We start from the raw sequence: 57,671 nt of genomic DNA on the forward strand, positions 1-57,671 counted from the left end.
CAAGCCTCTTCTTTCGCTGCTAGCACCACCAGCTTCTTTAGCTAGGTTTTCGTTTACCTTAGCCGTACGCCAAGTACAGTAGTCGTTAGCCTGCAACCAGCTTACACCCACAACCGGGAAGAAGCGGAAACCAGGGTAACGCAGGTAGTACGTTACATAAGGGTCATTGAAAGAAAGCTGACGGGACCATACGGTTGTATCAGGCAAAGCGGCCGTGTATACCTCCGGAATAGAGTCTCTCTTCAGGTAATGCAGGTACTCCAGCCAGTGGATGTTAGCCACTTCTGTTTCGTCCATGTAAAACGAAGCAACAGTCACCGTGCGCTCAATGTTGTCACGGGTCATGGCGATGTCTTCCTCCATGGAGCCGAGTGTGGTGCGACCACCCTCAATAAATACAAGACCCGGAGCCTGAGGGAAGTCTTCGTAATCGTTTACCTGAAACGCGGTTTCATCCTCGTTGTACTCTATACCCGTGGCCGAGCTGTAATCGCCTGGGTCAGTGCTCGTTGGATAGCCGCCCCCTCTACCGCACGATGCAAGGAGAGCTCCCCCTACAACAACTGCTGATACATACTTAATAAGCTTCATAGATTAGGACCTACTAATGATAAGGTTCTTTTAATGTAATTTAACGTGCAATTATAACTAAATTCAGAATGCCGGACAAACAATGTTATGGTTTATTTTGGACAAGCGGCGGCCTGTGAACAAATTATTTAGATCAAGTTGTTCAAAAACCAGCGAAATTTCGTTCGCACCTCCTGCCTGCCGACCGAATCCCCTCACTCCCACGTCGTGGCTAAAGCCTATGCGGAGTTGATTTAGGCTAATACCGGCGATCAGGGCTAGGCTTTGGTCCTGCTCTGCACCACCGGTTACTGGTACTCCTTTATATATTACTCCTAACGCTAAGGGCGAGTAGATAGTATACAAGGCAAGGTCAACACGACTAAAATTTTGCTGATGTGTGAAATTAACGGCAGGGCTGATGCTAAACTCCTTATTACCGCGCCCTAAGCCAGTTGGTATGTAGAACTTATAACCTGCATTGGCGACAAAACGCAGGGGCTGCTTTGTAGTCTCATCGAAGCCGAAAGAGGGTTGGTTGAGATGCGATACACTCAACCCAGTCCAGAACTGATTATTATACAAAATGCCGCCCACGGCAAAGCTCAGGTAGGAAGCCGGGTCAAAATGAAGCGCTTCTGCCGAACTCAAAGCTGTCTGGCCGTTGTCTGTTAGCTGATCCCCGAATACCAAGTTGTCGTAATTGACACGCAGTGAGGCGAGAGAGGATTGCAAACCGGCTGAAAAGGCGAGATTTTCCGTTAAACCAGTATGGTAGGCATAGGCCAACGAGGCCTGTAGTTTTTGTAATCCGCCAATACCGGCTCGGTCTTGCTGTAGTACCATCCCGATTGCACTTTTAGTGCCCTCGAAACGATAGTCGCCGGCAACTTGGTTGGTAACAAAAGACCCATTGAGGGAGGGCCATTGGTTTCGGTGGGCCACCGCCACGCTCCAGCTGCGCCCTAGCCCATTAAAGGCCGGGTTTAGGTATAGCCGGTTGGCGTACTGCTGCGTGAAAAGCGCATCCTGCCCTGTCGCCTTTAAGCTACACAGGCAGACGAACATGCAAAAAAGAAATTTTGTCAGGGCTTTACGCATACTTTTGTAGCTCTTCAACGATTAAAGATTGAGAGCGTGATAAATTCCGCATGGTTTTCGCTATAAATTATCATAGCTTAGCTTTTACTAAACGCAACCACCTATATGAAAAAAGTAGTTATTGGTTTCTTCGTCTTCCTAGCGATTTTACTTGCGGCGGCGGCACTGGTGCCCCTGCTGTTCAAAGATAAAATTAAAGAGGCCCTTGACAAAGAGATCGCCAAGAATATCGATGCTTCCGTTTTTTACGAAACGGATGACGTGAGTCTTTCGCTTTTCCGCGACTTCCCGAACATGTCCCTAGGGGTTGAAAATCTGCTGGTAGTGGGACAGGACTCCTTCGCCACCGATACACTCGCCAAAATTCCTTCGTTTCGGATGGGCTTGGATCTGATGAGCGTGATCAGCGGAAACCGTCTGAAAATAAACAACATTAAGCTAGATGATCCAACCATCCGCCTGCTGGTGCTTGAAAGCGGCAAGGCTAACTGGGATATCTTTATTGCCGATACCACTGCGGCAGCCGAGGCCGACACTGCGGCCAGCGATTTTCGGATGGCTATAAAGAAGTGGGACGTTAACAATGGAACGCTTTATTACGATGACCTGAGTATACCTTTCGGACTGGCTGCTTACAACGTGCGCCATACCGGTAGCGGCGATTTCGAAAAAAGCGTGTTCGACATGAAGTCGCAGACCCAAGCTGACCGCTTCGTAATGACTTATGATGGGGTGAATTATATCGAGAACGCCGTGCTGGATGCTGACGTGACCATGGCGATGGACCTTGATCGTTACCTCTATACCTTCAAAGACAATAACATCCGCATCAACGAACTGCCTGTTCAGTTTGCCGGCACTATTCTGATGCCGGAAGATGACATTGACATGGATCTGACCTTCAAAGCCGCTAACACAGACTTCCGCAGTGTGCTGTCGGTGGTACCGGGTATGTTCCAAGAAGATTTCAAAGACATTAAAACAGAAGGTAGCCTAAGTTTTGACGGTTACCTGAAAGGCCGCATGAACGACACGCTTATGCCGGGATTCGGGACAGAGCTAAAGGTAGTGGATGGTATGTTCAAGTACCCGGATCTGCCGCAAGCCGCCCGTAACATCAACGTAGATATGCGCATAGACAACCCGGACGGAGACATGGAGAATACCGTGATCGATGTGCGCAGCTTCCACATGGACATGGGCAAGAACCCGATTGACGCCCGTGTGCTGGTGAAAGGTATGGAAGTGATGCAGGTGGAGGGCAACGTGAAAGCCAATATCGATCTTGATGAGATGACCAAGGTTTTCCCGGTGGAGGGTATGACCCTGCGTGGTTTGCTGAAAGTGGACGCCGATGCAAAGGGCACCTACAGTGAGAAGAGCATGCCGGTAATTAATGCGGATATGCGCCTGACCAACGGATATGTGAAGTCCGCGGACTTCCCCGCCCCTATCCAGAATTTGAATGCGGTGATTAATATATTGAATAAGACCGGAAACACAGACGATACTCGCATCAACATAGAGCGCTTTAACATGACCTTGGACGGTGAGCCGCTTGAAGGCCGCATGCTGGTGCAAGGTATAGAGCACCCGGCTTTTGATGGGCAGATAAAAGGTATACTGGATCTGGAGAAGCTGACCAAAATCTTCCCGCAGGAAGGTATGACGGTGACGGGCCGCATCAATGCCAACGTGGCCGCCAAGGGCAAGATGTCGGATATCGAGGCTGAAAGGTATAATAATGTGACCGCCAATGGCACCATGGGTATAAGTAATCTGAACTTTGTAAGCACGGATATGCCACAGGGTATCAAGATCAGCAAAGCCGATGCCGTGTTCAACAATGAGCGTGTTCAGCTCAACAATATGAACGGCTTCTTGGGTGAAAGCGACTTTAGGGCCAACGGTTCGGTGTCGAACTACATTGGCTATGCCATGTCCGATAACCAGTCGCTGCGAGGTAACTTTAACCTGAGCTCTAACAACTTCAATGTGAACGAGTGGATGGTGGATGAGAATACCGGACAGACGACGGATGCCAGCACAGAGGCAGAAGGCGTGGTGGAGGTGCCTGCCAATTTGGACATCACACTGAATGTGGATGCTAAGCAGGTGCTTTATGACAATCTGAAGCTGAGTAACGTAGGCGGCCGTGTACTGTTAAAAGACAAGATAGCACGCTTAGATGGTGTGAAGTTCAATACATTGGGAGGCGCATTTGTGACTAGCGGTAGCTATAATACCCAGAACTTGAAGCAACCGCTCTTTGATATGAAATTGGACGTGCAAAACCTGAGCTTCAAGGAGGCTTTCAATGCCTTTAACACGATCAAGGTAATTGCTCCGATAGCCGGTTTGCTGGACGGCACTTTCTCCACTAACTTTAACTTCGCCGGTGAGATCGGTGAGGATATGACACCGGTGTTTAAGACGATGGATGGGCAAGGTATAATACGGGTGGTGAAGGCGGCTGTGCGTGATGTTAAAATATTGGAGCAGATCAGCGCGCTGACTCGATTTGATGAGTTAAGCAACTTCGTGATTGAAAACAGAAAGATAGATGCCCAGATCATTGATGGCAGTCTGGTGATTCGCCCGTTCGACTTGAAAGTGGGAGATATTGAAATGACTGTAGGCGGCTCTAACAATGTAGATGGCAATATCGACTACGTAACAGCGCTTAACGTACCGGCTGGCAAAGTAGGTCGTGAGTTGAATACCCGATTGGGCAGTCTCATAGGGAACGAGGCACTTAAAGCGTCAGAGCGCATTACGCTTAACCTGAACATCGGTGGCACGCTGGCAAGTCCGAAAGTAGCGCTAGCTGGTGGTAGTGCCAAAGGGCAGGCTAGGGATCTAGTGGAAAGTGTCGTGAAAAGCAAAGTGGACGATGCAAAACTGCAACTAGAGCAGCGTAAGCAACAACTACAGGATAGTGTGAAAAACGAGCTGGACCGGAAGAGACTAGAAGCCGAAGATAAAGCCAGACAAGAGTTGGAGAAAAAGCGGCAGGAAGCAGAGCAACAGATAAAAAAACAGGCAACAGACAAAATTACGGACTTCCTGAGGCCAAAAGCCAAACCTGCCACGCAACCGGCTAAGCCAGATACTACTAAGTCAGTGAATCAATAATATTTTTCTTTAACAAATTCTTTAAATAGCCGCTATTACATAGATAGCGGCTATTATTTTTATATAGCGATATACTTTTGTGCAACAATATCCCGTTTATCCGTATAATGGTTGCCATTTGGCGCCAAAGAGGTTTAAACTTAATCCAATTTCTATGAGAACCAAATTCTTGATTCCTTTTATGATGTGCGGCCTTGTATGGTTCAGCTCATGCGACAGTGAAACTGAAGGTACCGGCACGGCCAAAATGGAAGTCCGTATGACCGACGCTCCTGGCGACTACGAAGAAGTTAATGTAGACGTCCGTTCCGTGCAGGTTCATAAGGAAGACACAGACAGCGAAAGCGGCTGGATGACACTCGACCACATCAATCCGGGCGTATACAACCTGCTCGACTTCGCAAACGGCCGCGATACGCTGCTTGCTAGTGCAAGCCTCCCGGCTGGCACCATTTCCCAGATTAGACTGGTACTTGGCGATAACAACTCTCTTAAGTTGAAGAACGGTGACGTTGTAGACCTGAAAACGCCAAGCGGGCAGACATCCGGCCTGAAGGTGCAGATAAATGCTGAGCTGAAAGAAGACGTGACGTATGTAGTGCTGCTGGACTTTGATGCAGCAAAATCGGTAGTGGCCAGAGGCAACGGGCAGTATAACCTGAAGCCAGTAATCCGCACGATTACGCAGGCTATCGCTGGAGGTATCAAAGGCAAGGTTACGCCTGCTGAGTATAAGCCGGGTATCTATGTGATCTCCGCAGCCAACGATACTATTGGTGGTTTCGCCAATGAGAACGGTGACTTCCTGATCAAAGGTGTGAAGGCAGGTACTTATACTGTGAAGTTCTACACGGAGAACAGTGAGCACGATAAAACGCTCGAAAACATCAGCATCTCACAGGACGAAATCAAAGACCTCGGCACAGTAGACCTGTCGCACGAGTAATTTGAGGGCTAGAGACACAAGATGCAGGAAGTAGTTTCAAGCCGCTGGCTCATTAACTGGGAAACTCGATTTGTGGCTTGAAACCTAGAAACAACAATCTGCCTTAAACAAAAAGGAGCGCTTCATAATGAAGCGCTCCTTTTTGTTTACAAGCCTAATATCTCTAATATACCTGACCCATCAGTTCACGAACGTAGGTCACATAATCGGTGTTAGGTGGTGTATGGCCGCACTTGCGCAGATCAGTGGCTACCTGAGCGCGGTGGTATGTGGCGTGGTTAAAAGCATGCGTTAGGATGTCGAGCACCCGGGTGCTGTATTTGTTGCCTTGGCTGTTGGTATAGTCTATCAGTCGGTTGAACTCAGCTTCATCGCTATTGGCCACCAGTTCGGCTATTTTATAGGAGGCGTACTGATGCAGTTTATGCAGTTCTTCGAGCGTGTGCTCTTGCCATACCTTCACGGGGCTTTCGGTGCCGGTGATACGGGCAATCCAAATAGCCTGTGCATTGAGCGCGTGGCTGAACAGGCGAGCAGAATTGGAGGGCAACTCTGGGAGGCTGTCAAACACGTTAAGCATGGTCTGGTTTGCCCAGATATTATATTCTGAAAGATTCTTTAATACGTCGTTTCCTGTCATCTTTAATTAGCTTTCTCTTTTATCTTCCCAAATTAAGGTCTCGTTTGTGCGGACATCTACAAAATCGGGGCAGCGTCCATCGCCTTTGCCCGTAATACCACCGTCTGGCTCGCACAGCAGGTTACCTTCCACATCATACAATTTGCCGGGAATGTCGCAGCAGCGACCGGTGAGGTAGTATACCTCCTGCTCGTTGTAAAGGTAGCGGTATACTCTTGCAGGCGGGTTAGCCACTGGCTCTTGCTCCAACTCGCGTACAAGTTCACTAAGCCAAGCCGTTTGTGCCATATCTTTGTCCTTCTGTTCTGTGTTAGGGGCCGACTTTTCAGAAGTCTGGCAGCCAGTGGCCAAAATCAAAAGTGCAAGCACTAGGCCCGATGGTATGTATGCAGCCATTCGATTTTTTAAAACGGAGCGCAAAGGTATAGATTTAATTCTAAATGCTAGCATCATGCCCAACAGGCGTACCGTGCAGCTGTATCAGGCTAGAACTATTTTGCGCTGATTACAACTCAATGTTTACGTAGGAGATCCAATAAGGTATAAAGACGAACAGGCCAACAGCCACAGCGGTAATGGCTGCCATAAGGACGGCTCCTGCGGCTAGATCCTTGGTTTTGCCCGCCCAGATGTTGTGTTCCGGCGATACCAAGTCGGTCAGCGTTTCGATGGATGTGTTAAAGATCTCGGCCACCCACACCATGCCGATGCAGAGTATGAGCAGGCACCACTCCACCCGTGTCACTTCAAAACGATAGGCCATTACCAGCACCACAATGCTGGCCAGCACATGCAGGTGCATGTTCGGCTCAGAGCGAAAAACAGCAGACAAGCCTTTGAAGGCAAAGCGGAAGCTGTTGTAGCGGCTTTTGATAAACGATGGACGGCTCATAGGGCACTGTATAGAGGTGAGAATATTCAGATTTCGCTATCGTATACTGCAGACTGCGCCATAAAGTTAAAAGGGAAGAGAATCTCGCTATACTTCAAATCGTAACGAGTCAGCGTTGATGCAGTAGCGCACCTGCGTGGGTGTGCGGTTGTCTTGAAACAAGTGCCCTAAATGCTGCCCGCATTGGCTGCAGAGGAGCTGTATGCGATGCCGATCGTAGGTATAGAGCGGCTTATGGATTACGTTCTCCTCTATCTGCTCCCAAAAGCTCGGAAAGCCGGAACCTACCTCAAACTTACTGCTGGCTTCGAATAAGGGATGCCCGCAGCAGGAGCAGGTATAGGTGCCATGATGTTGGCTGTTCCTTGATACCTTGCCTCTGTGCTTAAACATGTGGAGGAAATCAATGCAAGTGCTACACGTCTTCCTTTTCCAAGTCTTCCACGGCCACGAACTTCATCGAAAGCGAGTTGACGCAGTGGCGGATATTCTTGGGAGTGAGGTACTCGCCTTCAAACACGTGGCCAAGGTGTGCTCCGCAGTTGGCGCATACAATCTCGGTGCGGTGCCCGTCTGGGTCTGGCACGCGCTTCACGGCGCCGGTTATCTCGTCGTCAAAGCTCGGCCATCCGCAATTCGACTCAAACTTATACTCAGAGGTATAGAGCGGGGCATTGCAGCGGCGGCACAGGTATACCCCCTCCCCTTTGAAGTTATTGTATTCTCCTGTACCGGGATACTCGGTGCCTTTGCGCACGATAATGCGCTCTTCTTCCGGTGTCAGTTTGTTATATTCTGATGGGTCTTTCGCGATTTTCATAAACTGTGAGTTTCTGTTAAGACAGTTTTGTTAGGAATATACACATAAACAAATAGTGAGCCGCTAAGGTTTGGGCTGACAGAGTGGCTGATCATGCTGATTCACTTTAGGCCCCCTGCCCCACATGCTGAGAAAGGCCACCGTCCATAAAGTAGCTTGAGCCGGTTACATAATCAGAATCAGCAGAGGCCAAGAAAACAGCCACTTTGGCAATCTCTTCGGGTTTGCCAGCCCGTTTCATTGGTATGTTCTGCTCGCTCTCTTTGCGGGCTTCCTTATCATCCATTGCCTCTTGGTTCATAGGTGTCAGGATCATGCCGGGGCATATGTTGTTTACGTTAATGCCGTCTTCCGCCAGCTCCAGTGCCAGTGTACGGGTAAGGTTACGCACCCCTGCTTTGGACGCGCAGTAGTCTGCCGTGCCAGCTGATACTATTTCTTCGTGCACAGAAGAGACGTTGATGATCTTTCCCTTGCCGCCTTTTTGTTTTCGATGCCTTATAAATGCGCGGCAGCAGAAGAAGGTGCCGTACAAATTAGTCTTGATCGTTCTGTCGAAAACCTCCGTGTCCATATCGGCTACGTTGATTCCAGAGCCGTTTACCGCCGCGTTATTCACAAGTATATCTAAAGAGCCGAACTCTTTAAGGGCCTGCTCAAACAGCTTTTCCACACTCTGCTCATCACTGATGTCCACCTTTAGGACAAGGCCTTTCCTGCCCTGCTTCTCCACCTCTTTCAGGGTTTCTTCCGCTCCTTCTTTGTCCGTGTGGTAGGTAATAACTACATCTGCCCCTTCCTTCGCGAAATCAATTGCAGTTGCTCGTCCTATGCCAGAGTCAGAGCCGGTTATTAAGGCTACTCTTCCTTTTAATTTATCCATGAGTTTACAATTTGGTATAGTGATGGCCTGCTATCAAAGCAGACAGAAAGCTTTAATAAACATACTGCCTGTGCCACTCATTGGTTAGAAGAGAGTTCCCGATTTGGATAAATAATTTATATTAATCAAATAATTTTTATACGTAAATAAAGAACAAGAGCAAAGTAGGCTTCGTTTTAATAGAGTATCAGCAATAAATCAATATAGATGAGTTGATGGATGAATCGGGCAATCTGGCGACTGCCTGCGAGGGATGATCCTTTTATATTATTTATTCATATCTAAAGTTTTAATGCTATGAGCTCTTTCACTTCCTTTTTCAGAAATTTATTTGGCCTTCAGGATCAACCTTCTGGAGCCAGAGAGCCACGCCGGGTAGTAGTTACTTCTTCTTCACAACCAGAGGTTCTGCAGAAAGTAATGCGGGAAGAAAAACTATCACATGGGGAGACAGTGATGGCAAACCTGTCTCCTGTACGCCTTGAGAAAAAACGGGGTAAGATGGTGCTGTACTTTTGCCCGATGAAGTCTTTGGAGATAACCGATACACTTACTGCAGGTGATGGAGGAAGCCTTCCTAACCAAGTGACGGTAGAGGACTTGTCTATACCTAGAGAATTGGAAGAAGGGCTGTATTCTCTCCATAATGTGACAGTGACCTCAAACGGCACAATGCAGGTAAAAGCAACGAATGAAACCGATTGGAAAGCTTTTCACTCTGATTTATACAGTTGGTAAGGGAGAGTGTAATAGGTTTGGAAGAAGTACGAAACACAGGTATAACCTGATCAAAACGAAATTCAAATTTAAGCTAAAGGAAGAGTAGCCCCTTCCGGAGCTGCCCTTCCTTTAGCTGTACAAGTATAAACTTGCGGGATAGTTAGCGTGATATGCAGGACCTACGCCTCACTTACCTGTACTTTCTCTTTCGCTTTGCGTTTGCCCCGGAAGAACAGGTATAAGTTTAGGAAAAGCATGATGCCGAGGTAGATAGAAAAGCCGCCAAGCTTGTAGCTGAGCGCTTCTATAAGATCTTGCGCCGTAAAAATCCTGTTCATCCTAAGTATGAGCAGGGCCGCCCCTATATTCATGAGGTAGAAACCGATCTCGAAGAGCCTGTTGGTGGCGAAAGCGATTTCTTCGCGTCCTCCGAAAATATCAAGCATAAAGATCTGGCTGTTTTTGAAAAGCGTGCGGGCTACCAGCACGGTCATCAATAAGGCGATTGGTAGATAAATCAGGTACCCTTTTACCATTAGTGCATTTTCCATGGCTTTGTCTGTTTATGGTTTAAGTATGTTGTATGGTTTGGTTTTTCCGATTGATAAAGTAGAGCACTGAGAGGTTGAAAAAGTGAATGCAGCCTAGCGAGATCAGGATGATACCCACCCTGCTGCTCAGCACTTCAATGAGTTGGTGATAGGTATAGATCGGCAGCTGCTGCACCATCAGCACAAACACATATCCCACATTAAGCAGGTAATAGCCCGTGAGCAACAGCTTATTGATGGGATCGATCAGCTTTTCATTCTGCTGAAAGATCTGTTGCAGGTATAGGCGACCGTTTTTGTACAGACTCTTGCCGACCCAGTAAGTCACAAAAACACCTATCGGTAGGTAGATGGAGTAAGCGAGTATGGTCAGATCTGTGTTCATGATTATTCAGTATTTTCAATAATTATTGAAACATATAATCAAAAAAATTAGCGCGTTATTTTGCCAAGGATCTTGAAGAACCAGTTTGAGTTAGACTGTATAAAAGTATTGATAACGGAATCAGCCTGCTTAGCAAAGCCTTTCAGGTCAGCAGTAACCTTCTTGAACTCCTTTACTTCTTTGCCTTCGCCCTGCACGGCAGAAACCTCCTCCAACAGTCTAATGATTGGGTCAAGCTCACGTTTTTTGCGCTCTTTGGCTACCTGCGTGGCGAGTACCATCGGGTCTTTATCAGTAGCGAAATACTCTTTCCGCTCACCCGGCTTCAGCACTTTCTTGGCAAGCCCCCAATCAAGCAGCGCCCGAATGTTCATATTGGCGTTACCTCTGGAGATTTTAAGGTCCTCCATGATTTCCTCTGTGGAGAGCGGTTCTGTTGCGATCATCAAGAGCGCGTGTATCTGGGCCATGGTGCGGTTCACCCCCCAGCTTGATCCTAGGCTGCCCCAAGCCTCAATGTATCGCTCTTTTGCCTCGCTGTATTCCATGACACAATGTTAATACTTATTTCATAACTTTCAAATATTATTGAAAATTAAATCACTCTGGATACGGACTATCATTAATTAAGATGCAAAGCACATTCATAAAATATAATGTCGCTATACTTATGAGATGTAGCTATTACTTCTCGTGCAGCTTCTGGTTGCTGAGGAGTTTTTCGATAGTTTGGACAATTCTCTCTACTTTGGTTTCGTCGGTTTTAGCAGAATAGATCCAATCTACAAGGGCTTTCTGTTCGCCGTCGGTGCAGTTTCGGAATTTGTCGTAGGCGGCGGGTTCATCCTGCAGGCACAGCAGCAGTTCTTCCGGCACTTCCTGCGGGGTGTTGTCGGCATAAAGTATAATCTGTACCCAGTCGCCTGCCTGCTTCTTTATCTTCTTCCTGATCTCCGCTCTTACCGGTAAAAACAGTTGCCCATTCCCCATTGGCATCAGGTGGTAGCCTTTTAGCTCATAGCCACCAATGGTGCCTTTTACCCTAACCCAACCAAAGTGGGCATGCTTGTCAGGTAAGATCTCCGGGAGAGCAGCATAAGTCCAGCCGCCTTTGCCGGGGAACTTCTCGAGTAGGTAATATTTATCGGTAAGTGGCTGATCTTCCATGCTTTAGATTTGATATAACTGTACTTAATTTATAAAAAAAGCAGCTCCTCTTTCAGCTTGCGGTGCAGGTGGTACGGAGAATAGCCGGTTACCTTTGCCAGTTCCTAAAGCGAGATGTTCCCGTTCAGGTGGCTGTTGATGTATGCAAGAACAGAATGTAGCATGGCCTTCAATTATTTATAACAAAGTTAAGCAGGCACAGGCAGATAAAATGTGCAGATCTTGCGGTTCTGTCATAACCCCCATCTCCAGCGGCAAGTATAAAAAGCTTTACGAAACTAAAAAACTATGAAGCTGAAAGACAAAGTAGCCATTGTAACCGGAGGATCGCAGGGAATCGGAAGAGCCACTGCGCTTGCACTAGCCGATGCAGGTGCCAAAGTGGTGCTGGCTGCCCGCCACACAGACGATCTGAAGAAAGTAAAGCAGGAAATAGAAGGCAAAGGCGGCGAAGCCACTATAGCCGAAACCGATGTAACAGACCTGAAGCAGGTGGAAGCCATGGCCCAAACCGCTCTGGATAAGTATGGCACCATTGACATACTTGTGAACAGCGCCGGACTAATGCCGCTATCTTACATGAAAAACCGCCACCTAGAAGAATGGGAGAAGATGGTAGACGTAAACCTGAAGGGTATTTTGAAAGCTGTTTACGCGGTGCTCCCGACCATGATCAAGAACAAAAGCGGCCATATTGTGAACATGGCATCTATAGATGGACGTGTGATGTACCGCGGCGGAGCTGTGTACGGAGCTACCAAAGCCGCTATCATCGCGCTCTCGGAGGGGCTACGCATGGAGCTTTCTCCTGATTACAACATCCGCATCACGTCTGTTGAGCCCGGCACAGTTGATACCGATCTACGTGAGTCTATAACGGACAAAGAGTTGCTAAACGATATGGATTGGGGTGACGGCGAATCGAAGATAGAACCGGAAGACATTGCAGATTCTATACTTTATGCGCTTACCTTACCAGCGCGCGCTAATGTAAATGAGATTTTGCTGAAGCCTGTCGGGAAGCAGTAAGGTGTTTTACAGTTTCTAAAGAGTGCTCATTCCGCAAGTTTGAGTGTATCAGTAGCCTACGGGGTGATGGTGTGAAGTTTAATTATAGCCGAACCCTTTTTGCATCAATGTTTCGATTCCACCCAGCGCGACTCTCTCCATAATTTCTGCTGCTCTTCGTCCAGGAAAGTCCAGGCAACGATGCGGCTGATTTTGTTGCCTTGGCCCATTGGTATGGTTTCTATAGTTTTAGCGCCGGCTTTTTTTAAATTATAAAGCACACTTTTCAGGTTGGCTGCTTTAGAGATAAGTGTAGTGAACCAGAAACACGAGGTGGCAAACTGCCGGCTCTCTTTTACCACGTTCTCCACGAACCTGGCCTCGCCTCCTTCGCACCATAGTTCGGTATTCTGGCCGCCGAAATTCAGTGTTAGCTTGGCTGTTTTCTTTTGCTGCAGGTTCTTGAGTTTGCGCATCGTTCCGGCCTGTGCCTCCGCCAGCGAACTATGGAACGGCGGATTACAGATGGTCAGGTCGATGTGCTCGTTTTGTTTGATAATGCCCTTGAAGATATGCTTTGGATCTGGCTGCAGCCGTAGTTCTACGTTTCCTTTCATCGATGGATTGGAGCTTACTATACTCTGAGACGACTTAACAGAGACAGGATCTATATCAGCCCCAATAAAAGCCCAGCCATATTCTTTGTTCCCGATGACCGGGTAAATACAGCTGGCACCAACACCCACATCCAGACACTTTACTTTATTGCCTGTCGGTATTTTGCCTTGGTTTGATGCAGCCAACAGGTCGGCGGCATAGTGTATATAATCTGCGCGGCCGGGTATGGGCGGTGTGAGGTAATGCTGTGGAATATCCCAGTGTTTGATGCCGTAAAAGTGCGCTAACAAAGCTTTATTAAGTGTTTTCACAGCTTTTGGGTCGAAGAAATCCACAGAGGCATCGTTATACTCATTCAGCCTTACAAAAGGCTTTAGCTCCGGGCAACTGGCTATAAGCTGCATAAAATTATAGCGTCCGCGGTGCCTGCTGCGTGGGTGCAGCTCCGATTTCTCTTTGGGATGTTCTTTCTTTTTAGGAAGCATTATACTGCAGGTGGTGTACTTGTGATTACGGCGGTTTTAGAGAATCTATAGTTGCTGCTATAGTTTATGAGGGGATACTTCTAGTGGCTTTAATGTAAGTTTTAGTTAGCACTAGCTTATAGCTTGTGTCTATATTTTTGCACATTCTATACCTTTTGTGCGAGTAACAGTACGAACTACAAGCTGGCACAATCAAGGAAATGTATCATATCTTTTACTCAGTAAATAATCTTTTATTATTAAAATAATGTGACACCAAATTGCTTTGACAGCAAACTATCAAGTTGCTTAATGTCCGCTATCAGATCTTTGAAGTCCTGTGTTGATGCTAATTCAAGCTCGTTTTTCTGATGGAGCTTTTTTATCTCGGCCATCTTAAAGTAAAATGATTGGGATTGTAGCTTGAGCTGTAGTAGCGCTAACTTTTCTTCAATAGCGCTCTTTCTCTGTTTAGCCACATCAATTATTTCAATAGCCGAAGTATGATCCAGTTCCTTTCGTAGGACATATTCCAGAAGTTTGCAATTGTAGCTGGCACACTGTTTCGGTCTGTCTAAGTAAATAGAGCAACCATCACAATATTTTTCGCAGGGCTGAATAAAAATCCCATCACTACTTGCCTCCTCAATATCCATTAATTCTCTTATCGCAGGCAACTCTTCATGGCTAAGCTGTACAAAGCCAATCAGGGTGCCGTCGCAACACAACCCACAAGCCAAACAGATATTGGTTGAATCAATCATACTTACTGAATTTAAGCACTCCTTTCATGTGCTGTTTGAAGGTAGCTTAAATTACAGCTAGCAATTGTATAAACGAGCCGCGACTACTTTTAGCCGCCATTACTTTCACGAGATTGAAGCTCGTACTAATATTTCTTGATTTTTAGAGTACGAACTACAAACTCGCGCTAGCGGGTACAGCTATTTTCTTTGTAACTCATCAAGAGTTATTCCACTTTTGTCTTTCCAGCTTGTCCAACCGTTGGTTGCCCTTCCTAATACGACACCACCAGCCGTACTTGGAGAATTGAAAATATAATCTTCCATAAATCTATACTTGCCATTAACGTTCATAACGATCTGCTCTTCTATCAGCTTTTTTCTCAGGTTTACCAAATAATCATGGCAAGAAGCAGTAGTGTTTGGCTTTAACCCTGATCCTTTAAAAACGACAAAACCATCGTCAATTAAATCTCCTTCCGCATAAAGATTGTCACCTTTAAGCATTAGAAGTTCTTTTTTAGTGATGGATTCTTTATTTATTTTATCAAACACAGGGAAGCCTAATGTAGAGAGCAAAATCTTAATTGTATCGAAGCTGTCTAATAAATCAGCCTCCATAGATTCAGTTACAAAAGGTTTGCTTGGAACTACCGTATTTTCTGCATCGAAGCGGTTCGCTTCTTTGGCTTCTGCCACAGCAACATGTTCCAAGTATTTAGCATGAGACTTAGTGAAAGCATTAATTTTAGAAACCATCACAACTGCATAGTTCCAAAATTCCTTTAACCTGTTGTGCTGCTTAATCCGATCCAGACAGTCTTCAGCTTCACCTATATAAACCATAGGTTTTGCTTTATCAGCACTTTCTCCGAATAGAAAATATACGCCAACATTTTTCAACTCGTCTCTACTAGCTATATACTCTAACTTATTTCTTGGAACCAGAACAGCCTTTACGACTCTGTTAGTTATTTCGGCAATTTTTACGCTACGTGGAGATCCATCAGGTAGAAAGATTTGAATCGTTTGTGGTCTGTTCATAGTCAAAGCTGTTACTGTATGAGCATAAATATAGCAAAACCTACATAAACCTGTTTGAAACAAAAAAAGCAGCCCCAAACGGAGCTGCTTTTCCTTTATCTGTTAAAGTATAAGCCTACTTCTTCAAGCTGCCGATCATGTCTTCTGGCTTCACCCACTCGTCGTACTGCTCGTTGGTAAGCAATTCGAGAGCGATAGCAGCTTGACGAAGCGTTGTACCTTCCTTATGTGCCTTCTTCGCGATCTTGGCGGCATTGTCATAGCCGATGTGCGGGTTCAGGGCTGTTACCAGCATCAAGGAGTTCTCGAGGTTCTCTTTAATGCGAGCCGTGTTTGGCTCTATACCTACGGCGCAGTGCTTGTCGAACGAGTCGCAGGCATCACCGATCAGTTGGGCGCTCATGAGCAGGTTATAGATCATCACCGGCTTGAACACGTTCAGTTCGAAGTGGCCGTTCATGCCACCAACTGAAATGGCTACGTCGTTACCAATCACCTGCGCGCATACCATGGTCATGGCCTCCGCCTGTGTCGGGTTAACCTTGCCCGGCATGATAGAAGAACCCGGCTCGTTTTCAGGTATAAGAATTTCGGCTATACCTGAGCGCGGACCAGAGGCCAGCAAACGAATGTCGTTGGCGATCTTCATCAGCGATACGGCCAGCTGCTTTAGGGCGCCAGATGTTTCCACCATGGCATCGTGTGCAGCAAGCGCCTCGAATTTGTTAGGCGCCGTACGGAAGTCGTGACCAGCGTATTTAGAAATCTTTTCAGCTACCAGTTCAGCGTAACCAGCCGGTGTGTTTAGGCCAGTACCAACGGCTGAGCCGCCCAGTGCGAGGTCCTTCAGGTGGTCCAGCGTGTTGTTTAAGGCTTTCATGCCATACTCCAGCTGCTTCACGTAGCCAGACAGCTCCTGACCCAGTGTAAGCGGCGTGGCGTCCATCAGGTGCGTGCGACCGATCTTCACCACATCCATAAACTCCTCCGACTTAGCCTTCAGGGTGTCATGCAGTTTCTTCACCATAGGCAGCGTGTGCTCTACCACCTTCTTGTAAGCGGCAATGTGCATGGCTGTCGGGAAGGTATCGTTAGACGACTGCGACTTGTTCACGTCATCGTTCGGGTGGATCTTCTTTTTCTCATCCATTAAGTCGCCGCCTAGCACCACATGCGCACGGTTGGCCACCACTTCGTTCACGTTCATGTTCGACTGCGTGCCTGAGCCTGTCTGCCATACCACCAGCGGGAACTGGTCGTTCAGTTTGCCTTCCAAGATCTCGTCGCATACCTGCGAAATAACATCGGCTTTGTCCTGTGCGAGCACACCCAGCTCAGCATTGGCCTGCGCAGCTGATTTCTTCAGAATAGCGAAGGCTTCAATTACCTCCTGCGGCATCTGCTGACCACCGATGGTGAAGTTTTCTCTTGAACGCTGCGTCTGAGCGCCCCAGTATTTGTCGGCAGGCACCTCGATAGGGCCCATCGTGTCTTTCTCTACGCGAACTTGCATATCGTTTATACTTAGGTTTAAAGAATCAATTTAACTGTGGCAAAACTACGAAAAATATTCATTTACGGCCGTTCCGTAGGTATAATCAAATAGTAGTGGAAGCCCTCCCCCCTATCGGATCACCCGCTTGCCGGAGCGGTCTGCCATAAGGGCGATCATGTCCAGCGAAACAGGCTTAAGAAAAGCCGTGTTTAAAGCTGTCTGGTCATCGAAACGAATTAAGTACTCCCCTTCCTTACCTAAATAATGGATGCTCTCAATTGATGCATGGGGGTATGAACGCTCCTGATTGAGCAGATTCGTAATCTTGACCTCGTTTTCATCTACCTTGATATGCCAGCGCATGGCAAACCAGAGTACCACGATCGACAACCCCATCATAATACCGAACAAGATGCTGTAAGCGCGAGTGGAGCGAGCGCCTTCCTGCTGTTGGAGGTACTGTTTGTAAAGCTCAAAATCTTGGTTGAGCAGGGTGCGCTGCGACATCCGGAGCGGCAAAAGAGCCATGGTAAGACCTAGCAAAAGCCCCGGCGCAAAGAAAGCGCGGAAATTGGGCGTCATGACAAACAGGTGCTCCTGCGATAGGTGCATGATGCTGGAGAGCATGGCCAGTGCGCCGGCAAAGAAGACGGAGAGCACAGAGGCGAAGAAGTAATAAGCAAGCGTGAGCTGCCATTCTTTTTTCTGCAGGTACTTGGACTCCTCGGGGTCCAGCTGCTGCAAATCATGCGCAGGCGACATTTTGCGCAGGGCGTAGCGCACCACCGGCAATAAAATGGCCACTGCAACAAAGCTAATCAACAGGCTCTTCAGGATATCTATCATGCGGTAAGGGGTAAGTGGTGTAAAATTAATACGCTATTCCCAATTTTGTATTAATAAATGTAAAAGCATCTGGCGTAGGTCTCTGAAGGCATGGAGCCGGCAAGCCTCCCCAGTACCGAAGCTGTCCCATATTATGGTTCTGAAATATTGGAATTGATGCAAAGTTTTAGTTATTTTTGAAGAACTAATCATTGAACTAAGTACTTCTACCGGCCGTTGTCATGCTCAGGGCCGGTGTTTTTTTGTAGAAGGCCGTTCATTTCATTTATGAAACTTTCCAAGTTGGTGTCGTTTGTTCGGGAGTATCTGATTGCGATAGCGTCTTTTCTGCTGATCTTTTTGCTGACGCTTTTCATTTATTCAGAGACCAGAAAGAAGGCGCTCGAGCGAAACGAAAAACTGTTTGAGCTAAAGGCCGCACAAGCTACGCAGGCGCTTGACTTGCGCATGCGCGACTACATGCAGATACTGGTGGGGGCGAAAGCACTGTTCGTTGCCTCCGACACGGTCAGTCGTGAAGACTGGGCGCAGTACTATGCCACTCTCAATCTGGAAGAGAATTACCCGGGCATTCAAGGTGTGGGTTATACCCATTTTATACATCCAAACCGACTTGACGCGCACATCCGCCGCATCCGTAAAGAAGGCTTCCGTGACTATTCCGTGCGTCCCGAGGGGGATCGGAGTATGTACACAGCCATTGTGTACATAGAGCCTTTTGATGATCGCAACAAGCGGGCCTTCGGCTACGACATGTTTAGCGACACGATCAGACGCTCTGCTATGCAGATGGCTCGCGATACGCGCAAGCCTGCCATGTCCGGCAAGGTGCGATTGGTGCAGGAAACCGGCGTGGATGAGCAGTCGGGTTTCTTGGTTTATCTGCCTATCTACGAAGACAATGCGGAGCCTGAGTCCATCAAGGAGCGACAGCGCCTCATCAAAGGCTTCGTGTACAGCCCCTTCCGAGCCAAAGACCTGATGGAGGCTACGCTGGGCAGCAACTACGCCGACCTTGACATAGAAGTGTACGACGGCACCAGTCTCGAGCCGAACTCCATACTTTTCAGTACCGACACTACCCTGCACTACCATGCAGACAAAAAACGAAAGCTCGATCTAATGAGCACGCTGAGCATCGGCAACCATACATGGCGTATCTATTGCTCAGCTAAGCCGTCATTTCAGCAGTCGGCTGATACGCAGCTACCATTCTTCATCCTGTTGGGAGGTACCATTATCAGTTTGCTGATGTTCTTTATCATCTGGTCGCTTATCAATACGCGCCGCTCCAATAGCCTGAAGCAGACTATTACAGACAATGCAACGGCGGCGCTTTTTATGATGGACGCCAAGGGCTACTGTACTTTTATGAATCCCGCTGCGGAAGAGATGACGGGCTATACCTTAGAGGAGATAATCCAAAGGCCGCTCCACAACATGATCCACCATACCCGCCCGGATGGTAGCCCATACCCGTTGGAGGAATGTCCGCTTGACAAGGCGCTGCCGACTAATAATAACATGCGCGCGCACGAGGATGTGTTTATTCGCAAAAACGGCGAGTTCTTCAGCGTGACAGTGGCAGCCCACCCGATCATTGAAAACGGCGTCCCGACTGCTACGATTATCGAAGTGCGCGACATCACCGAGGAGAAGCGCGCCCAGCAGGCGATCATAGAAAGTGAGGCGCGCTTCCGCACCATGGCCGACAATGCACCGGTAATGATCAGCATTCTCGACATCTGGAAGCAAAGCGTGTACGTGAACAAGCAGTGGCTTGACTTCTCGGGCCGTACTTTCGAGGATAGCATTAACTTTGGATGGCAGCAACTCATCCATCCGCAGGATTTGGCCGGTTTCGAGGAGCTCTATACCAATGCACTGGCAACAGAGAGCGGATTCCGGGCCGAGGTGCGCATGCGCCGCTACGATAAGCAGTACCGCTGGATGGTGGCTACCTGCACGCCGCGCTTCGGTGCCAATGGCGGTTTCCTTGGTCACATCAGCTCTACTATTGACATCACCGACATTAAAGAGGCAGACCGCAAAGTAAAACAGAACGCGGAGCTCCTGCAGAAACTCTTTGTTGAGGTGCCGGCTTTGGTGGGACTTGTGCGTGCTTCGGATCAGCAGTATCTATTGGCCAACCCATTGTATCGCAAACTGTTTGGCAATAGACTACTGGTAGGTAAAAACCTGCGCGAAGCGCATGCCGAGTTGCTCCACCAAGGTATTTTCGAGGAAATAGACAAAGTGTTTGAGACCGGCACGCCTTACGTGGGCAAGGAAGTGCCGCTCATAATCGATCGTCACAACAATGGCACCCTGACGGAAAGCTTCTTTAACATAGCGGTACAGCCGCTCCTCGATAGTAAAGGCAAGCCTGAGGCGGTGCTCATCTTTGCGGTGGAAGTGACCGAACTGGTGCAGGCCCGTACCAAACTGGTGTCGACCAACGAAGAGCTGAGTTACAAGAATGTGGAACTGCAGCGCACCAACAACGACCTCGACAACTTCGTGTACACGGCTTCGCATGACCTGAAGTCCCCGATCGCCAACATGGAGGGGCTCACGAACCTGCTGCGCGATATACTGCCGGGCAAGTTAGACGATGAAGACCAACAGGTGTTGGACATGCTGGCCGACGCCATCGACAAACTCAAGCAAACTGTAGCCGACCTCGCCGAGATAACCAAAGTGCAGAAGGAGCTGCATGCCAAGGTGGAGCCACTGGTCTTTGAGCAGGTGCTGCAGGACGTGATGGATGACATCGACGGGCTGATCAAAGAAACGGACGCGACAGTTCAGGCAGATTTCAAAGTGAAAGAACTGCTCTACGCTCGCAAAAACCTGCGCAGCATCGTCTACAATCTGGTGTCCAATGCCATTAAGTACCGGGACCCTCAGCGTGATCCGGAAGTGCGCATCAACACCTTCGCAGAAGGCGACTTCGTGGTGCTGCAGGTACAGGATAATGGTCTGGGTATCAAAAAAGGGCAGCAGCACAAGCTGTTTAACATGTTCAAGCGCCTGCACAACCACGTGGAAGGTACCGGTATCGGACTTTACATTGTGAAGCGCATCATCGAGAACAACGGTGGGCGTATAGAAGTGGAGAGTGAGCTGGGCGAAGGCACCACTTTCAGGGTTTATTTCCGACAGGAGCCGGTGCAGATAATGGCATAACAACCTGCGTAAAAAACAAGGTCTTTGTTCGTTAGAAGCAGAAGCGTTTTTTAATTCAATTATTGTTTTCAAAGCCTGCTTGCAATCAATGCGGGCTACATATAAAGCTGAATGGCTAAGATCAAAACCTCTTATTTCTGCCAGAATTGCGGGGCGCAATCCGCCAAGTGGATCGGCAAATGCCCTGCCTGCGGGGAGTGGAACACCTATGTGGAGGAAGTAGTGCAGCGCGAAGAGCTCACGCCCACCAGCGTGTGGAAAGTAGGCAACACCAGCAGTTCGGCACAGGTGGCGAACAAGCCAAAACCAATCGCTGATATCAGTTACCAGGAGCAGCAGCGCATCCAGACAATCGATCAGGAGTTGAACCGAGTGCTGGGCGGCGGCATTGTGCCGGGTTCTATGGTACTCATCGGTGGCGAACCGGGTATAGGCAAATCCACGCTTATGCTGCAAATCGCACTGAGCCTATCCGGCCTCCGGGTATTGTACGTGAGCGGTGAGGAGAGTGAGCATCAGATCAAAATGCGGGCCGAGCGCCTCAATGCCCAAACCTCCGACTGCTTTATCCTGACCGAGACCGGCACACAGAACATCTTCAAGCAAATAGAGCAGTTGCGACCGCAGGTGCTCATTATCGACTCCATTCAAACGCTGCACTCCTCTTTTATAGAGGCGGGGGCAGGCAGTGTAAGTCAGGTGCGGGAGTGTACCGCTGAGCTGCTCAAATTTGCCAAGGAGAGCGGTACGCCGGTTTTCCTGATCGGCCACATCACCAAAGAAGGCAACTTGGCCGGTCCTAAGATATTGGAGCACATGGTCGACACGGTCCTGACCTTCGAGGGCGACCGCCACATGACCTACCGCATCTTGCGCACCTCCAAAAACCGCTTTGGCTCCACTTCAGAGTTGGGAATATACGAGATGTTGGGTACTGGTTTGCGAGAGGTAAGCAATCCTTCGGAGATCCTGATTTCGCAGCGCGAAGACGCTTTCAGTGGCATTGCCATTGGGGCCACTTTGGAAGGCAACCGCCCCTTGCTGATTGAGGTGCAGAGCCTTGTGACACCGGCCACTTATGGTACGCCACAGCGCACTAGCACCGGTTTCGACGGTAAGCGATTGAATATGCTCTTGGCTGTGCTAGAGAAGCGTGGCGGGTATAGACTGGGCACACAGGACGTGTTCCTCAACATAGCCGGTGGTCTGAAAGTGGAGGACCCGGCGCTTGACTTGGCCGTTTGCGCCTCTATCCTTTCCTCTTTCGAGGACATTGCCATACCTAGCACCTCTTGCTTTGCCGCAGAAGTGGGCCTTGGTGGCGAAGTAAGGGCAGTCAATCGCATCGAGAATCGTATTACCGAAGCCGAGAAACTGGGTTTCCGGGATATTTACATTTCGAAGTACAATAAAAAGGGGGTGGACCTGAGCAAGTTTTCCATCAATGTGCATGCCTTCGGCCGATTGGAGGAAGTATTTGCCGCTCTCTTTGGGTAAAATTGTGCTTTAAGCAGGAACTTGTTCTATCTTTCGTATAAAATCAGACAAAGGCTGGGAAGTCGGAATTATAATCTATAAAATTAGTGTTCAGAGCATTATCTGCCCTCAATATAGCTTTTAGCGATATTGCGTGTAGCAGAGTTTAATTGGACCATAAAACGATAGTTATAGAATACATCTACCGGCCTTACCTATGAAACGAATGCTGTTACCCTTGCTGGCGATTTTGCTGGCAATCCCCTCTCTCTTTGCCCAAGGGAAAGTAACCCTGACAGGCAAAGTGCAAAAAGGCCATGAAAGCGATATTTTCATCGCAACTCTACCATCTTTGCTTTACCCCGAAGAGTTACGCACTATTGCCAAGCTGCAGAAAGGACAGTTTACCTTAGATATTCCAGTTGATAAACCCGTCACCGTGGAGCTGGTGTATGGCAATGAGTCGGTGCCGCTATACCTCGAGCCCGGCTTTGACTTGACAGTCTCTTTTACGGCAGGCAAAATGCTGAAGACGCTCAACTATAAGGGTAACGGAGCGAATGAGAATAATTACTTTGCTTTGCATACCCAGCGTTTTGACGAAGAGGAAGACTATCAGACCCTTCCCGATAATGTGAAACTGTCAGAAAAAGAGTTTCTTCAGTTTCTAGAATACCGCAAAGAAGACCAACTGGCCGTCTTTGAAAAGAAAGTGGCCTCCAAACCAGTGAGTGATTACTTTAAAGAACTCATATTGGCTGAGATCGAATACAGCTACGCCAACGATCGGCTTACCTTCTTCGATATGCGGGAGCGCATGATGCTGCCTGCCCGACTGACACCATCGGCTGCTTATTTCAGTTTTCTGGACCAGCTCGATCTGCAGCAAGTGGCTAGCTTAGAGAGTATGACGTTTCCGGCTTTTTTACGCAATTACATTATACACCTGACGCGTGAAGTACAGCTCAATCCCACAGACAAGCATTATTATAAGTACGCCTACGATCTGGTGAGTCAGCGCTTGCGGGGACCGTCACGCGGTATGGCACAAGCGCATGTGATCAGACAATCACTGCAGCAGGGCAATGTGCTGCACGTACCGGCTATGCTGCAGCACTATGAGAAAAATACCGGAAATCTGCTCGTGCATGCTGCGCTGCTACGGCAGTATGAGAGCCACCCCGGTTTAGGGATAGGCAGTCCAGCCCCAGCATTTACGCTGCGCAGTATCAACGGCGACACGGTAGCGCTGAGCGACTTTAAAGGAAAAATCGTATACCTGAGCTTTTGGCGCACCGACTGTGGCCTCTGCATGGTAGAGCAACCCCATGCGCAGGAACTAGGCCGTAAGCTGCAGCCCTATGATGTGGTAATGGTGAACATCGGCGTAGACGACAATGAGCAGACGTGGCGAAGTGTGGTGCAGTCAAGAGGCTTGGGCGGCGTGCAGCTATACCTGCAGGGACAGGGACATGAAATCGCCCGTAAATACGGACTAAAGGATGTGCCTGCCTATTTTCTGATAGACGAGGCGGGTACCATCCTGAGCACCAAACCCCGTAGGCCAATAGATCGTGAAGCCGAGAAAGAGATACTGCAGCATGTATTGAGCAACAGAGCCTCGCGCAAGTAAGCATTTTATACGCTATACTTTACAGAGCCGCCCGTCGTGATAGCATGATGGGCGGCTTCGTTTTTTAGTGCCCATTCCCTTCTTTCTGACAGCATCAATAACCGTGCATTTGATTAGCTCGTAATTAAAGCCTAACCCCCTACAAGAGCGGGGGCATCAAGAGGAATTGATTATTTGAGATATCCTATTCATTTAACCGCTAGAAAAATATGGCATTAATCAACAAAGGGGACATTGAGAAACTGCTCAACGTTCAGAACAACACGAAAGACGCACTTTGCATCTCTATCTACATACCTACGCACCGAGCTGGTCACGAAACCTTAAACGGACAGGACAACATACTTTTTAAGAACAAACTAAAAGAGGCGCGCGCCCTATTGGCAAGGCACGATGTTCCTGATTCTGAAATTGACGCTTACATGAAGCCTGCAGAAGAGCTCCTGAACGATAATGGATTCTGGCGTCACCAGTCGGAGGGCTTGGCCGTGTTCATCACCAAAGGCTTCTCTGCGCACTATACGCTGCCCACCACGATGCCAGATGTGGTATACGTGCTCGACCAGTTCTATTTCACACCGATATTGCCAATCCTGAGCCAGAACGGCCGTTTCTTCATCCTGTCGCTGTACCGCGAGCGCATTGGCTTCTACGAGGCCACGATCGACCGTATCCGTCAGATAGATGTGAGCGACTTCGCTCCTGAGAGCATGAATGAGGCGCTAAAGTTTACCATCAAGGGCCACGATCAGGATTTCCATAACTCTACCACGACCGTGAACGGCTCAAACATTGTGCATGGGGCGGGCGCCACCAAAGGCGATGATGAGCATGACGAGGTGATCGAATTTATTCATGAGATCGACAATAGCCTGCAGAAGATCCTACACAACGCAACAGAGCCTCTTGTGCTGGCGGGTGTAGACCACTACTGCTCGCTCTACCGTAAGTTCAGCAAGTATAAAAACATAGTGGCGCAAAACATTAACCTGAACGAGACAGCAGCAGGTATGAGTCCGCAGACAATACACGAGAAGGCGCTGGACGTGATGAAGCCACTAATGCAGCAAAGCCACTCTGACTCACTGAGCCGCTACGAGAATGTGGCAGGCACTGGCGTAACGTCTGAGGACATTGCCACCGTTGCCGCTGAGGCTGTGCATGGACGTGTAGACACATTGTTTATTGCTCCAAGCAGCCCCGTATGGGGACGCTATGACGCGAAGAGCGCTGTGGCCGAAGTGCACAAAGATTACCAGCGCGGCGATGATGACCTGATTAATCTGGCAGCTATCAAAACACTGGCGCAAGGCGGGAAGGTATACGTGAGCAGCTACAATGGTCTGGCTGAAGTCGGTGAAGAAGGCGGCAGTGTAAAGGCGCTATTCCGCTACTAGTCATGTGATAATTTTGGCCGTTAGCGCCATAAAGTTTAATTTAGTGGGGCAGCCTTTGTGGGCTGCCCTTTCTTTTGCATACCCATACATGAAGCTGCACCTAGCCGACAAGCTCAATTTCCTGTCTAAACTAACGCCACTGCGTATGCTCAATGCGCTGCAGGTAGCGGGCAGCTATTGGTATGCACGCATGTCGCGCAAGGCAGTGCACTGGGGTGACCCGCTCAGCATTTCGTTTGAGCCGACCACTTCCTGCAACCTGCGTTGTCCGGAGTGCCCAAGTGGACTCCGCTCTTTTACAAGACCTACCGGTATGCTGCAAAATGATCTTTTCAAAGAGACCATTGACCAGTTGCACAAGCGATTGCTATACCTGATCTTTTACTTTCAGGGAGAGCCATACCTGCACAAGAGTTTTCTGGAACTGGTGAAGTACGCCTCGGACAGGGGCATCTATACCGCCACCTCAACCAACGCCCACTTCCTCGACAGCGAAACGGCCCGCAAAACCGTGGAGTCAGGGCTGGACCGTTTGATCGTATCGATTGACGGCACCACGCAGGAAACCTACGCGGCCTACCGTGTGGGTGGCAAACTCGACAAGGTGTTGGAAGGCACGCGGCAGGTCGTGAAATGGAAAAAAGAACTGAAGTCGCACACACCGCATATCATGTTTCAGTTTCTAGTGGTGCGACCCAATGAGCATCAGATAGAAGAGGTGCAGGCGCTGGCCGACGAACTGGGTGTAGACGAAGTCGTATTCAAGACGGCGCAAATCTACGACTACGAGCAGGGTTCTCCGCTTATACCTACCATCGACTACTATGCAAGGTATAGAAACAACGGCGACGGCAGTTACTCCATCAAAAACAAGCTGCTCAACCAGTGCTGGAAGATGTGGCACTCCTGTGTCATTACATGGGACGGCTTGGTGGTGCCCTGTTGCTTCGATAAGGATGCCGAGTACCGTATGGGCGACGTAAAGGCCCAAAGCTTTAGAGAGGTATGGCGAAGTGCGGGGTATAACCAATTTCGCAAATCGCTGTTACAGTCACGGGAAGAGATAGAAATGTGTCGTAACTGCACCGAAGGTACGCGGGTATGGGCGTAAGGCTGCGCCAAATTAAAAATTAAAAATTAGAAATGATGCGAAGATAGACCTACCCATTTTTTGAAAAGAAATCTGTTTACGAAAGTTAAATTAGCGCGTGGGTAGCGTGTAAAAAAAAATCTGAAACGACACCGAATATTATATGAACGATATTAACAAAGCACTGTCACTTTTATTGAGCAAACTGGAGGACTGGGGGGAGCATTTGATCCTGATGCTGCCAAATCTATTTGTGGCGCTCGTTCTTCTGATCATTACCTTCTATGTAGCCCGTGTCATACGCGACGGCCTCGACAAAGTAATAGTTCGCTTCTCACACAGTCCAGCGCTTAACAACCTGATCTCGACGCTGCTATACCTTGCTTTGTTGATGATCGGCTTTTTCTTTGTACTCAGCGTGCTTCAGCTCGACAAGGTGGTGGTGTCTTTGCTGGCTGGTGTTGGTATCATCGGTTTGGCATTGGGTTTCGCTTTTCAGGACATCGCGGCCAATTTTATTTCGGGCATTATCATCGCGGTGCAAAAGCCCTTCGGAGTGGGCGATATGATCGAGACCAACGATTATTTCGGTGTGATTGAGCGGGTAACCCTGCGCACGATCGACATACGCAAACCGACAGGTGAACTGGTGAAACTGCCCAACAAAATGGTGTTTGAGAACCCTGTTACCAATTTTTCGAGCAACGGGATCAGACGCCTCGATGTGGAGGTAGGAGTATCTTATGGAGAAGATCTGGAAAAGGTGCAGCAGGTTGTGATAGATGCCCTGCAGGAAGTGAAAAATCGCGTTAAGACGCGGGATATAGAGGTAATGTATGATGCTTTCGGTGACAGCTCTATCAACTTCAAGGCGCGTTTCTGGATTACCTATTCCCGACAGATAGACTTTGTGTCGGCCAAGAGCGATGCCATTATTAAGATCAAAAAGGCTTTTGATGCGAACGATATCATGATTCCGTTCCCGATCCGTACGCTGGACTTTGGAATAAAGGGAGGGGAAAAGCTAAATGAGCACCTCGAGAGTCTGCAGGCCCAAATACAGAACGGCCGTAAGGTGTCAGACAATTAGGTGTAGCTTATGCAGGTATAAAACAAAAAGGGCCGATCAGTCGGCCCTTTTTGTTTTATTTATCTTTTTTATCAAGGTTCTTGCCAAGGTCTTCCAACTGTTTCAGGAAGTCATCTACTTTCTCATCGGCATAAGGGCCGTAGGAGTTGGAGATGGTGCCTCTCAGGCCAGTGCTGGTTTCCACAGCATAGAGTATCGACATATCGTCTGGGTTGCTTTCACCTTCGAAGCGGTAAAAGTCCACGATACGCACTTGGTCTGGTCCGAATGTGTGCTTGTCCTCCATGGTGCAAAGCTTGCCCTCACCCGATACTTTAAAGTCATAGGTATAGCCGTCTTTGCGCAGGCGGTTCAGCACATTCACCAAGGATCTTTCTTCTACTTTATCTTGCATAGCGTATAGTTTTAAGGGATGTTCTAGTTTAGTATAGAACTATACGCAAAATCGGCTTTGAGATACGAAAAAGGGACTGGAATAATTAGGAGGGGTCAGGTATGGCGGGCGCAAAATAATGTTGCTTGGGCCTTTAGAGCAGGCCAATAGGTATAGCGGCACCCGAAGATTAAGAATTTATACCTTAATTATATCTGACATAACAAGGGGACAGCTTATCAAATACAGCCTACGCTCCCTTCTTCTCGAGTTCTTTCTGGATTTTGCTGAAGTCGATGGCCGAGCAACTGCCGCAGCCTTTGGCGCAGCCCGCGTTCTTGTTGGGCATAAAACTGCGGTAAAGCACCCAACCCATGTAGGCCACCGCGACCGCGAAAATCAGGAAAATGATAATTTGCTGTACCATACGCTCTATCAACTACACAAATTTACAAAAAGTTTAGAGGCTACTTTGATTTTATTGTTGGAGGCGAAAAGGGGGTATTTAGGGTTTTGGCGAGACTCCTTTTGAGTGGCATAGCAGCGCTATGGCGCGATAAAGAGATGAAGCCAAGTTCCGAAAAATGCCCTTTGCAGCCCAATGAATAAATTTAAAATAGCCTCTTAGGGAAGCGGCTCTTTCCAGTGCTCGGCTATGGTGTCGAACATTTCTTGATGGATGTTGCCGTTGCTGGCCACGATCTCCCGCCCAAAGATATAGTCCCCGTCTTCCATGAACTTGGAAACACGGCCACCCGCCTCCTGCACGATAATGGCACCGCCTGCCACATCCCAAGCATTCAGGTTGAACTCGAAGAAGCCCTCAAAACGTCCCGCTGCCACATACGCCAGATCCAAGGCTGCTGATCCGAGTCGGCGCACGCCATGCGACTTGGCCATAAAGCTACCCAACACCTGCAGGTACTGCTGCGTGAGCCCAAATTCATAATAAGGGAAACCTGTGGCGATAAGCGAGTCTTTCAGCCCTTCGGCAGGCGACACCTTGATGGGGTTGTCGTTCAGGAAAGCCCCGCCGCCTTTGGTAGCATAGAAGCATTCGTCTTTGTTGATTTCGTACACGATGCCCAACACCACCTCGTCATCGTCGAGTAAGGCCACGCTTACTGAGAAAAGCGGCAAACCGTGTGTGAAGTTGGTGGTGCCATCCAGCGGGTCGATAATCCAGTTGAAGCGCTCGCCGCGGGTATTGTCGGTTTCCTCTTCGGTGATGAAGCCAGCCTCTGGCAGGAGCGTGCGCAGTGCATCCACCAGCTGTTGCTCTGCCTCCTTGTCCACGTAAGACACCAAATTGTTGAAGCCCTTCATCTCGACCCTGCTCTTGTCGAAGTTCTCGGCTTCGTGCTTGATGAAGGCTCCCACTCGTCTGACGATTACATTGGCATTCTGGCAAAGTTGCTGCAGGTTCATATACGCTCTTTTATTTTGGGATTGGTGCTACTTGCAGGGTTGACTTCCTTGGAAGCCCAAACCATATACGCGGCACGGAGGCCCAAGGCTAACACGATAGGGAAAACGGCGGTATGTAGTTGTTGTGGCCAAACGAGCCAAAGCAGCAGGGTAAGGCCTGCCAGCACAGCTGTTACCAGCATGTACTTCGGAAGCCAGTTAGGTGCCACGCGTCTGGCCAGAAAGGCCGCTGCTACCACATGGGTTGGTAGAGCCCACAGTAGGTTATAGTTATTGGCAGCCGCCTGATGGTCTGTGGCAAACCACAGCAGAAAGAGCAGTACTCCTAGCAGACCTGTTACAAGGAACAGGAATACATCGAAGGTGCGGCTGCGGGTTTTGCGCTTAAAATCAAAAAACGTGATGATTAGCACCACACCGAAAAACAGCCACCACACCAGCACGGGGTTAAAGAGGCTTCCTGCGCTGGGCGCTGGCGGCGTGTTCTGGAAGATCACTTGCGGTGCTCCCACCAGCGGCACACGTTGTCCGCCTTGTGTAATGGTAGCGCTGGCAAAGCCCTCGGACAGGTAGTCGGGCAAGAACATGTATTCATAAGCCTCCGCTTTCTGGTCAATCGGCGCTCCCAAGGCAAGGTCTATTCCGAAATCGGACCAAGGCTGCGGCGGCAGGTATAGATCGATGATGTTGCGGAAGCTCATGTCTTGGTCAATGTGATCGATATCAAAGGCGACCTGCTTCGGGAAAGTGGCCTCAATGCCGTCCCGGATGCGGGTAGCGCAATTGTCGAAAAAGAAATCGTAGAGGTAGAAGCGGTTCTCAGGAAGGTAGTTGTGCGTCAGGAACTGCCAATACTGCTGCTTTTGGTCCTCCGTCAGGTTAAGCTGTTGCTCGTAGATGGAGCGGTTGTCCATGGTATAGCTGTAGGCGAAATCCTGAAAATAGGCAATGGAGAGCTTGTAGTTGAGCTTGCCCCGGATAAACTTGAGATAAAAACCCGGCTCGTTGAAGTCGAAGGTGCCGTAGTTGAACACGATGTCCATACCGGAGACAGGGTCATTCACGCGCACGGCACTGTGGCCAAAGATGGCATACAACTCATCACCGGGAGAGCAGGTGATCAAACTGATCTTCGCCGTCGGTGACAGCCGTATGTCCTCAAACTGCGCCTGCGCCTGCAAAGTGACAAACAGCAGTGTAATAATCAGTGAAAGCTTTTTAAGGTATAGCTTCATATTTTCTTTATTCGTGTCGTGATCGATTTACTTTGCCCCCGCCCCGGAAACAACGATCACAAACTCCCCTTTAATTGCTTTGGTTGTGAAAAGCTCGATCAGCTCGTCCAGCGTGCCGTTAACGGTTTCTTCAAACATCTTCGAGATTTCACGTGAAACAGAGGCCATGCGCTCTCCTCCAAAATATTCTTTGAACTGTGTGAGCGTCTTGAGCAGACGGTGCGGCGATTCGTAAAAGATCATAGTGCGTTCTTCTTCAGCCAAACTGATCAAGCGCGTCTGACGGCCTTTTTTCAGAGGCAGAAATCCTTCGAAAGTAAAGCGATCGGTACTGAAACCCGACTTGACCAAAGCAGGCACAAAAGCGGTTGCTCCGGGCAGGCACTCTACCTTAAGACCAGCCTTGAGGCACTCCCGCACTAACAAAAACCCGGGATCAGAAATTCCGGGAGTACCCGCATCTGAGATCAGGGCCATCACCTCACCGCCTTTCATACGCTCCGCCAGATGGGCACTGGCCTTGTGTTCATTATGCAGGTGGTGACTGTGCATGCGCTTCTCTATACCTAAGTGCTGCAACAGCTTGCCGCTGGTGCGGGTGTCTTCGGCCAGAATAACGTCCACCTCCTTCAGCACGCGAATAGCCCGCAGCGTAATATCCTCCAAGTTACCAATGGGCGTCGGCACTAGGTATAGATTGGTTTTTTCAGGTTCCTGCATGTAGCAAAGATAAGTAGATTAATGACAAAGGTATAGCCGCGGGCTTTCAGAAAAAGGCCATGCGAAAAAGAGCTATACTTCTGAAGCTAGTAGCTCGTCGGCAATCTGGTCAATGCGGCGGGCCAGTTTCTTGTCCTTATCTGTTACGGTATTGCCGGCGTCGTGTGTGGTCAGCTCGATCTCCACTTTGTTATATACATTGCTCCACCACGGGTGATGATTGAGCTCCTCAGCCACGTCGGCCACTTTGTTCATAAAAGCCATTGCTGCTCTAAAGTCCTTGAACTCAAAGCTGCGGGTGAGTTTATTTTCTTCTTCTTTCCACATAGGTTAGTTTCATTTTAAGGTATAAACGGACAGACACCTGATTAGATGGTTATGCCGGGTAACTACGTCAAAAATGCAGGCGTATAGGTATGGAACTGTCTGCAGGCAGCGACCACACTAAACTATGAAAACTATGGCAAACAAACCAAAAGAACTACCCGCCCAGAAACAAGCAGAGCAACCGGGCAAAGAACATAAGATGACCCCGCAGCCCGAGTACATACGCGAAAATTACAAAGGCAGCGAGAAGCTGAAAGGCAAAAAAGCCCTGATTACAGGTGGCGACAGCGGTATAGGCCGTGCTGTGGCAGTACACTTCGCCCGCGAAGGAGCCGACGTGGCTATTGTATATCTGAACGAAGACAAAGACGCCAAGGACACGCTGAAACTGATAGAAAATGAAGGACGCAAAGGCTTGATCATAGCCGGTGACATAGGCGACGAAGCTTTCTGCAAAAAAGCGGTGCAGCAAGCCGTGAAGGAGCTCGGCGGATTGGACATACTGGTCAACAACGCCGCCGAGCAGCATGAGCAAACGGATTTGAAAGATATTTCGAAGGACCAGCTCCAGCGCACTTTTCAGACCAACATCTTCTCGATGTTCTACATGACCAAAGCGGCACTGGAGCACATAAATGAAGATGGCGCCATTATCAACTCTACCTCCGTGACCTCCTACCGTGGCAGTGACCACCTCATGGATTACGCCTCTACCAAAGGTGCTATCACAGCCTTTACCCGTTCCCTATCAGCCAATCTGGCCGAAAAGAAAATCCGCGTGAATGCCGTAGCGCCCGGCCCGATCTGGACACCGCTTATACCTGCCTCTTTTGATGAGAAGAAAGTAAAAGAATTCGGACAGAATGTGCCGCTGAAGCGTCCGGGACAGCCATCGGAAGTGGCACCAGCCTACGTGTTGCTTGCTTCAGAAGACGGCTCTTATATAACGGGCCAAGTGATACATGTGAATGGCGGCGAACAGGTAGGCAGCTAATCAGACTAAACCATAGCGGCCGAAATGGAGTAAAAACAGGTATGGCTCCCGAGCGGAGTATAATAAAGCTAGAACTATGGAAAACAAAGAAAACGATAAAGAGAAGCAAGGTCAGTCTAACCACGGCACTGGTCCGAAAGACAGACCAGTGCGTGTCATAGAAGACGATACAACCGATCAGGAGTTCCGTGCGGGGCACATCATTCCGGGTGCTGATCCGCCCAAGAACGAGCACCAGCGCGGAGGTTTCGGCAACCGCGACGGCAAAGAGGGCTTCGGCAGCGACACTGCCTCCGAAGGACCTTCCGCTACCGGTGTAAATGACTACGCCGACGACGGCACACCGCCACCTGATAATATGCGAACCGAGGACGAAGGTCGCGGGACTTGATTTTGAGGAGAACAGAATTTTACTCGAGGTGTAGCCGCATGCAGGTATAGTGCCGGGGCGGCTTGCCCATTTTATTTTTAACTTAATTACAAGGAGGACACATTATGCCATCATATAAGCATACCCAGCCTGGAGGAGAGAATTCAGGAAATCCAACAGGTAAGGGCCAAGACAAGTCGGCTGGTGGTAAGCCAGTAGATCCGAACAGCACACGTGCTGAAAATGAGGAGTTGGAAAAGAAGTATACCGTGGACGATGCGGATGAGACAGGGGCGAACGTACGCACCAATAATCCGAACCGTAACCACAACAAGCCGGGAATAGACAATAATAAGTATAACTAAGCTTAATAAGCTGAAAGGAATAGCACCTGCTCTAAAAACAGGTGCTATTTTTTTAGCACTTCCAAACCGACTCAGACCAGACGCATCCCGCCATGGCCCGATACGCGATCAGTGACATACACGGCTGCGCCCGCACCTTCAAAACGCTCGTGCTCGATCAGCTGCAGCTCAAAAAGACTGACGAACTATACCTGCTCGGCGATTATGTGAATAAGGGGCCCGATAGCAAAGGTGTGCTCGACTTTATCATCCACCTCCAGAAACAGCAATACCAAGTACACTGCTTGCGCGGCAACCACGACCAGATGCTAATCAAAGCCGCCTCTAAAGGCGAGTCAGCACTCAACCTCTCGGAGCCTGAGAAGCAAATGGTGCTGCAAAACTTCGGGATGAGCGATTTTAAAAAGCTTCCCATCCCCTACGCCAGCTTTATCGACTCTCTCCCCTACTACCTCGAACTGTCGGACTACTTTTTGGTGCACGCCGGCTTCGACTTCCACCAAACCGACCTCTTCAGCGACAAAGAGGCCATGCTGAATATCAGACACTTCGAAGTGGACTGGAAGCGCATTGATAATAAGCGACTCGTGCACGGCCATACCCCCACGGCTTTGCACACTATCAAAAAAAATGTTGCACACCAAAACGCCCGAATCAACCTTGATGCGGGTTGCGTTTACTACAAAAACGCCGCCTATGGCAACCTGATAGCATTGGATTTAGATACTAATTTATTGAATATTCAGTGCAATTTAGACCGCCCCTATGCAGTTCGCAGAAAGAGCTGATAATTAAATGTTTAAATCATTATAATTGCTGATTACGAATATGTAAATTATTGTAAAAACAGTGCTATTTTAGTGCAATTTGTAAAAAGCCAATAAAAAAAATAACAATAATTGCATGGATTTTTATATCCTAATAGCTAATATTGCCTTATATAAATAAAGAATTATACTTATTTATTTAAAGGCAAAACAAAATTCACAAATATTTCAGATGCGGTAAAGCCACTCAAAAAAGTGGATTGACTACTTATTGTCTTATAAGTAGTTAGAATATGCTGCAAGGTTTTTTTAGGCAAGATCAGTGCTAAAAATAACCCGAAAAGTATAGTGACTTTGACCGTAAGGTGGCCTTCCGCTCCTGAATGGGGCTTTCATCCTGAATTTTCTAATTTTTTCCGTTTTCTATATGAAACACTTCTACAACCTATCTTCGGCTGCTAACACCCTGCAGTCAACTACTTCGGCCTTGGGAACGGCTTTAAGTGGTAAAATCATTTCGTTACTGTTCGTTTGCTTTTTCCTGCTGGTAAGTGGGGAGAGCATGGGGCAGGGTGGGGTAACTGTTTATAATAATCCATTTACAACCCAAGCGCAACAGAATGCAACTGCGAGCTTAACTAAAGGTTTAGGGCCAACATATCCAAGTGGGGAATTGACAATAGAGACAACAGGATCGGGAACGAATGGAGGTTACCAAGGGTGGATTTACATATCTACAAACTATCAAGCTAAAATAGGGTATTCTTATACTTTTGCTTTAAATGCGAGGGTTAGCGGTAGTGGAACAAATAAAAATGGGGCATTTTCTGTAAAAGTTGGTAGCGATGCTACTAATTTTTCTACTGGGGGAGTGGTAGTGATTCCAACTACTGAGCTGAGTGATAACAATACCACCATGCAGAATTTCATTTCCTCCTCTATGCAATTTGCAAGTCAGCAAACATTGGTTGTCGCAATCTATATCAATGGAAGTCGTAATAACGCAGCCATTCACTTTGATGACATTGTAATTACAGAAACATGCGCTCCGGCAGCGCCACAGGTAACATCGGCAGCCACTTGTGCTTCGTCAGGGAGTTTGACGTTAAGTGCCACCGGCGCTACTGGGAGTGATTATTACCGTTGGTACAGAGTGGCAGAGGGAGGTACTGCTATAGCTGGCCAAAACGGTCCTCAGTATACCACTGAAGTTCTGACACAAACGACTACATATTATGTGTCAATTGTAAACGGTGTTGTTGATTGTGAGAGCCGAAGAGTACCTGTTACTGCTAGTATCGCCAAGCTTACGGCCCCTACAGTTACATCAGATGCACAATGTAGTAATGGCGCGCGCACCATTACATTTACTGCAAGTGGTGCAGGGGCAAATGAAGATTATAGATGGTATAATAGCAGTGATGTCCCAGTAGCAACAGGTTCAACGATAACTCGTTCAACTAACACGCAAGGTGATCCGGGGGTTTATTATGTTGTTAAGTTTAGCACTGTTACGGCAGGATGCGAAAGTGATAAAACCTACTTAGTCGTACCTACTAATGATCCGACTCCAAGTAAGCCTGCAAATTTGACAGCTAGCCGTTGCGTGGGTGGTTCATTAACTATTGAGCCTGTTGCTGAATTAGGTATGACATATAGATGGTATAACTCAAGCGGGCAATATTTAGCGGATGGTTTAACTTACACGATAGCATCAGTAAGTAGTGGTACCACGACTTACAGTTACAGGAAAGTAAACACTGCCACAGGTTGTATGAGCGATCCGGCTACAGTAACAGTTACAGGAGCTTCTGCTATTGCTGCAACAGGAGATATCGTGCAGCCTGAAAACCCTGTTGTTGGCCAACCTGCCACATTTAGTTTTACATCTAACATTCCGGCACAAGAAATAGCGTCATATCAATGGTTCTATCATGAAACTGGCAGCTCTGCTGACACTTGGGTGAGAGCAGCTAACACTCCTAATTTAACCTTTGGCTCAATGCCCGGGAATATTGATGGTGTTAAAGTAGAGCTAACGGTTAGCGAACAAAATGCTGCATGTTACACTAATTTGCTTTCCAACAGAATCTATGAAATTAGCAATGCCAGTATCACCCCCCTCCCAGTAGAACTCATTTCCTTCAATGCGCAGCGCCATACCCAAGGGGTAAACCTAACTTGGGTAACCGCATCGGAGTTGGATAACAAAGGGTTTGAGGTGCAGGTGTCAACCGACAGCAGAAACTTTACGACTATTGGATTTGTGGAAAGCAAAGTAGGAACCACTGTCCTGAAGCAGTACTACAACTTCCTCGATACCAAAGCCGTGTCTGGTACGCGTTACTACCGCTTGAAGCAGATCGACTTCGATGGTAAAAGTGCCTTCTCGAATATTAAGGCGGTTTCGCTGAACGGCAACAACGGTGTAATAGCCGCATATCCAAATCCATTTGATGATGTAGTAATCGTAACGCTAAATGGAACAGAGGCCCGTAATGTGCATGTCATCCTGACAAATACGATGGGTAAAGTAGTGCACGAGAGCTTGGAAGAAACTTCCGGTAACTCTATCAGCGTAGATATGACAAAGGCAGCGGCTAAAGGTATGTACATGCTGCACGTGATGGATAATGGCTCCAAGCATGTTTTCAAATTGATGAAGCGCTAAGTCTTATACAGCAATAAATAAAAAGGGGCTGCCTACATTGGCAGCCCCTTTTTATTTGTTTAGAGCAGATATTATTCGGTAATCATGATCTTGAAAGTCTGAACACCGAGCTCTGTTACCACTCTACCGATGTAGATATTGTTCGGGCCTATGCTGCGCTTTAGATCAAAATTCAACTCTTGTCCCTCGTTAGCCGGGCCATTGTGAAGTTTGCGCACCACCTTGCCATTCATATCTAGGATGTCGATTGTGATAATGCCCTGTACCTTGGCAACAACCCGCAGTTGAGATTGGTCTACCATTGGGTTAGGGAAGACAGCTACGGAGGCGCCTTCTGCCTTTTGGTTTGGTCTGCCTGATGAGATCTCGCTGCAATCACCCAGCACATCACCGTGATCTAGGTGAGCCTGAACAGCCTGCGGTGCTATGCAGATTGGTTTACCATTATGGCACACCACCACTTTGTCCATCTTATTGCCGCAACGCACGTCCTGTACGAATACAGTCACCTCATCGCTGCTTGTGCAGCCATATTGGTCAGTTATAGTAACAGTGTATACTGTGGTAGTGGAAGGGCATACCTCAATGCTCTGGGTTGTGGCACCTGTGCTCCAAAGATAAGAAACGGCGTTTGCACTGCTAGCCGTCAGTGTGGCGCAGGCAAAGCTGTTGTTATATCCTATAATAACTGTCTTGTCAGCTCCAGCCGAAACAGCCGGTGCGGCATTTACTTCTACTTCCTGAGAAGTTGTGTTGGTGCAGCCGTTCCCATTGGTAAAGCTATACGTGATGGTATGCTTGCCAAGTCCTGCTGCCGAAGGGTAAAATACGCCGTCTACCACGCCATTACCAGTAAAGGTGCCACCTGCAGGGCTGCCTACGGTAAGCGTAGCCGGTGCAGAATTAAGGCAGTAAACATTGTTAGTTAGATTGAAGTTAACCTGTGGCAATGCCTCCTCTGCAACCGTAACCTGAGCACTGCTAACACAGCCCTTAGCATCTTTCACAACGGCTTCGTAAGCGCCACCAGCCAAACCGCTGAATGTAGTTTCGGGTTGGAATGTTTGTCCGCCATCCAAAGAGTAGGTATAAGGAGCGATGCCGTTGCTACCCGATAAAGTTACTCGGCCATTGCTGCTGCCAGCGCAAGGCGTTTGATCTAGGGTATAGCTAGCCTTTACGTTGCACGCCTCGGCCAGTACGTTAACATACACGGTCATCTGGGATGAAAGCGGTACTACATCGGAGTCAGTAGCGGTGAACTGCACCGCGAAACGACCTACATGCTCCGCTTTAGTTGCCCAAGTAAATGTACCCTTAGCATTGGAGCCAGTGGCTGTCTGGGTGAAAGTGGCTCCCTTTTCAAACATAGAGCTGGTAGCTTGTAGCTTTATATTCTGCTCCTGTGCGTCTGTTGCCGCAACGTCAAAAGAAACAGTCTCGCCTTTCGTTACATATTGCTCTACAACTTTAGTAAGAACAGGGGCTGTATTGGTTCCGTCAGTTATGTTGAGGATGAAGTCGCGAAGAACAAAAGCTCCTGTAAATTCGCCGTTTACTTTTTCACGGATCTTCACATTTACAAGCCACAGGCCCTTTAGCGGGCGCTCCCAGTTAACAGCGCCATCGTTGCTGATACTGAATCCTGTTTCTTTCATGAGTTTGTAAGGGTCGCCGCTTATTCCGAAAGGAAGTTCTAGCGAATACTCCTGTTCATGTCCTTCCGGATCCTCAATATTCATACTGTAGCTGATGTTATTGTCAACAGTAAAGTTGAAGATAGGCAGGTCATAAAACTGGGGAGAGGAGCTTAATTGCTCAGGATTGTAGTCCACTGCCGCAAAAAGACCATTTTGCTCATCTCCAAAGTTGGATCCCTTGGCACGGCAGCAGCTTTTCCAAGACACTTGGTACAGGCCGGGTTTAGACCACGTAATACGCTGCCGCTGTACGTGCTCAATCGTCATACCATCAGGGAGCAGCGTTCTTGATACGGTCTGGCTGGGTGTATTAAGCTTTGGCGAGCCTTCGTATGATAGGATGATGCTGCCAACCGCGTCTTTGTCCCAATAGCCTTTGATCAGCATTTCATACTGACCTCCGCCAAGATACTTATAAGTTACTTGCCCACCTTTAAAGTGTGAAGCCATGGCCGAAAGGCTGGTCAAAAAGAGCATCAATAAAATTAAGTTACATCTCAGTTTCCACCTTGAGGGGCTCATTAATTGCACTGAATCTGAGGGCTTTTTTTCGCTTTGAAAAAAAGAATTAACGGGTAGAGTTTGTTTCATGTGCTTATAACATTTAAATGAAAAAATGTGATTTTTGTGTTTTGCTGATGTGCGGCTTTCCATAGAATGGAAAATCCGACCAGAAAATATATTGAGGGTATAATATATATACAAATATATGTCCCTTTATTTTATAAAAATGTTGATTAATTTATGATACTTGTGAGATAATTATAACATAGTGCAGAAGCACGTGAATTTGTATATAGTAGAAGTTTATATTTATAATGAGAAAGTGCTAAATGAGGTTTTTGTAGGTGATTATGAGATTGTTAGGTATAAAGAGACAGGAAATGTATCGTTGTCGTTATGCAAAATTGCTATGAGGTATGAGGAGGAGATTCATGAACTTGCCTATTCTAATTGTACAAGTTTGATAGGGTACTAAACCAAAAAAATTTTATATATAAATTTTTGACTAAGATATTTGTCTTTTGTTTTAACTTTGCACTATATTTATCGAGCAATATTAAAAAATACTAATATACAGGTGAGGGTTATAAGCTTTAAAATGAGATTTATTGTGTGAATGATTGCACAAAATATTCTCAAGAAATAGGCTTGTTTAAAATCAGCCTGTGTACTAAGTTTTAGAGCAGCATACAATCATATTCATATTACATACATTAAATTATTATTGGGTTATTAAATCGCTACACTATGGCACAAACTTCTACCCTTTTAAAATTCCTTTATAGGAAACACACCATGAAGCTGCTTTTGCTGTTTCTGCTATTCTGCTTTGCAAATGTTATTGAAACTCATGGACAAACAAATGGAATTGCCAATTTGCCGGCAAAATGGGAAGGTCCATGGCAAACAGGGTTGCCAACAGGATGGTCACAAGCTGGCTTAGGATTAGATAAAGAACCTAGTATAGGAACTAGTACAACAGGAGGAACTGCTACTTTTGATGGTGTAGGAGACCGCATAGAAATACAATTTGATGACGTTGCCGGCCAAGTAGGATTCTATTTGAAGGCAGATGGTGGAAGAAACTACAAGGGATTAACTTTTGATGTTCAAGAATCTTCTGATAGAACAAACTTTACAACAGTTGGTCAAGTTACTAATCCCAAAGCCACGGAAGTGAAAAAATATATTTTTAATATTTCGCCTTCTACAAGAGCAGTAAGGTTAGTATTAGCAAGTGTATCAGGAACATCTGTGTCAGTAGATGAGGTTATTGTAGCCAAGTTAGTACCTAAAATTAATGTAAAGCAGGGTAGTTCCGATATATTAAGTAGTACTGGAACGTACGCATTTGGAAGATATTCTCTTGGTAGTCAAAGTGATCCAGTATCATTTACTATCGAAAACTTAGGAAATGCAGACTTGATTCTTACTGACCCTTCTGTAATTACTATATCTGGTTATAATCCATCAGATTTTATATTAGACTTATCAAATACAGCAACTACTATTGCTCCAGGTGCTAGTACCTCATTTAACGTTATGTTCAAACCCGTTGATGTTGGTTCTAGGTCAGCAACTATAAGTATTGCCAACAATGATGAGGAGATAAACCCGTATACTTTTACGGTAACTGGAGAGAGTGTATACTGTCCTGTTATTGATAGATTAGATGTGTATGAGGGTGAGGTTGGTGATTATGTCTATGTTATTGGTTCTTATTTGGATAGAACAACAAGAGTTACAGTTGGAGGTGTAGATGCCTCTTTCTACATAGTGAACGCTGACACAATAGATGTGACAGTGCCGATGGGAGCTATTACAGGACCTATAGAAGTATTTACTTCTGAGTGTTCAGCTCAGAGTGCTACATTCACTGTGCTGAATCCAACTATAACAATTTCGAAAACAGGAATTAGTATGAGTGCGGAAGTTGGTCAAAGTATTGTTGATCAATATCAGGTGAGTGCATCATATATTTATGAGGGTGATAGTGTAGTATTAAATGTAGACGGTTTAGGAGGTCCTTTCACTATATCTAGAGACGGGGTCACGTATGGGCAGAGTATTATTTTCTCTTCATCAGAAATTATTGACGGATCTTTAGGTCTTACTACAATTTATGTAAAATATACTCCTATAGAAGAAGGTTCTCATACAGCAAATATTTCTCATAACTCTAGTGGAGCGGAAACACAAAACCTCACATTAAATGGAACAGCGACAGCACCACCAGTTTGTAGCATAACCCTAGATAGATTAGATATCTATGAAGGAAGAGTCGGAGACTATGTTTATGTTATAGGCTCAAACTTAAATCAGGTTACAAGAGTTACAGTTGGAGGTGTAGATGCCTCTTTCTACATAGTAAATGCTGACACAATAGATGTGACGGTGCCAGTGGGAGCCATTACAGGACCAGTTGAAATCTATTCAGCAGAATGCTCTGTGCAAAGCGATACCTTTACAGTAATCAAGCCGACCATCTTCCTTTCAGAAAATGAGATGAGCATAATTGCAGAAGTTGGTTCAACCGATACAAAATTTTACACCATACGTGCTGAGTACCTCAATGATGGTGCAAACATTACAGTAGACGTGAGCGGTACTTCACAAGACTATCTGATATCCAAAACGGGAGAGGAAGGGACTTTTGTGAGATCTCTCACGTACGAACCGAACGTGCAAATGGAAATTCAGGATAATTGGCTGAATGAAACATATTTATATGTACGATACACGCCAAGCGCAACCGGAACATCTTCAGTACAGATACTGCATGCTTCAGAAGGCGCTAACACAGAAATCTTAACTGTAAACGGGTCAACTCCAACTACTCCTCTCCCAGTAGAACTCATCGCCTTCAATGCGCGCAAGCAGAACGGTGGAGTATTGCTGACGTGGGCGACGGCTTCTGAGCAGGACAACGACTACTTCGAAGTGCAGATGACCGACAACTTTAAAGGTGAATTCAAGACAGTAGGTAAAGTACACAGCAAAGTAGGAACTACCTCGCTTCGTCAGGACTACAAGTTCGACCACAAGGGTGCTTTCCTCGGTACGCGTTACTACAGACTGAAGCAAGTGGACTTCGACGGTACTACTGACTACAGCAAAGTGGTAGAGGTGAAAGCAGGTCAGTTGGATCTGGCAGTTGAGCCAAGAGTTTACCCTAACCCGATCGCGCCTAACTCTAAGCTGGAGTACACAGCGCCTGAGGCTGGCAAGCTAAATGTTTCGGTAGTAAACATGAGCGGAACCAGAATCCAGAGCAAGTCTTACGACATCGAGGCTGGCGAGAACACCATCGAACTGAACCTGAGCGACAACCTGCCAACAGGCATCTACATCCTGATGACAGAGTTCAATGGCAAGACGCAGCAGGTGAAACTCCTGAAGCAGTAAGTCTAAGCACAACTCTTAAGAAAGCCCGCCAGCAATGGCGGGCTTTCTCGTTTTAATGCTTTGCCATCGGAGAGAATGCGAGAACAAATTTAAAAGCCAGAAATCCAAGGGCAGAGGCGGCTCCGTAGATAAACTTTTGAAACATTGGTTTATTCCGGCGCAAGCTTTAATTTTGAAGGATTATAAAACCAAAGCAGCCATGCAGAAAGACACAGCTATATTTGACCTGATTGCAAAAGAGAAAGCACGCCAGACCCACGGCATCGAACTGATCGCGTCCGAGAACTTTGTTTCGGATCAGGTGATGGAGGCCATGGGTAGCGTAATGACCAACAAGTACGCCGAAGGCCTACCGGGCAAGCGCTACTATGGTGGCTGCGAAATTGTGGATCAGTCAGAGCAACTGGCTATCGACCGGGCAAAAGAGCTTTTCGGAGCTAGCTGGGCCAACGTGCAGCCGCACTCCGGTGCGCAGGCAAACGCCGCCGTTATGCTGGCCGTGTTGCAGCCGGGCGATAAAATACTGGGTTTCGACCTGTCGCATGGCGGTCACCTGACGCATGGTTCTCCTGTGAACTTCTCAGGCAAGCTGTACCAGCCGTCATTCTACGGCGTGGAGCAAGAGACTGGCCTGATCGATTTTGATAAAGTAGTAGAGACAGCGCGCCGCGAAAAGCCGAAGCTGATCATCTGTGGTGCCTCGGCATACAGCCGTGACTGGGACTACAAAAAACTGCGTGCCGCCGCCGATGAGGTAGGTGCGCTCCTGCTGGCTGACATCTCCCACCCTTCAGGTCTTATCGCCAAAGGGCTTCTGAACGATCCATTTGAGCATTGCCATATCATCACCACTACCACGCATAAAACACTACGTGGACCAAGGGGCGGTATGATCATGATGGGCAAAGACTTCGAGAACCCGTTTGGACTTAAAACCCCGAAAGGCGAGGTCCGCATGATGTCTTCTTTGCTGGACGGTGCGGTATTCCCGGGAACGCAGGGTGGCCCATTGGAGCACGTGATCGCGGCTAAGGCGGTTGCTTACTACGAGGCGCTGTCTGACGACTATATGGGTTACATCAAGCAAGTGCAGCAAAACGCACAGGCGATGGCAAGTGCGTTTGTGGAGCGTGGCTACAATATCATCTCCGGTGGCACCGACAACCACATGATGCTGATTGACCTGCGTTCGAAAGGCATAACCGGCAAGCTGGCAGAAAACACACTGGTGAAAGCCGACATCACCATCAATAAAAACATGGTTCCATTCGATGACAAGTCGCCGTTCGTGACCTCCGGTATGCGTGTAGGCACGGCAGCCATCACAACACGTGGTCTGAAAGAAATGGATATGGACCGCATTGTGGAATTTATGGATGTGGTGCTAACCAACCACGACAACGAAAGCAAAATAGATACCGTGCGCAAAGAGGTAAACAGCTGGATGCAGCAGTACCCGCTTTTCGCCTACTAATCACCCTTTACTTTTAAAGCGCCATAATTTTGATGGACCAACCACAACTCGAGGGAGCGGAACAGCAGCAAGAGATGTCCTTTGTGGACCATTTGGAGGAGTTGCGGTGGCATATTATCCGGTCAGTGGCTTCGATCCTCGTCTTCGCTACGGCTGCGTTCTTGGCTAAAGGCTTCGTATTCCACGACATTATTCTGGCCCCCTCGCGCACAGACTTCCTAAGTTATAGGATGATGTGCGAGATCGGGCAGTATTTTGGCTCAAGCGTCCTGTGTATTGAGGACCTAGGGTTTACGATCCAGAGCCGGCAAATGAGCGGGCAGTTTTCGATGCACATCATGGTGTCACTAATAATCGGCTTAGCCTTGGCTTTCCCCTATGCTTTTTGGGAGATATGGCGTTTTGTGAGGCCCGGCTTATATCCACAGGAGCAGCAGAACTCACGCGGTGCGGTGTTCTGGGTATCGATTCTGTTTGCGATGGGCTTGCTCTTCGGCTACTATGTGGTGGCTCCGATCTCGATCAACTTCTTGGCTGGCTATCAGGTGGACCCGTCCATCCTCAACGAGTTTGACCTGTCATCCTACATCTCGACACTCACCACGCTGTGTCTGGCCTGTGCTTTTATGTTTGAGATGCCGGTTATCGTATACTTCTTTACGAAAGCAGGCCTGCTCTCACCGGAGATTATGAAGCTATACCGTCGACACGCCATTATCGTTATTCTGATTGTGTCCGCTGTTATCACGCCGCCGGATGTGATCAGCCAGTTGCTTATATCTTTCCCGCTGATAGTCCTGTATGAAGTAAGTATCAGCGTGTCAAGAAGAATCATCAAACGTGATCTGAAAAGGTTAAACGAAAATAACGACTAAAACTATGGGATATAAAATTGCCATTGGCGGCGACCATGCCGGCTTCACGTACAAAAACCTGTTAAAGGAGCAGCTCACCGCAGCTGGCCACGAGGTGACTGACTTCGGCCCCGGCTCTGATGCCTCCGTAGACTATCCGGACCACGTGCATCCGCTGGCTAAGGCGGTCGTTAACAAAGAGGCTGATTTTGGTATTTTGATCTGTGGTAGCGGCAATGGCGTGGCCATGACGGCCAACAAATACCAAGAGGTGCGTGCGGCCCTGTGCTGGCAAACAGAACTGGCTAAGCTTGCCCGTGAGCACAACAATGCTAATATACTCTGCATACCTGCCCGCTTTGTATCGCAGGAGGTAGCCGCCGACATGACACGCGTGTTTTTGGAAACTAAGTTTGAAGGAGGCCGCCACCAGAACCGCGTAGACAAGATTCCGGTTTGCTAAGGCAAGCCTGAGACTCTAACGAATTTTTTGATAGACTGCCGCTGTTTGCGTGGGCTCATAACCTTCGAAAACAGACGGCAGTTTGTGTTTTAACTGGGGCATGAGTCCGACTTGGTCCACAATGTAAGCCGGGCTTTCCTGTCGGAAATTCTGGTAGAGCTCATACACCGCCTGATATTCGTCTAAGCGGCCGAAGTGTCGCTGCGCCAGCTGCCAGTTCAGGTATGGGGTAGCCTGTTTATTGTGTGCGTAGTAGCTCTTATCCTCGCCGAGCACGAGCACGGTGGTGTTAGAAAGTCCCGGCACGGGCTGCGTAGGAAGAAGCAGAAGCCGGGAGTCATCCACTGGCACATACTGTGCTATACCTATAGGCTCCCGATAACGCAGCAGCAGCACCCCACCTAACAGGACAAAGAACATCAGATTGAGAATCCACTTCTTCGTGCGGCTGGTAAACAGGAACTCGCCAAAATAGGCGATGGGCGGAAGCATGATCAGGAAAGTGCCCACCGACAGCTGGTTACGTGTGATCACAATAATAATACTCACGAGGAGCCATACCGTCATCAGCTGCTGAAACTTGCCTTGAAAAACCAGTCGCTGCGGCAGGGAGGTGGTGCTGATGAGCGACAGCAGCAGCAAAATAGCCGGGAGCGCCAGCGCCGTGGCCAAATGCGCGGGCGGCAGCAGAAATTCGGCACCAAATTGCCAAGGCTGCAGCAGGTGCATCTCTAAGAAATAAGAAGTCGTGTTGGTGTACAGGTAATAGGTTATCAGGACCGCATATGGAAAGGCAAAACCGCAGAGCATGAGCAGGAAGCTGCGGAACGTATTAGAGGCGAACAGCACAACCCCAAAAGCTGCCACCAACAGGAAAATAGCCAGCGGCAGATAGCTCATTGCCGCCAAGCCCACCATGAAGCCTCCCACAAAAAGCCGGTTGTTCTCAAAACCCTCTCTGGAGATGGTAATGATATAAGGTAGCGACATGATCAGGAACGTGTTGCCGATCAGCAGCGGTGTGAGCATGTCGAACTCAGCCGTGATGCTCCCCAGCAATAGGTATAGCAAGGCAGGTATGTAGCCTTTGCCGGCGTATACCTGATTTCGGTTGAGCGTGGTATTGAGCAGCACTGCCTGCAGTAGCAGCAAGAAGGTCGCCGTCAGTCTGTAGGTCAGGTAAGAGCGCCCGGCCACCACATCAATGGTCCAGTACACAAAGGCGGAAAGCGGGGCGGTCGTGTCGTAAATGTCGCGGTACATGGCAAACCCGTCAGCCATGCGCTCGCCCACCAGCATGTAGAGCAACTCAGGAGCCGTGGCCGGAATACCCAACAGAATGAGCGGGATTCGGATAGCCAGAAACAGCAATATCAGGGCAACAAGACGGGAAGGCAGTATGCTTCGGAAGTAACTAATCAAAGGAAGACGGAGTTAGAAAGAACTATACACCAGCTTGAACCGAAATGAGCAGAGCTTATTTAAATTTCGTTTTTGCAAGCGAAAATTGGACCTATAGGGTTCTGTCGAAACGATTTATGAGTCGCATAGCAGCGCTATGGGGCGAATGAATAGTGATGACAGGTTCCTGTAGGAGCGATTTGCAGCGCAAAGGATGAATTTTAAACAAGCTCTCAGGCACAATTGGGGTAAAAATGCGAAATTAATATGATATTTGCATCTTCAATATGGAAAGTAAAAGACAACAGAAATTTTCGCGCCTAATACAAAAGGAATTGGCAGAGATCTTCCAGCGGGAAGTGCCACACCTTTTTAGTGGCGCCTTCATATCAGTGAGTATTGTACGCGTGTCACCCGATCTTGGCTTGGCACGCACATACCTGAGCGTGATGAACTCCAAAACTAGCAATGAGATGCTACTGCAGGAACTGCGCGCCAACACCAAGACGATCCGTCACTTGCTGGCCCAGCGCATTAAAAGCCAAGTGCGCGTTGTTCCGGAACTGGTGTTCTACCTAGACGACAGTGCCGAGTACGCCGCCAACATCGACAAGCTATTCTCCAACATAGACATCCCGCCGGCCCCAGAGGAAGACGAGGACGACGATACCTATACCCGCTAGCATTTAGCATCACCCTTATGCAGTATGACCCGATTAAGCGTGTGCTGGGCAATGTGTTCAACCAGACGCCTTTCCTGCGCCGCGTATTTTACAATTTGCTTGACCTGTTGCTGTTGCGCGCTTGGCATGTGCACAAAGAGCTCCGGGAGTGGGCCGACAATCGCAAAGGCGAGGAACAGCACATACTGGATGCCGGCTCCGGATTCGGGCAGTATACCTACTGGCTCTCCAGCCAGAGCAGCAAGTGGAGTATCTTGGCCGTGGATGTAAAGAAAGAGCAGATTTCGGATAGCAACCGCTTTTTCAGGGCGATCAATCGACAGAACGTACTGTTCCGTATTGGCGACCTCGTGAAGTACCGGGAGGAAAATACCTACGACCTCATTCTTTCAGTGGATGTGATGGAACACATTCTGGAAGACGTGGAGGTGTTCCGCAACTTTCAGGCATCGCTTGTGCCGGGCGGTATGCTGGTTATCTCCACCCCTTCTGACCAAGGTGGCTCCGATGTGCACGGCGATGACGAGACCTCTTTCATAGAAGAACACGTGCGCGACGGGTATAACATAAAGGAAATAGAGGACAAGCTCAAACTGGCTGGCTTCAGTAAGGTGGAGGCGCGTTACTCCTATGGCAAGCCGGGGCAGATCTCATGGCGCCTGTCTATGAAGTACCCAATGCTGATGCTGAACACTTCCAAGGCATTCTTTTTAGTGCTGCCATTCTACTATCTTCTTACTTTTCCGATAAGCTTAGTCCTAAACTGGCTTGACGTGAAAGGAAACCACCCATCTGGCACTGGCCTGATCGTAAAGGCGTGGAAATAATTGAATTGTTGATTGCTTAATTGTTAAATTGTTGATTCAATATATTTATGTACTTTATTTAACAATTAAGCATCTAACCTATAAGCAATTAAATGAACGTCCCTTTTCTCATAGCGAAGCGTTATTTTTTCTCTAAGAAGAAGAGGAACATTATTAGCATTATCTCCAATATTGCCATGATTGGTGTGGCGGTGGGCACGGCGGCACTGATTATTGTGCTGTCGGTGTTCAACGGGCTCGAGGATCTGATCCGGACCATCTATACCAGTTTCGACCCCAACCTAAAGATATCGGCAGTGGAAGGCAAGTCTTTCGAGACCGATACGGAGTTTATGAACCGCATACGCAACACCCCCGGGGTAGCACTGGTGACGGAGGTGATTGAAGACAACGCCCTGTTGCGCTACAACGACCGCCAAATGGTGGTAAAGGTGAAGGGCGTGAGTGAGAACTTCTTTGAACAGAACAAGATTGGTTCATCAGTGGTAGAGGGAGGCTACGACCTGTACGCCAACAATAATTACTATGCTTTGGTGGGCCGCGGGGTGCAGTACCAGCTCTCAGTCAGGCTGAGCAACCAGTTTACGCCTCTGCAGTTTCTGTATCCGCGCAACACCAAGTTCAGTCCCCTCAATCCCGAGGGCTCTTTTAACTCCCTGAATATAACGCCGGGTGGCGTGTTTGCCATCGAGCGGCAGTACGACGACGCCTATGTGTTCGTGCCGATACAATTTGCTGAGGAACTGATGGAGTATGGCCGGAAGCGCACGGCCATCGAGATTAAGGTGGAGCCAGACTTCCGGATAGAGACTGTGAAGAAGTCTTTGCAGAAAGTGCTGGGAGATGGTTTTAAAGTACAGAACAGCGACGAACAACACACCAGTCTGTTGCGGGCCGTTAAGGTCGAGAAGCTGTTTGTGTTCATCACGTTCGCCTTTATCCTGCTCATCGCCTCGCTCAACATCTTCTTCTCGCTCTCCATGCTTGTGATCGATAAGAAAAAGGACATTGCCATACTGGCTTCTATGGGGGCCACGAAAGAACAGATCCGCAATATCTTCCTGTTCGAGGGAGCGCTGGTAGCCTTTATCGGAGCCTCCTATGGGCTGTCGCTGGGTATGCTGATTGCGAACCTACAACAGACCTTCGGCTTTGTGTCGATGGGCATGGCGACCTCGGTAGTGGACTCCTATCCTGTAAAGCTCCAACTCATGGATTTTGTGCTGACTGGCGCTGCCATTGTCATCATTACCATGCTCGTCTCAATCCGCCCTGCCCGCAAAGCCGCCGCAATGTCGGTGCGCGACAACATCTAAGGAATACCTGCATTAACCAGTCCGATTGAGGCGGAAGTCTTTTAATATGAAGCTAAGTGATCAGTTTTATATAGAACAAGCAATATATATTGAAATAGAAAGTCGCTCATTCGCTGGTTTAGGTTATCTTCTTCTGAAAATATAAAAATATTTTGATTCACAGGCCTGTTTGGGGTGTTGCGAGATAGGAAATCAGGAGTTTTGGGAGTAAATTTGAAGTCCTAAAATTGTACCTGCATGAAAGTATACACCACACAGCCATTTCAGGTGATATACTCGTTGTTTGAGCACGAGTATCTGGGATATCTGTTCGAGTCTTTTGTGGTGCAGATAAATACCAAGGGCCAGCTGACTTTACAGCACCAGAATATTTCTGCCAAAAACGCCGATGAATTTGCCTCTCGCCTCGATGCGAAGGACTTTAAACTGATCGCACTGATCGACCAGATCCAACAGGACGCGGTGCTGAAGAAATTCTCTCCAAAGAAACTTTCCCCAATTGATTTTTTCTTGAAGGTATACGACCCTGAGAAAGGTGACAAAACCATGCAGGAGGCCATCAGCCACTACATACAGGTGCGCATGGGCAAGATTCTGGACATGCTCAGCGACCGCAGGACCTTCATTATGGGCAAGGACGGCGATCCGGCTTGGAAGGAGATACAGGTGGCACCCGAAAAGGCAAGCGTGCTGTTTCACTTCCGCCGCAACGAAGACAACACCCACTACTACCCTACCATCAAATACAAAGGCGAGCAACTGCACTTTCAGTACCGTAACGCGGCCCTGATATGCTATGAGCCCGCTTGGCTGATGCTGGATGGCATGATCTACAGTTTTGAAAAAGACATAGACGGCAAAAAGCTGCAGCCCTTCCTGAACAAGAAGTTTATTCTGATTCCACGCTCAGTGGAGGAGAACTACTACCGCAAGTTTGTGACAGCGCTGGTGGAGTCCTTCGATGTGCGCGCCACCGGCTTCGACATAAAATCGGAACGCTATACCCCAAGCCCCTACCTGACCTTTTCAGAGATAAAAGCTGCCGATGCCTCGGCCTTGTACAGCAACGGCAGCACAGATAACGGCAAGGCTGACCGGGCCGCAGCCGCTGCCGATAAAATCCTCTTTAACCTGTCGTTCAAGTATGGCGACTATGTCGTGGAGACGCAGGAGGCCAAGCGCATTAGCGTGAGTATGGAGAAAACGGAGGATTCCTACATTTTCCATAAGCTGATTCGCGATGCTGTGCATGAGAAACAGTATGTGAAAGAACTGGCCAAGCGCGAGCTGGAAGTGAGGAATGGGCAGGCGGTGTTGGACAAAAGCTCGGCTTTTTCGTGGCTCAACAGCAACCTGCAGGAGCTCGAAGAACTGGGCTTTACGGTGGCGCAGGGCGAGAGAAACGGAAAGAACTACTTTATCGGGGATATTTCGGTGAACGTAGGTATAACCGAGAACAATGACTGGTTCGACATCTATGGTACGGTGCGCTTCGGCGAGTTCGAAATTCCTTTCATCAAACTTAAAAACCACATCCTCACCCGCAACAACGAGTACCTGTTGCCTAACGGGCAGGTAGCGATTATACCTGAAGAGTGGTTTACGCAATACATTGAGCTCTTCGCTTTTTCGGAGGGAGAGCACCAGCTCACGCTGCGCAAGCACCACATGGCGCTGGTAAATGATTTGCAGAACGGAAATCTGGCGCAGGTTACCATGACCCGCAAGCTGGAAAAGCTGCGTGAATTTGACACCATAGAGGACAAGCCGTTGCCGGCAGGTTTTCTGGGCGAGTTGCGCCCATACCAGAAGGCGGGCTACAATTGGCTGCACTTCGTGAAGGACTTTAAGTTCGGAGGATGTCTGGCCGACGACATGGGTTTGGGCAAAACTGTGCAGACGCTGGCCATGCTGCAGCACCGCAAGGAGAATGGCGCTGAGTCGGCCACTTTGCTTGTTATGCCGACCTCACTGATTTACAATTGGCTGAACGAGGCCAAAAAGTTCACGCCGGAGCTGCGCATACTGACCTATACCGGCACGTACCGCGACAAGAACGTGGAACAGTTCAAGGACTACGACCTGATCCTGACTTCTTATGGAATTGTGCGCCTCGATACGGAACTGCTTAAGACCTATTACTTCGACTACATTATACTGGACGAGTCGCAGGCCATCAAAAACCCGGACTCCAATACCTCAAAAGCCGTGCGCTCGCTCAAGTCGCGCCACCGCCTGATATTGACCGGTACGCCGGTGGAGAACAGCACCATGGACCTCTGGTCGCAGATGTCGTTCATCAATCCGGGTTTGTTGGGCAACCAACACTTCTTCCGCAACGAGTTCCTAAAACCGATCGAGAAGGAGAAGGATGAGCATAAAACGCGTCGTCTGCATACGCTGATCAAGCCGTTCATCTTGCGCAGGCACAAGTCGCAGGTGGCCCGTGAATTGCCGCCGAAGATTGAGAATACCACCTTCTGCAAAATGACGGAGGAGCAGGAGCACGCCTACGAGGAAACCAAGTCCTACTACCGCAACAAGATCCTGACGAGTCTGGAGGAAAGCGGGCCGGGCAATACGCAGTTCATGCTCTTGCAGGGCCTGATGAAGCTTCGCCAGATCGCCAGTCACCCTTCTATGACTGACCCTAACTACGAAGGTGAGTCAGGTAAGCTGAAGGAAGTACTGCGCATGACCAAGAACATTGTGGGCAAAGGGCATAAGGTGCTTATCTTTAGCCAGTTTGTGAAGCATCTAGAGATCATCAGACAGGCGCTAAACGAAAAGGAGATAACCTATGCCTACCTAGACGGCAACACCAAAAACCGTCAGCAGCAGGTAGAGCTTTTCCAGAATGACCCGAGCATACAGGTATTCTTGATCTCGCTAAAAGCCGGAGGTGTGGGGCTCAACCTTACCGCCGCTGACTACGTGTTCATTCTGGACCCATGGTGGAACCCAGCCGTAGAGGCGCAGGCCGTGGACAGGGCACACCGTATTGGGCAGCAGAACAAGGTATTTACCTACAAATTTATCACCAAAGACACCGTAGAAGAAAAGATACTGGCCCTGCAGAACCGCAAGATCCAGCTCGTAACCGACCTCATCAGCACCGACGAAAACATCATCAAGAGCCTGACGAAAGAGGATATAGACAATCTGTTGAGTTAGAATGAATTGTTGATTATTAATTGTCGATTGTTAGTTCGATAATGAATGATTATACCAAAGCCGCAGCATGATAAGTGTTGCGGCTTTTTCTTTTATTGGGCGTAATAGGAATAGATAGGTATAACTTTGAAGAAAGTCAGCGGTTAACAACAGTATCTTAAAAACAACCAACAATTCAACACATGCGCCTCCACCTCCAGACAACCGTTCAACAAGACTACCTAAGCGTTTTCCACGCATTTGATGAGCGGCTTTTTCGGAGGCTGTCGCCACCCTACCCGAAGTTGAAACTTTTGCGGTTTGATGGCAGCGAGGTGGGCGATGTGGTGGAAGTGGAATTGCAGACAGGTATAAAGTCTTTCCGCTGGACGAGTCTGATTACGGAGCGGGAGATCACCGAGATAGAAGCTTGGTTTGTGGATGAAGGGCAGGAATTGCCCCCACCCCTACGCAACTGGCGACACAAGCACCTAGTCGCCAAGCACGGTGATGGTGCCATTATTCACGACATCATCGACTTTAGTACAGGCTTCAAGCCTTTGGACGTATTGCTATACCCGCTTATGCTGGCACAGTTTGGTATGCGGAAGCCGATTTATAAGAAGGTGTTTAAGAAGGTATAGCTTAGTAGTGCAACAAGGCGTTCGAAGGGCCCTTGATGCTCACTTGCTCCCCCAGAAATTTTGGCTTACGCTGAAGATTTACCTCCACAAAAGCGTTGACAGTTGCCAGCATTTCACGAAGCATGTTGCTGCGATATCCTCCATAATAGCCAGTATCCGCTGCATAGCCATAGCTATCCAGCCCAAGTGACCTGCCAATGTAAATAGCCCGATCGAGGTGGTAATTTTGTGAAACTAGCACAGCTTTATCGACCTCGAAAATTTCTTTTGCACGATACAGTGTAGAGTAGGTGTCGAATCCCGCAAAGTCCAGAAACAGGTCCTCTGCTTTCACATTTTTAGCAAGACAGTAATCCCGCATCACCTTTAGCTCATCGTAATTGCGACTTCCATTATCGCCAGATAACAAAAGGCGCTGCACCTTGCCGGCCTTGTATAATCTGATCCCAGCATCCAGTCGATCTTTTAAATACTTACTCGGCTTGCCATTACGTATACCGGCGCCAAAAACAATCGCTGTGTAGCACTCCGGTATATTTTCGGTAGAGCTATAGGTATAGCGGTTCGCTCTATGCTTAATGACAGTTATCAATGTAGCGAAAGCCACAGCTGCCACCATGAGTGCTGCTATGGATACTTTAACGAATCTCTTATTAAGGAAAGCTTTCATCGAAACTCTAGCTGGTTTACTAATGCAGGTATAATATATTATTTTTAACCTATATACAGAACATTTCGCACTAAATAGTGAAACTTGTATTAACCAAAACCTTTGCCCTACCCAAACAGTTAAGTGCAGGGAAGAAATATTCTGCGTAAATTGAGGTATGACGAAAGCGGCCATCATCGGTTCAGGTATAGGGGGCATCGCCACGGCTATTCGGCTGGCGGTGAAGGGATATGATGTGACCATGTTTGAAGCCAATGCTTCGTTCGGCGGCAAGATGCACCAGTTCGACCTGCAAGGCTACCGTTTTGATGCCGGTCCCTCGCTTTTCACGCTGCCGCACTTGGTAGATGAACTGTTCACACTGGCTGGCCGCACGCCTTCCGATTACTTTACCTATACCCGTCTCGATCCAATCACGCATTATTTCTGGCCGGATGGCAGTAAGCTCAAAGCCTATGCCGACCCAGAGGATTTTGCCGCAGAGGCGGAGCAACAATTGGGCGTACCAGCGCAAGATGTGCGTGATGTATTAGCTAAAAGCGCCCGGCTTTACGAAGGAACTGCCGACACCTTTCTGCACAAGTCGCTGCACAAGGCGGGCACTTACCTGAGCATTGATGTACTGAAAGCGCTGGGCTGTCTGTCGGATTTGGGCCTGACTACAACCATGCACGGTGCCAACGTCAAGCTGTTCGACGATCCGCGCTTTGTGCAGTTGCTCGACCGCTTCGCCACTTACAATGGCTCTGACCCGTATCAGGCGCCGGGCACACTTAACCTGATTCCACACTTGGAGCACAATATTGGCGCCTTCTATCCGAAAGGCGGCATTTACAGCATTGCCGCCAGTCTGGTGAGGCTGGCCGAAGAGCTAGGCGTGACGTTCAGGTATAACGAGCGGGTGGAGCGGATTATCACCCAAAACGGAAAAGCAACAGGTATAGCAACCAGTGCGGGCAGGTATAATGCTGAGGTGGTGGTGAGCAACATGGACGTAGTGCCGACTTACCGCCGACTTCTGCCCGACCAGCCGGCACCGGAACAGACCTTGCAACAACCGCGCTCCAGCTCGGCGCTTATCTATTACTGGGGTATAACCCATGAGTTTCCAGAGTTGCACCTGCACAACATCTTCTTTAGCGAAGACTACAAAAAGGAGTTTGAGCACATCTTCCAGCACAAGTCCATCAGCCCGGACCCAACGGTATACGTGAACATCACCTCTAAACTGGAAAAAGAAGATGCGCCGCAGGGTTGCGAAAACTGGTTTGTGATGGTGAACGTGCCACACCACCAAGGGCAGGACTGGGAGCAACTAATCAATTCAACCCGGGAGGCCGTGACTGCAAAGCTAAGCCGTATGCTACAGACCGACCTGACTAAGGTTATTGCTTGCGAACAAGTGCTGGACCCGCTGCTAATTGAGCAACAAACATCGTCATATGCCGGAGCGCTGTATGGCAGTAGTTCCAACAACCGTATGGCTGCTTTTCTGCGACACCCTAATTTCAGCTCAAAGATAAAGGGGCTGTACTTTTGCGGGGGCAGCGTGCACCCGGGTGGCGGCATACCTTTGTGCCTGCTTTCTGCCAGCATAGTGGGCAACCTCGTGCCTGTCGTAACACCAGCTAATAAGTCGAAACAACATGCCTAATACAGCCAAGACATACCTGCCTGCTATCCCTTTGCAACAGCGCCTGAAGCCCTATGCCTTTGCCGCAGCGCTGGGCGTGCTGGTCATTTTCCATGCCGTGGGTTTTTGGGGCTTGCTGTTCAGCGGAGAGCCTGAGAAGTTTCAGAGGCTCACGCCCATGAATCTGCTGCTCACCAATGCATTGCTCTTCGCCTTTCATATGCGCTGGAATGTAGCTTTTGTGTTGTTTGCTTTAGTGGTGATGTTCGCTGGGTTTTTTGCGGAAGTGGTGGGTGTGCATACCGGCCTGCTCTTCGGAGACTATGCCTATGGCGAATCTTTAGGTCTGAAATTCCTTGATGTGCCGCTGCTAATAGGGCTCAATTGGCTGATGCTCGTTTATACCACAGGGCATTTGATTAACTATACCTCCCTGCACTGGGTAGCCAAAGCCATTGCGGCCGCGATGCTAATGGTGGGACTCGATTTTTTTATGGAACCTGTCGCCATGGAGTTTGACTTCTGGGACTGGCAGGGCGGGCATATCCCATGGTCAAACTATGCAGGCTGGCTTGGTCTGTCGATCTTGCTGCAGCTCTACTTCCAAAAGGCCCCCATTTTTAAAGAAAACAGGTTAGCGCCTTACGTATTTCTGGTGCAGGTGGCGTTTTTTGTGAGCCTTTGGACGCTGCTATAAATGTTTCCTAATCATAGCCATGCATTGTTGCAGTACGCTGCTTATTGTTATACCTTTGCCTGTTCGATTCAGAACACAGAAATAATCTTAAATATACATTACCGCTATATCTTCGTAAGGAGTACTAACAATTCACCTTGTAGAATTTTGATGCGTTAGCTTACCACATGACTTTCCTAGAAACCATATTAGATGAGCTCCTGCAAATTTTTAAGCGGGAAGGCATAGAGGCGAATTCAGATGAGGAGCTGATCAGGAAACTCGACATCCGGCAGTCGACTTTTCACGAACTATTCTTTAGCAGGGAGAATATGGTGAAACAGGTGATCCTGTATGATATTGAGGTGCAAAGTAAACACCAAAGCGCTCTGTTAGCAAAAGCCACAAATCCTGTTGAGGAAATCATGATTTTGCTAAAGGACGGTATAAAAAATATACGGGAAATAAACCCTATTTATATCGCCGACTTACAGAAATATCCTGAGGCTTGGCAGATAAGCATGCAGAACGTGATTGATAACAACCAGCACGTGAATGCGGAGATCTTGAATAGAGGCATCTTACAGGGCTACTTCCGTAGAGATATCAACCTGCAGCTTGTTACCAAGATCATTCTGGAGCAGTTCTTTATGATGATTAATCCAGTTTCGTTTCCGCCAGACAAGTATGACCTTTCGGAGGTGTTTCGTAGCATCTTTTTGTATTATGTGCGTGGCATCTGTACAGATCAGGGAGGCAAAATGGCTGAAGAATTCTTCTCTAGAAACACGATCTAACAGCAATTCTACACTGTAAAAAGGGCCGGCCCGCAGCTATAAACTGCGGGCCGGCCCTTTTTACAGTGACTAAAGCGCTGCCTTAGCTGATAGACACGCGCACCTTTTTGGTGTACTCACGGAGGGCCGTTTTAAAGTCCACTCCGTTGTCTTCCATATAGTTCAGAATCCAAGCGGCGGCTATCACGTGCGTCAGCTGTTCGCCTTCGTCGTTGCCTTCCACCTCAATGGCTAGCGGTTGCTCTTCCATTAGGGCCTCTTCGGCTGCTACCAGCGCCTCCAGCGATTCGTTTTCTACCAGTTTCTTTATTGCGGGAA

General features: G+C 48.2%; 54 protein-coding genes (2 of these 54 only partly in view). 27 read left to right on the forward strand and 27 right to left on the reverse strand.

The annotated features are described in order from the left end of the window. Positions 1–591, reverse strand: the 5' portion of a protein-coding gene (gene gldJ / locus Q1A04_RS12670) for a gliding motility lipoprotein GldJ (protein WP_299706318.1). Its footprint begins 645 nt before the window's first position; only the first 591 of its 1,236 coding nucleotides appear in the window; it begins with the start codon at positions 589–591; its stop codon lies beyond the left edge, outside the window. Positions 592–654: 63 nt separating this feature from the next. Further along, complete coding sequence (locus Q1A04_RS12675) at positions 655–1,671, reverse strand: PorP/SprF family type IX secretion system membrane protein (RefSeq protein ID WP_299706321.1); 1,017 nt, start codon at positions 1,669–1,671, stop codon at positions 655–657. 105 nt (positions 1,672–1,776) lie between these two features. Between Q1A04_RS12675 and Q1A04_RS12680 the strand changes: the two genes are divergently transcribed. Together Q1A04_RS12680 and Q1A04_RS12685 are read left to right on the forward strand one after the other, a co-directional pair. After that, positions 1,777–4,806, forward strand: a complete 3,030-nt coding sequence (locus tag Q1A04_RS12680; protein WP_299706324.1) for an AsmA-like C-terminal region-containing protein — start codon at positions 1,777–1,779, stop codon at positions 4,804–4,806. A 154-nt stretch (positions 4,807–4,960) separates the two neighbouring features. Continuing rightward, positions 4,961–5,752, forward strand: coding sequence for a DUF4382 domain-containing protein (locus Q1A04_RS12685; protein WP_299706327.1), 792 nt, complete (start codon positions 4,961–4,963; stop codon positions 5,750–5,752). Between the two features lie 163 nt (positions 5,753–5,915). Here Q1A04_RS12685 and Q1A04_RS12690 read toward each other — a convergent pair whose 3' ends face one another. The 6 genes from Q1A04_RS12690 to Q1A04_RS12715 form a co-directional block, all read right to left on the reverse strand. Continuing rightward, the gene (locus tag Q1A04_RS12690; RefSeq protein WP_299706330.1) at positions 5,916–6,392 is read right to left on the reverse strand and encodes a DinB family protein; all 477 of its coding nucleotides are present in this window, start codon (positions 6,390–6,392) and stop codon (positions 5,916–5,918) included. A gap of 6 nt (positions 6,393–6,398) precedes the next feature. After that, complete coding sequence (locus tag Q1A04_RS12695) at positions 6,399–6,788, reverse strand: hypothetical protein (protein ID WP_299706333.1); 390 nt, start codon at positions 6,786–6,788, stop codon at positions 6,399–6,401. 109 nt (positions 6,789–6,897) lie between these two features. Next, positions 6,898–7,284: a diacylglycerol kinase family protein gene (locus Q1A04_RS12700; protein ID WP_299706336.1), complete on the reverse strand. Its 387-nt coding sequence runs from the start codon at positions 7,282–7,284 to the stop codon at positions 6,898–6,900. Between the two features lie 87 nt (positions 7,285–7,371). Further along, complete coding sequence (locus tag Q1A04_RS12705; RefSeq protein ID WP_299706339.1) at positions 7,372–7,677, reverse strand: peptide-methionine (R)-S-oxide reductase; 306 nt, start codon at positions 7,675–7,677, stop codon at positions 7,372–7,374. A gap of 22 nt (positions 7,678–7,699) precedes the next feature. Further along, a complete protein-coding gene (locus Q1A04_RS12710; protein ID WP_299706341.1) occupies positions 7,700–8,104 on the reverse strand; it encodes a methionine-R-sulfoxide reductase in 405 nt (134 codons plus the stop codon). A gap of 106 nt (positions 8,105–8,210) precedes the next feature. Next, on the reverse strand, positions 8,211–8,987 hold the full coding sequence (locus Q1A04_RS12715; protein ID WP_299706343.1) for an SDR family oxidoreductase: 777 nt from the start codon (positions 8,985–8,987) through the stop codon (positions 8,211–8,213). A gap of 297 nt (positions 8,988–9,284) precedes the next feature. Here Q1A04_RS12715 and Q1A04_RS12720 point away from each other — a divergent pair, with 297 nt between their 5' ends. Continuing rightward, on the forward strand, positions 9,285–9,725 hold the full coding sequence (locus tag Q1A04_RS12720; protein WP_299706346.1) for a hypothetical protein: 441 nt from the start codon (positions 9,285–9,287) through the stop codon (positions 9,723–9,725). A gap of 161 nt (positions 9,726–9,886) precedes the next feature. On the opposite strand, the gene Q1A04_RS12725 is transcribed toward Q1A04_RS12720, so the two are convergent. The 4 genes from Q1A04_RS12725 to Q1A04_RS12740 form a co-directional block, all read right to left on the reverse strand. After that, entirely contained in the window at positions 9,887–10,258 is a 372-nt protein-coding gene (locus Q1A04_RS12725; protein WP_299706349.1) for a hypothetical protein, read from the reverse strand. 19 nt (positions 10,259–10,277) lie between these two features. Beyond that, complete coding sequence (locus Q1A04_RS12730) at positions 10,278–10,643, reverse strand: hypothetical protein (RefSeq protein WP_299706352.1); 366 nt, start codon at positions 10,641–10,643, stop codon at positions 10,278–10,280. 47 nt (positions 10,644–10,690) lie between these two features. Continuing rightward, complete coding sequence (locus Q1A04_RS12735) at positions 10,691–11,191, reverse strand: transcriptional regulator (protein ID WP_299706355.1); 501 nt, start codon at positions 11,189–11,191, stop codon at positions 10,691–10,693. A 136-nt stretch (positions 11,192–11,327) separates the two neighbouring features. Further along, positions 11,328–11,810 (reverse strand): YdeI/OmpD-associated family protein, encoded by a 483-nt coding sequence (locus Q1A04_RS12740; RefSeq protein WP_299706358.1) that lies wholly within the window; start codon positions 11,808–11,810, stop codon positions 11,328–11,330. A 288-nt stretch (positions 11,811–12,098) separates the two neighbouring features. Between Q1A04_RS12740 and Q1A04_RS12745 the strand changes: the two genes are divergently transcribed. Further along, on the forward strand, positions 12,099–12,839 hold the full coding sequence (locus tag Q1A04_RS12745; protein WP_299706361.1) for an SDR family oxidoreductase: 741 nt from the start codon (positions 12,099–12,101) through the stop codon (positions 12,837–12,839). Between the two features lie 104 nt (positions 12,840–12,943). Here the strand turns inward: Q1A04_RS12745 and rlmF are convergent, their stop codons facing one another. From rlmF to Q1A04_RS12770, 5 genes are all read right to left on the reverse strand, one after another. Further along, positions 12,944–13,921, reverse strand: coding sequence for a 23S rRNA (adenine(1618)-N(6))-methyltransferase RlmF (gene rlmF / locus Q1A04_RS12750; RefSeq protein WP_299706364.1), 978 nt, complete (start codon positions 13,919–13,921; stop codon positions 12,944–12,946). A 239-nt stretch (positions 13,922–14,160) separates the two neighbouring features. Then, positions 14,161–14,664, reverse strand: a complete 504-nt coding sequence (locus Q1A04_RS12755; protein ID WP_299706367.1) for a hypothetical protein — start codon at positions 14,662–14,664, stop codon at positions 14,161–14,163. 180 nt (positions 14,665–14,844) lie between these two features. After that, positions 14,845–15,687, reverse strand: coding sequence for a GIY-YIG nuclease family protein (locus Q1A04_RS12760; protein WP_299706371.1), 843 nt, complete (start codon positions 15,685–15,687; stop codon positions 14,845–14,847). 115 nt (positions 15,688–15,802) lie between these two features. Continuing rightward, on the reverse strand, positions 15,803–17,200 hold the full coding sequence (gene fumC / locus Q1A04_RS12765; RefSeq protein WP_299706374.1) for a class II fumarate hydratase: 1,398 nt from the start codon (positions 17,198–17,200) through the stop codon (positions 15,803–15,805). Between the two features lie 111 nt (positions 17,201–17,311). Beyond that, positions 17,312–18,028: a hypothetical protein gene (locus Q1A04_RS12770; RefSeq protein WP_299706377.1), complete on the reverse strand. Its 717-nt coding sequence runs from the start codon at positions 18,026–18,028 to the stop codon at positions 17,312–17,314. Positions 18,029–18,295: 267 nt separating this feature from the next. Between Q1A04_RS12770 and Q1A04_RS12775 the strand changes: the two genes are divergently transcribed. From Q1A04_RS12775 to Q1A04_RS12800, 6 genes are all read left to right on the forward strand, one after another. Beyond that, positions 18,296–21,217 (forward strand): CHASE domain-containing protein, encoded by a 2,922-nt coding sequence (locus Q1A04_RS12775; protein ID WP_299706380.1) that lies wholly within the window; start codon positions 18,296–18,298, stop codon positions 21,215–21,217. A 111-nt stretch (positions 21,218–21,328) separates the two neighbouring features. After that, on the forward strand, positions 21,329–22,714 hold the full coding sequence (gene radA, locus Q1A04_RS12780) for a DNA repair protein RadA (protein ID WP_299706383.1): 1,386 nt from the start codon (positions 21,329–21,331) through the stop codon (positions 22,712–22,714). A gap of 196 nt (positions 22,715–22,910) precedes the next feature. Further along, entirely contained in the window at positions 22,911–24,326 is a 1,416-nt protein-coding gene (locus tag Q1A04_RS12785; RefSeq protein WP_299706385.1) for a TlpA disulfide reductase family protein, read from the forward strand. Between the two features lie 209 nt (positions 24,327–24,535). Next, a complete protein-coding gene (locus Q1A04_RS12790; RefSeq protein WP_299706388.1) occupies positions 24,536–25,723 on the forward strand; it encodes a hypothetical protein in 1,188 nt (395 codons plus the stop codon). Positions 25,724–25,811: 88 nt separating this feature from the next. After that, a complete protein-coding gene (locus tag Q1A04_RS12795; RefSeq protein ID WP_299706391.1) occupies positions 25,812–26,834 on the forward strand; it encodes an SPASM domain-containing protein in 1,023 nt (340 codons plus the stop codon). Between the two features lie 142 nt (positions 26,835–26,976). Next, the gene (locus tag Q1A04_RS12800; RefSeq protein ID WP_299706394.1) at positions 26,977–27,903 is read left to right on the forward strand and encodes a mechanosensitive ion channel family protein; all 927 of its coding nucleotides are present in this window, start codon (positions 26,977–26,979) and stop codon (positions 27,901–27,903) included. Positions 27,904–27,958: 55 nt separating this feature from the next. Here Q1A04_RS12800 and Q1A04_RS12805 read toward each other — a convergent pair whose 3' ends face one another. From Q1A04_RS12805 to Q1A04_RS12830, 6 genes are all read right to left on the reverse strand, one after another. After that, positions 27,959–28,297, reverse strand: coding sequence for a hypothetical protein (locus Q1A04_RS12805; RefSeq protein ID WP_299706397.1), 339 nt, complete (start codon positions 28,295–28,297; stop codon positions 27,959–27,961). Positions 28,298–28,526: 229 nt separating this feature from the next. Then, positions 28,527–28,703, reverse strand: coding sequence for a FeoB-associated Cys-rich membrane protein (locus tag Q1A04_RS12810; RefSeq protein WP_299706400.1), 177 nt, complete (start codon positions 28,701–28,703; stop codon positions 28,527–28,529). A 197-nt stretch (positions 28,704–28,900) separates the two neighbouring features. Next, positions 28,901–29,704, reverse strand: coding sequence for an inositol monophosphatase family protein (locus Q1A04_RS12815; protein WP_299706403.1), 804 nt, complete (start codon positions 29,702–29,704; stop codon positions 28,901–28,903). Beyond that, positions 29,701–30,939: a DUF4105 domain-containing protein gene (locus Q1A04_RS12820; RefSeq protein WP_299706406.1), complete on the reverse strand. Its 1,239-nt coding sequence runs from the start codon at positions 30,937–30,939 to the stop codon at positions 29,701–29,703. The genes Q1A04_RS12815 and Q1A04_RS12820 overlap by 4 nt, the downstream gene beginning before the upstream one ends. A gap of 27 nt (positions 30,940–30,966) precedes the next feature. After that, the gene (gene rsmI, locus Q1A04_RS12825) at positions 30,967–31,659 is read right to left on the reverse strand and encodes a 16S rRNA (cytidine(1402)-2'-O)-methyltransferase (protein WP_299706409.1); all 693 of its coding nucleotides are present in this window, start codon (positions 31,657–31,659) and stop codon (positions 30,967–30,969) included. A 72-nt stretch (positions 31,660–31,731) separates the two neighbouring features. After that, positions 31,732–31,986, reverse strand: a complete 255-nt coding sequence (locus Q1A04_RS12830; RefSeq protein WP_299706412.1) for a 4a-hydroxytetrahydrobiopterin dehydratase — start codon at positions 31,984–31,986, stop codon at positions 31,732–31,734. A gap of 124 nt (positions 31,987–32,110) precedes the next feature. Here Q1A04_RS12830 and Q1A04_RS12835 point away from each other — a divergent pair, with 124 nt between their 5' ends. The 5 genes from Q1A04_RS12835 (at position 32,111) to Q1A04_RS12855 (ending at position 37,153) form a co-directional block, all read left to right on the forward strand. Continuing rightward, positions 32,111–32,980, forward strand: coding sequence for an SDR family oxidoreductase (locus Q1A04_RS12835; protein WP_299706415.1), 870 nt, complete (start codon positions 32,111–32,113; stop codon positions 32,978–32,980). A gap of 76 nt (positions 32,981–33,056) precedes the next feature. Further along, positions 33,057–33,371 carry a hypothetical protein gene (locus tag Q1A04_RS12840; protein WP_299706418.1) on the forward strand — a complete coding sequence of 105 codons (315 nt, stop codon included), beginning with the start codon at positions 33,057–33,059 and terminating at the stop codon, positions 33,369–33,371. 104 nt (positions 33,372–33,475) lie between these two features. Beyond that, positions 33,476–33,715: a hypothetical protein gene (locus Q1A04_RS12845; RefSeq protein ID WP_299706421.1), complete on the forward strand. Its 240-nt coding sequence runs from the start codon at positions 33,476–33,478 to the stop codon at positions 33,713–33,715. Between the two features lie 92 nt (positions 33,716–33,807). Beyond that, on the forward strand, positions 33,808–34,503 hold the full coding sequence (locus tag Q1A04_RS12850; RefSeq protein WP_299706424.1) for a metallophosphoesterase family protein: 696 nt from the start codon (positions 33,808–33,810) through the stop codon (positions 34,501–34,503). A gap of 406 nt (positions 34,504–34,909) precedes the next feature. Further along, the gene (locus tag Q1A04_RS12855; RefSeq protein WP_299706427.1) at positions 34,910–37,153 is read left to right on the forward strand and encodes a T9SS type A sorting domain-containing protein; all 2,244 of its coding nucleotides are present in this window, start codon (positions 34,910–34,912) and stop codon (positions 37,151–37,153) included. Positions 37,154–37,224: 71 nt separating this feature from the next. On the opposite strand, the gene Q1A04_RS12860 is transcribed toward Q1A04_RS12855, so the two are convergent. Next, complete coding sequence (locus Q1A04_RS12860; RefSeq protein WP_299706430.1) at positions 37,225–39,303, reverse strand: T9SS type A sorting domain-containing protein; 2,079 nt, start codon at positions 39,301–39,303, stop codon at positions 37,225–37,227. A gap of 801 nt (positions 39,304–40,104) precedes the next feature. Here Q1A04_RS12860 and Q1A04_RS12865 point away from each other — a divergent pair. The 4 genes from Q1A04_RS12865 (at position 40,105) to rpiB (ending at position 45,553) form a co-directional block, all read left to right on the forward strand. Next, positions 40,105–42,762 carry a choice-of-anchor D domain-containing protein gene (locus Q1A04_RS12865; protein ID WP_299706432.1) on the forward strand — a complete coding sequence of 886 codons (2,658 nt, stop codon included), beginning with the start codon at positions 40,105–40,107 and terminating at the stop codon, positions 42,760–42,762. A gap of 199 nt (positions 42,763–42,961) precedes the next feature. Continuing rightward, the gene (gene glyA / locus Q1A04_RS12870; RefSeq protein WP_299706434.1) at positions 42,962–44,236 is read left to right on the forward strand and encodes a serine hydroxymethyltransferase; all 1,275 of its coding nucleotides are present in this window, start codon (positions 42,962–42,964) and stop codon (positions 44,234–44,236) included. A 32-nt stretch (positions 44,237–44,268) separates the two neighbouring features. Beyond that, a complete protein-coding gene (gene tatC, locus Q1A04_RS12875; protein ID WP_299706436.1) occupies positions 44,269–45,111 on the forward strand; it encodes a twin-arginine translocase subunit TatC in 843 nt (280 codons plus the stop codon). A 4-nt stretch (positions 45,112–45,115) separates the two neighbouring features. Beyond that, a complete protein-coding gene (gene rpiB, locus Q1A04_RS12880) occupies positions 45,116–45,553 on the forward strand; it encodes a ribose 5-phosphate isomerase B (RefSeq protein ID WP_299706438.1) in 438 nt (145 codons plus the stop codon). 15 nt (positions 45,554–45,568) lie between these two features. Here rpiB and Q1A04_RS12885 read toward each other — a convergent pair whose 3' ends face one another. Further along, positions 45,569–46,975: a hypothetical protein gene (locus Q1A04_RS12885; protein ID WP_299706440.1), complete on the reverse strand. Its 1,407-nt coding sequence runs from the start codon at positions 46,973–46,975 to the stop codon at positions 45,569–45,571. A gap of 266 nt (positions 46,976–47,241) precedes the next feature. Between Q1A04_RS12885 and rbfA the strand changes: the two genes are divergently transcribed. From rbfA to Q1A04_RS12910, 5 genes are all read left to right on the forward strand, one after another. Continuing rightward, positions 47,242–47,637, forward strand: a complete 396-nt coding sequence (gene rbfA, locus Q1A04_RS12890; RefSeq protein ID WP_299706443.1) for a 30S ribosome-binding factor RbfA — start codon at positions 47,242–47,244, stop codon at positions 47,635–47,637. Positions 47,638–47,654: 17 nt separating this feature from the next. Next, entirely contained in the window at positions 47,655–48,464 is an 810-nt protein-coding gene (locus tag Q1A04_RS12895) for a bifunctional 2-polyprenyl-6-hydroxyphenol methylase/3-demethylubiquinol 3-O-methyltransferase UbiG (protein WP_299706446.1), read from the forward strand. A gap of 92 nt (positions 48,465–48,556) precedes the next feature. After that, positions 48,557–49,780: an FtsX-like permease family protein gene (locus Q1A04_RS12900; RefSeq protein ID WP_299706449.1), complete on the forward strand. Its 1,224-nt coding sequence runs from the start codon at positions 48,557–48,559 to the stop codon at positions 49,778–49,780. Between the two features lie 237 nt (positions 49,781–50,017). After that, positions 50,018–52,954 (forward strand): DEAD/DEAH box helicase, encoded by a 2,937-nt coding sequence (locus Q1A04_RS12905; RefSeq protein ID WP_299706452.1) that lies wholly within the window; start codon positions 50,018–50,020, stop codon positions 52,952–52,954. A gap of 182 nt (positions 52,955–53,136) precedes the next feature. Beyond that, positions 53,137–53,577 (forward strand): hypothetical protein, encoded by a 441-nt coding sequence (locus Q1A04_RS12910; protein ID WP_299706455.1) that lies wholly within the window; start codon positions 53,137–53,139, stop codon positions 53,575–53,577. A 1-nt stretch (position 53,578) separates the two neighbouring features. Here the strand turns inward: Q1A04_RS12910 and Q1A04_RS12915 are convergent, their stop codons facing one another. Further along, positions 53,579–54,247, reverse strand: a complete 669-nt coding sequence (locus Q1A04_RS12915; RefSeq protein WP_299706458.1) for an ElyC/SanA/YdcF family protein — start codon at positions 54,245–54,247, stop codon at positions 53,579–53,581. A gap of 157 nt (positions 54,248–54,404) precedes the next feature. Here Q1A04_RS12915 and crtD point away from each other — a divergent pair, with 157 nt between their 5' ends. From crtD to Q1A04_RS12930, 3 genes are all read left to right on the forward strand, one after another. Beyond that, entirely contained in the window at positions 54,405–55,901 is a 1,497-nt protein-coding gene (gene crtD / locus Q1A04_RS12920; protein WP_299706461.1) for a 1-hydroxycarotenoid 3,4-desaturase CrtD, read from the forward strand. Then, positions 55,894–56,577, forward strand: a complete 684-nt coding sequence (locus tag Q1A04_RS12925) for a carotenoid biosynthesis protein (protein WP_299706464.1) — start codon at positions 55,894–55,896, stop codon at positions 56,575–56,577. The genes crtD and Q1A04_RS12925 overlap by 8 nt, the downstream gene beginning before the upstream one ends. Before the next feature lie 167 nt (positions 56,578–56,744). Beyond that, positions 56,745–57,353, forward strand: a complete 609-nt coding sequence (locus Q1A04_RS12930) for a TetR/AcrR family transcriptional regulator (protein WP_299706467.1) — start codon at positions 56,745–56,747, stop codon at positions 57,351–57,353. Positions 57,354–57,435: 82 nt separating this feature from the next. Here Q1A04_RS12930 and Q1A04_RS12935 read toward each other — a convergent pair whose 3' ends face one another. Then, on the reverse strand, positions 57,436–57,671 hold the 3' portion of the coding sequence (locus Q1A04_RS12935) for a hypothetical protein (protein ID WP_299706470.1). 7 nt of this gene lie beyond the right edge of the window; the window shows 236 of its 243 coding nt (coding positions 8–243); its start codon lies beyond the right edge, outside the window — the gene reads right to left on this strand; it ends in the stop codon at positions 57,436–57,438.

The organism is uncultured Pontibacter sp., assembly GCF_947499215.1.
In the GTDB taxonomy this organism is placed as follows: domain Bacteria; phylum Bacteroidota; class Bacteroidia; order Cytophagales; family Hymenobacteraceae; genus Pontibacter.

What these genes read in the sequence shown, in the direction of transcription:
- Q1A04_RS12725 (WP_299706349.1), bottom strand. Translation starts at nt 10,258, where the DNA reads ATGGAAAATGCACTAATGGTAAAAGGGTACCTGATTTATCTACCAATC.
- tatC (WP_299706436.1), top strand. Translation starts at nt 44,269, where the DNA reads ATGGACCAACCACAACTCGAGGGAGCGGAACAGCAGCAAGAGATGTCC.
- Q1A04_RS12690 (WP_299706330.1), bottom strand. Translation starts at nt 6,392, where the DNA reads ATGACAGGAAACGACGTATTAAAGAATCTTTCAGAATATAATATCTGG.
- Q1A04_RS12805 (WP_299706397.1), bottom strand. Translation starts at nt 28,297, where the DNA reads ATGCAAGATAAAGTAGAAGAAAGATCCTTGGTGAATGTGCTGAACCGC.
- fumC (WP_299706374.1), bottom strand. Translation starts at nt 17,200, where the DNA reads ATGCAAGTTCGCGTAGAGAAAGACACGATGGGCCCTATCGAGGTGCCT.
- Q1A04_RS12790 (WP_299706388.1), top strand. Translation starts at nt 24,536, where the DNA reads ATGGCATTAATCAACAAAGGGGACATTGAGAAACTGCTCAACGTTCAG.
- rsmI (WP_299706409.1), bottom strand. Translation starts at nt 31,659, where the DNA reads ATGCAGGAACCTGAAAAAACCAATCTATACCTAGTGCCGACGCCCATT.
- Q1A04_RS12710 (WP_299706341.1), bottom strand. Translation starts at nt 8,104, where the DNA reads ATGAAAATCGCGAAAGACCCATCAGAATATAACAAACTGACACCGGAA.
- rbfA (WP_299706443.1), top strand. Translation starts at nt 47,242, where the DNA reads ATGGAAAGTAAAAGACAACAGAAATTTTCGCGCCTAATACAAAAGGAA.
- Q1A04_RS12895 (WP_299706446.1), top strand. Translation starts at nt 47,655, where the DNA reads ATGCAGTATGACCCGATTAAGCGTGTGCTGGGCAATGTGTTCAACCAG.
- Q1A04_RS12915 (WP_299706458.1), bottom strand. Translation starts at nt 54,247, where the DNA reads ATGAAAGCTTTCCTTAATAAGAGATTCGTTAAAGTATCCATAGCAGCA.
- Q1A04_RS12840 (WP_299706418.1), top strand. Translation starts at nt 33,057, where the DNA reads ATGGAAAACAAAGAAAACGATAAAGAGAAGCAAGGTCAGTCTAACCAC.
- Q1A04_RS12715 (WP_299706343.1), bottom strand. Translation starts at nt 8,987, where the DNA reads ATGGATAAATTAAAAGGAAGAGTAGCCTTAATAACCGGCTCTGACTCT.
- Q1A04_RS12720 (WP_299706346.1), top strand. Translation starts at nt 9,285, where the DNA reads ATGAGCTCTTTCACTTCCTTTTTCAGAAATTTATTTGGCCTTCAGGAT.
- Q1A04_RS12745 (WP_299706361.1), top strand. Translation starts at nt 12,099, where the DNA reads ATGAAGCTGAAAGACAAAGTAGCCATTGTAACCGGAGGATCGCAGGGA.
- Q1A04_RS12930 (WP_299706467.1), top strand. Translation starts at nt 56,745, where the DNA reads ATGACTTTCCTAGAAACCATATTAGATGAGCTCCTGCAAATTTTTAAG.
- Q1A04_RS12925 (WP_299706464.1), top strand. Translation starts at nt 55,894, where the DNA reads ATGCCTAATACAGCCAAGACATACCTGCCTGCTATCCCTTTGCAACAG.
- Q1A04_RS12830 (WP_299706412.1), bottom strand. Translation starts at nt 31,986, where the DNA reads ATGTGGAAAGAAGAAGAAAATAAACTCACCCGCAGCTTTGAGTTCAAG.
- Q1A04_RS12705 (WP_299706339.1), bottom strand. Translation starts at nt 7,677, where the DNA reads ATGTTTAAGCACAGAGGCAAGGTATCAAGGAACAGCCAACATCATGGC.
- Q1A04_RS12785 (WP_299706385.1), top strand. Translation starts at nt 22,911, where the DNA reads ATGAAACGAATGCTGTTACCCTTGCTGGCGATTTTGCTGGCAATCCCC.
- Q1A04_RS12795 (WP_299706391.1), top strand. Translation starts at nt 25,812, where the DNA reads ATGAAGCTGCACCTAGCCGACAAGCTCAATTTCCTGTCTAAACTAACG.
- crtD (WP_299706461.1), top strand. Translation starts at nt 54,405, where the DNA reads ATGACGAAAGCGGCCATCATCGGTTCAGGTATAGGGGGCATCGCCACG.
- Q1A04_RS12695 (WP_299706333.1), bottom strand. Translation starts at nt 6,788, where the DNA reads ATGGCTGCATACATACCATCGGGCCTAGTGCTTGCACTTTTGATTTTG.
- Q1A04_RS12905 (WP_299706452.1), top strand. Translation starts at nt 50,018, where the DNA reads ATGAAAGTATACACCACACAGCCATTTCAGGTGATATACTCGTTGTTT.
- Q1A04_RS12675 (WP_299706321.1), bottom strand. Translation starts at nt 1,671, where the DNA reads ATGCGTAAAGCCCTGACAAAATTTCTTTTTTGCATGTTCGTCTGCCTG.
- rlmF (WP_299706364.1), bottom strand. Translation starts at nt 13,921, where the DNA reads ATGCTTCCTAAAAAGAAAGAACATCCCAAAGAGAAATCGGAGCTGCAC.
- Q1A04_RS12810 (WP_299706400.1), bottom strand. Translation starts at nt 28,703, where the DNA reads ATGGTACAGCAAATTATCATTTTCCTGATTTTCGCGGTCGCGGTGGCC.
- Q1A04_RS12735 (WP_299706355.1), bottom strand. Translation starts at nt 11,191, where the DNA reads ATGGAATACAGCGAGGCAAAAGAGCGATACATTGAGGCTTGGGGCAGC.
- Q1A04_RS12845 (WP_299706421.1), top strand. Translation starts at nt 33,476, where the DNA reads ATGCCATCATATAAGCATACCCAGCCTGGAGGAGAGAATTCAGGAAAT.
- Q1A04_RS12855 (WP_299706427.1), top strand. Translation starts at nt 34,910, where the DNA reads ATGAAACACTTCTACAACCTATCTTCGGCTGCTAACACCCTGCAGTCA.
- Q1A04_RS12835 (WP_299706415.1), top strand. Translation starts at nt 32,111, where the DNA reads ATGAAAACTATGGCAAACAAACCAAAAGAACTACCCGCCCAGAAACAA.
- Q1A04_RS12740 (WP_299706358.1), bottom strand. Translation starts at nt 11,810, where the DNA reads ATGGAAGATCAGCCACTTACCGATAAATATTACCTACTCGAGAAGTTC.
- glyA (WP_299706434.1), top strand. Translation starts at nt 42,962, where the DNA reads ATGCAGAAAGACACAGCTATATTTGACCTGATTGCAAAAGAGAAAGCA.
- Q1A04_RS12760 (WP_299706371.1), bottom strand. Translation starts at nt 15,687, where the DNA reads ATGAACAGACCACAAACGATTCAAATCTTTCTACCTGATGGATCTCCA.
- Q1A04_RS12815 (WP_299706403.1), bottom strand. Translation starts at nt 29,704, where the DNA reads ATGAACCTGCAGCAACTTTGCCAGAATGCCAATGTAATCGTCAGACGA.
- Q1A04_RS12685 (WP_299706327.1), top strand. Translation starts at nt 4,961, where the DNA reads ATGAGAACCAAATTCTTGATTCCTTTTATGATGTGCGGCCTTGTATGG.
- rpiB (WP_299706438.1), top strand. Translation starts at nt 45,116, where the DNA reads ATGGGATATAAAATTGCCATTGGCGGCGACCATGCCGGCTTCACGTAC.
- Q1A04_RS12860 (WP_299706430.1), bottom strand. Translation starts at nt 39,303, where the DNA reads ATGGCTTCACACTTTAAAGGTGGGCAAGTAACTTATAAGTATCTTGGC.
- Q1A04_RS12820 (WP_299706406.1), bottom strand. Translation starts at nt 30,939, where the DNA reads ATGAAGCTATACCTTAAAAAGCTTTCACTGATTATTACACTGCTGTTT.
- Q1A04_RS12775 (WP_299706380.1), top strand. Translation starts at nt 18,296, where the DNA reads ATGAAACTTTCCAAGTTGGTGTCGTTTGTTCGGGAGTATCTGATTGCG.
- Q1A04_RS12680 (WP_299706324.1), top strand. Translation starts at nt 1,777, where the DNA reads ATGAAAAAAGTAGTTATTGGTTTCTTCGTCTTCCTAGCGATTTTACTT.
- Q1A04_RS12730 (WP_299706352.1), bottom strand. Translation starts at nt 10,643, where the DNA reads ATGAACACAGATCTGACCATACTCGCTTACTCCATCTACCTACCGATA.
- radA (WP_299706383.1), top strand. Translation starts at nt 21,329, where the DNA reads ATGGCTAAGATCAAAACCTCTTATTTCTGCCAGAATTGCGGGGCGCAA.
- Q1A04_RS12770 (WP_299706377.1), bottom strand. Translation starts at nt 18,028, where the DNA reads ATGATAGATATCCTGAAGAGCCTGTTGATTAGCTTTGTTGCAGTGGCC.
- Q1A04_RS12865 (WP_299706432.1), top strand. Translation starts at nt 40,105, where the DNA reads ATGGCACAAACTTCTACCCTTTTAAAATTCCTTTATAGGAAACACACC.
- Q1A04_RS12910 (WP_299706455.1), top strand. Translation starts at nt 53,137, where the DNA reads ATGCGCCTCCACCTCCAGACAACCGTTCAACAAGACTACCTAAGCGTT.
- Q1A04_RS12800 (WP_299706394.1), top strand. Translation starts at nt 26,977, where the DNA reads ATGAACGATATTAACAAAGCACTGTCACTTTTATTGAGCAAACTGGAG.
- Q1A04_RS12850 (WP_299706424.1), top strand. Translation starts at nt 33,808, where the DNA reads ATGGCCCGATACGCGATCAGTGACATACACGGCTGCGCCCGCACCTTC.
- Q1A04_RS12755 (WP_299706367.1), bottom strand. Translation starts at nt 14,664, where the DNA reads ATGATTGATTCAACCAATATCTGTTTGGCTTGTGGGTTGTGTTGCGAC.
- Q1A04_RS12900 (WP_299706449.1), top strand. Translation starts at nt 48,557, where the DNA reads ATGAACGTCCCTTTTCTCATAGCGAAGCGTTATTTTTTCTCTAAGAAG.
- Q1A04_RS12700 (WP_299706336.1), bottom strand. Translation starts at nt 7,284, where the DNA reads ATGAGCCGTCCATCGTTTATCAAAAGCCGCTACAACAGCTTCCGCTTT.